We start from the raw sequence: 56,744 nt of genomic DNA on the forward strand, positions 1-56,744 counted from the left end.
TCGGCTCTTACTTTTCAAAAGAGCAACTAAAAGAGAGCATTGCCACTTTTGGCAATGAACTAAAAACTGTGATGCCTTCTGATCATATCACTACGCATGTGTTGTCTGGGCACCCAACGAATTCGGTTCTCAATTGGGCCGAGAAGAATAACGCGGATTGCATCATTGTCGCATCTCATCGTGCGGGCTTAGCAGATCTATTGCTCGGATCGACTGCTGCGCGTGTTGTTCGCCATGCCCAATGCAGTGTTGTTGTGCTACGGTAGTATTTGCAAGATTGTATGTAATCTTACGCTTTTGCGAGCTGTCTTACTGAACCTGCCAAGCTTTCTGGATATGGCCGTGGCTCCTAATCCTTAGGCTTGTCAGGTTTTTGATATGTTTTGTTCCTACCGTGCAAAGACAGAAAATATATACAGTTGTAGCCCCGCCGAGGGATCACCTTCATCTCTGGAGAACGATAACCCTTCAGAGACGGGCTCAACCGCGACACTTTTTGCGTTCAGTTCTTCGACGACGTTCAGTAAGTCGCAGATGTCACGACCTAACCGGTCCAATGAATGTGTAACGACACAATCGGGATGGAATGAAAATGTGGTTCCAGCATTGTTCCGTTCACCCTAGGAGCACAGCGATACCCTCCCCGAACACGAAACGATATGAGATTGCGTAGTAGATTTACATCGATCATCGTGACCCGATTATTGATGCAGGCCATTTATGGTGTCTTGAAACCGGGAACTACGAACGCTTCTCTATCTCCGCAGTGGACAACCATGCCGGCACTGGTGACCACTACATTACAATAATGAAGCAATCAGATTACCCTAGTTCATCATCCTGAAAATGGAAAAACACGCTGATATTTGTGCCACATCGCGAATTTTCGGAAAATACCAATACCGCCTAGCACACTGGAAATGAAAGGTTTTTAACTGAGCGCCATGGAAATGGCGGAGGAACAGGGATTCGAACCCTGGGAGGACTTTCACCCTCGTCGGTTTTCAAGACCGGTGCATTCGACCACTCTGCCACTCCTCCGACAGGGGCTGATTTAGCGTCACAAATTTGATTCTGGAAGAGGTAAAAGTCAGAAAGTTGAAATTTTCTGTCGGGGATATTCGCTCATGCTTTCGGCACGCCTTCCCAAGACATGGGAACCGGGTTAAAGTCGCGACAACAATCGGCAAAAGACCGATCACGACACAACGGGTGTAGCAGACCCACAGTCCATATTGGCGCTGAGAAAGAGGCAAAGAGCATGACACAAAAGAAAATTCTGCGCTTAACCACAGTTTTAGGCTGTGCGTTGTTTTTGTCCGCCTGCGAAGAGGGCAGCAATTTCAATTTGTTCCAAAACAACGGTTCTTCCTCTGAGCAAGCAACCCCAACCAGCACACGACTCGTAGAGCGAGATGTAGAATCTCCAGAAGTCTTTCAGGTAAATGAAAACGGCCTATGGGACGGGCGTCCGTCACTTGGTGGCGTTTGGGTGGCACACCCGACTGCAACGGACCCTGAGCGTGTCATCATTCGCAATCCTTCAAATGGCAACTTTGTGATTGGCGCCCTTTTCCGTCGTGAAGTCGAGACACCTGGACCTGCGCTGCAAGTGTCATCAGACGCTGCTGAAGCTTTAGGAATATTAGCTGGGCAGCCGACAAACCTTAGCGTGACTGCATTGCGCCGTGAAGAGATACCAGAGGTCACAGAGAATGCTGAAACGCAACCAGCCATTGAAGCCGTTGAAAATCTGGATGAAACCCCGCTTGATCCGGTAGCAACGGCCACTGCCGCATTGGATGCAGTTGATGCCCCTACTCCGCCCCCTCAGCCTATTGCAGCACCGGTCACATCGTCCCTCAACAAGCCACACATTCAAATCGGTATCTTCAGTGTTGAAGATAACGCAGACGCTACAGCCACCAGTATGCGCATTGCGGGCATGACACCAACAGTTCATCAGCACACGATCAATGGTCGCCCGTTCTGGCGTGTAACCGTTGGCCCTGCAGCATCTGAATCTGAACGCGCTTCTTTGCTGACTAAAATTCAAGATCTCGGGTTTGATGACGCTTATTTCGTCACCAACTAAAAGAGGCTGAAACCGCTGGTCAAGTTTGGTTGGGTTTTAGGCTTGTTCCACTTGACGATCTGCGTTTTACACCGCCAGATCAAAAAACCACTCAGTGGCGCGGTTGTCGCCAACAACATCGATACAAAGGGACCCTTTGATGCTGCATCGCTTGATCCTCCAAACTGTTACAGCTTGTGTTTTTGTAATCTGCGCCCTGCCGACCCATGCATTTGATACACGGGCAACTGCGGCTTATGTCATAGATGTTACCAACGACACAGTATTGATGGAAAAGAATGCCCAAGTCGCATTACCCCCTGCGTCGATGTCGAAACTCATGACGATCAACATGCTATATGAGGCATTGCGCGATGGCAGGGTTGCACTTGAGACACGGATGAACGTGTCAACACGGGCCGAAGCGATGACTGGCTCATCTATGTTTTTAACGACACGAGATCGCCCAACAGTTGAGGAACTGCTGCAAGGGATTATTGTGCAATCCGGCAATGATGCGTGTGTTGTTGTCGCTGAAGGGTTGGGTGGCACCGAACAAGCGTTTGCCGAAATGATGACAAATCGCGCAAACGCATTGGGCATGTATAACTCAAGCTTTGCCAATGCTTCTGGCTGGCCTGCCCCCGCGCAACGTATGAGTATGGAAGATTTGGGTTTACTCGCAACGCGCCTGATCAACGAATTTCCTGAATACTATCACTACTTCAGCCAGCAACGTTTTGAATTTGATGGGCGCGTCCCACAAAACCACAACAATCGTAACCCATTGCTACGGTTAAACATCGGCGCAGATGGCCTAAAAACGGGCCATACCAGCGAAGCAGGTTACGGCCTTGTGGGATCTGCGCGCCAGGGTAACCGCCGTATCGTCTTTGTTATAACCGGTCTGCAAAGCGAGTTAGAACGCGCCGAAGAAGCAGAGCGCATTGTAAATTGGGCATTTCGCCAATTTTCCCAACGCCAAATCGCAGATGAAGGTGTCGAACTGGCGCGTGCAGACGTGTGGCTCGGCGCGGAACGTGACGTTGCTGTGGTCACGCCCGAAGCTTTGACAATGTTGCTTCCGGCCAGTGTGCAAGGCGGCGTTTCCGGCGAGGTTGTGTTTCAATCCCCTATCGTCGCGCCAATTACTGCAGGGCAAACAATTGCGGATTTCGTCGTAGCACGTGACGGGTTACCAGATGTAAGCTACCCTTTGGTTGCAGCAAACGCTGTGGACGCAGGTGGTTTTGTCACGCGCGTTCTGACCAGCGCGCGCGTTCTGATCAATCGCGTTCAAAACACGGATGAAACAGCACCCGAGGCCGTGAATTGATGCAAGATGGTCTATTTATTACGTTCGAAGGGATCGATGGGTCCGGAAAATCAACGCAGGCCTGCCGCTTGGCTGATGCTTTGCGCGCCGAAGGGCGTGAAGTCGTCCTAACCCGTGAACCTGGCGGCTCTAAAGGGGCCGAAGAAATACGTCGACTGGTATTAGAGGGCGACAAAGATCGGTGGTCTGCTGAAACCGAGATATTGCTATTCACGGCTGCACGGCGCGATCACCTTGAAAAGACGATTGAACCCGCATTGAATGAGGGCAAAATAGTTATTTCAGATCGCTTTGCCGATTCAACACGCATGTATCAAGGTATTTCTCGCGGCGATTTGCGCCTAACAGTAGATGAGTTGCACCGCATGATGATCGGACGTGAACCTCATCTTACCGTATTAATTGATATGGATCCAAGCGAAGGCCTTTCTCGTGCCCTGGGACGGCAAGGAACCGAAGAACGATTTGAAAGCTTTGGCGTTGAGATGCAGCAGAAAATGCGTGCGGGCTTTTTGGAGCTGGCTGAAGAATTTTCAAACCGGTTTCTGGTAATCAACGGCACGCAATCGCTCGAAGATGTTGCAAAAGATGTCTTTGCAGCGGTCAAAGGGCGGATGGAATGAACACCGACCTCGCCCCCGAAGCGGATTGTGTCACCGGGGCGCCGCATCCGCGTGAGACGCAATATCTGATGGGACATGCGGCGGAAGAGGCCGCATTTTTAGACGCCTATAACTCTGGTCGTTTACACCACGCATGGATGATCACAGGTCCGCGCGGCATTGGTAAGGCGACATTGGCCTGGAAAATTGCCCGATTTCTATTGACCCAACCTATGGGCAGCGACGCCGGATTGTTTGGTGAGGCCCCCGCCCCAACTGATTTAAGCACCGACCCGGACCACCCCGTTTCCCATCGCGTCAACGCGTTGTCTGAACCGCGCCTCTATTTACTGAGGCGTCCATGGGACAAGGACAAAGATCGCCATAAGCAAGACATCACCGTTGATGAGGTGCGTGGCCTAAAAGGGTTTTTTGCCATGTCAGCGGCCGACGGCGGGCGGCGTGTTGTCATTGTTGATAGCGTCGATGAAATGAATCCATCCGCCGCCAACGCTTTGCTCAAGGTTCTGGAAGAACCGCCCAAAGACACGACGCTTTTACTCATCGGTCATCAGCCATCACGATTGCTACCAACGATCAAATCCCGTTGTCGCACTCTACGGCTATCCCCTTTAACACCTGAGGACATGGGCGCCGCTTTGTCTGGTGCAGGTGCTGCGCCGACAGATCACGCCTCTGCCTTGGCGGCCCTCACGTCCGGTTCGGTGGGCGATGCATTGCGGTTGATGACCCTCTCCGGCTTAGAAACCTATCAACAAATCGTTCTATTGTTTAGCGCATTGCCTAAACTGGACCGCCAACATTTGACCGCATTGGCAGAGTCTGTAACCGGAAAAGGCACAGCAGAACGCTATGATCTTCTGTTGGGGCTCGTTGACTTGTTCCTCGCCCGGATCGCCAAAACAGGTGCAATGGGTCAGCCCCAGATGCCCGAGGCCGCCGAAGGCGAAGCCAACCTCATGATGCGCCTTGCGCCAAACCCACAAGCTGGCCGCGCGTGGGCAGAGCTACAGCAATCTCTTGGCGCGCGCGTACGCCACGGGAAATCAGTCAACCTTGACCCCGCCGCGTTGATCCTTGATATGGGATTAAAGATAGATGAGACGGCGGCCAAATGGGCCGCGCGATAGCACAGGTTCCCCATGAACGCCCCTGAAATTACCGATAGCCATTGCCACCTAGACTTCCCTGATTTTGACGGTGAATTGCCCGATATCATCACGCGTGCCGCTGAGGCCGGCGTGACACGCATGGTAACCATTTGCACCAAATTGCGCCTGCTGCCGCAGGTTCAGGCACTTGCTGAAACATATGATCCGATCTTTTTCGCGGCTGGCACACACCCGATGAGTGCCGCGGATGAACCTCTGGCCACAGTCGATGAACTAATCGCTCTTGCCCAACACCCAAAATTTGTTGGAATTGGCGAAACCGGGCTTGATTATCACTATACCGCCGACAGCAAAGACATACAAAAAGAAAGCCTGCGTGTTCACATCAGTGCTGCGCGCGAAACTGGATTGCCGTTGATCATTCACTCCCGCGCGGCAGATGACGATATGGCGCGAATATTGGCGGAAGAACATGCCAACGGGGCATATTCCTGTGTTATGCACTGTTTCTCATCCTCTGCTGAGCTGGCCAAAGCAGCGCTGGATTTGGGGTTTTATCTGTCGATGTCTGGTATTACCGCGTTTCCCAAAAGTCAGGAACTTCGGGATATTTTTGCAGTAGCCCCTGTTGACCGGATTTTGGTTGAGACCGACGCGCCCTATCTTGCGCCGCCGCCCTATCGCGGTAAACGTAATGAACCCGCCTACTCCGCCCATACAGCGCGTAAAGGGGCAGAGGTTTTCGGTCTGGACTATGTTGATTTTGCAGCGCAAACTCAGGCAAATTTCGATCGGCTCTTTTCCAAAGTTGCCGCCTATACAAAGGCAGACTAATGGCAGTTTTACGCTTCACTATCCTTGGATGTGGCTCCTCCGGTGGGGTGCCGCGTATTGGGGGCAATTGGGGCGACTGCGATCCGGATAATCCAAAAAACCGTCGCAGACGGTGTTCTATGCTTGTTGAGCGTGTTGAAAACGAAGGCACAACATCGGTTTTAATCGATACATCCCCCGATATGCGCGAACAATTGCTGTCGGCAGATGTATCACGCCTTGATGCGGTGGTTTACACACACTCTCATGCTGACCATGTGCACGGTCTGGATGACCTGCGCCAAGTCGTGTTCAATATGAAATCACGCATTCCTGTTTGGGCGGATGGGCCAACACAGAATGACCTTTTGTCCCGGTTTGGCTATGCCTTTGCACAGCCAGAAGGGTCCCCCTATCCGCCAATACTGGAATTGCATACCATCATTAACGGTGACATCACGATTGATGGACCCGGGGGTGAGATCACTCTAACACCATTCAAAGTGGCGCATGGTTCAATTGACTCCCTTGGCTTTCGCATCCATTCGCTCGCCTATCTACCTGATGTTTCAGAGATTTACGACGATGCTTGGCTTGCCCTGAAGGGACTTGATGTTTTTGTGCTTGATGCCTTGCGCCGCACACCACATCCGACACACGCCCATCTAGAGCGCGCGCTGGAATGGATCAAACGCGCTGCTCCAAAACGCGGTGTTTTGACCAATATGCACATTGATCTAGATTACGACACGGTGGCGCTGGAAACACCTGATCACATCACCCCGGCCTTTGACGGGATGACCATAGAAATACCTGTTTGATATGCAGGCATTGATTGATGTTATCCTACCGGTATTCATCACAATCGGTTTTGGTTACATCGCAGTTTACAAGGGCTTTTTCAAAACCGACTATGTCGACGGATTGATGAAGTTCACCCAGAACTTTGCTATTCCAGCCCTGCTGTTTCGAGCAATCTCAACGCTAGACCTTGGGCAGAATTTTAATCCGGGCCTACTGATAAGCTATTATTCCGGCGCGATAATATGCTTTTTGGTCGGAATTTACGGCGCTCGCTATCTGTTTCAACGCGATTGGGAAGACGCTATTGTAATTGGGTTTTGCTGCCTGTTTTCCAACACCGTCCTTTTGGGACTGCCGATAACCGAACGCGCCTTTGGGACCGACGCCCTCGCGAGTAACTACGCCATCATCGCGATCCACGCCCCATTTTGCTACGGGGTTGGCATTACAGTGATGGAGGTTGTCCGCAATCGTGGAAGCAACCTCGTTACGAAAGCAAAATCCGTTCTCAACGCGATGTTTCACAATGCTTTGGTTTTGGCGATCGCCGCAGGGCTTTTCGTCAATTTATCAGGGCTTTATATACCGGTCACCCTAACCGACGCGCTTGATCTTCTGGCGCGTGCCGGGTTACCTGCAGCTTTGTTTGGGTTGGGTGGCGTATTGGTTCGCTATCGACCCGAGGGCGATTTGCGCGCGATATTTTTTGTTTGTTTTGTCGCGCTTTTCGTTCAGCCTTTCATAACTCTGGTACTCGGAAATCATTTTGAATTATCTGACCAAGCGTTACGATCCGCGATCATTACGGCGGCGATGGCACCAGGGATCAATGGGTACATTTTTGCGAATATGTATGGGCGGGCGCAACGTGTTGCGGCCTCATCCGTGTTGTTTGCAACAGGTGCAACCATTCTGACAGCTTGGGGTTGGCTAAGCCTGCTGCCATAGAAAAGGGCGCCTCTGCGCCCCAATTCATTGATCAATTCCGCCTTATGGGCGAATGCCAATTTTCTGCATCAACGGCAGCACCTGCCCCATGTCGGGTCCGTGGCTTTGACCGGTTAACGCTTTGCGCAGTGGCATAAACAAACCACGACCTTTGCGTCCTGTTTCGGCTTTCACCGCCTTTGTCCATTCCGACCAAGTGCTGTCGGTGAAGGGCATAGCTGGCAACATTGACATGGCTGTTGCTACAAATTCGGTGTCTTCCTCTTCGATCACCGGCTCGGCCCCCTCAGACAGCATGCTCCACCAACCATTTAGATCGTCTAGAACCGTAATATTCTGGCTCACGGCAGACCAGAATTTTTTAGCGATATCAGACGGAACGCCAATTTCGCTGATACGATCCGCAACGTCTTCAAACGGCAAAGCCTGATTGACACGTGCTGTCAGGGGAAAGACATCTTCGATGTCAAATTTGGTTGGAGCGGAGCCGAAATGTGTGAGTTCAAAGCCTTCGGCCAACTCATCCATCGTGCTGCGCAATTCCATGTTATCGGAGGAGCCAATCCGCGCCATCAAGGACAACAGCGCCATGGGTTGAACACCGCGTTCACGCAGGTCGCGCAACGCCAATGTTCCAAGCCGTTTGGACAAAGCTTCGCCCTGGGGACCGGTCAACAAAGAATGGTGCGCAAAGGATGGAACTGTTCCGCCAAGCGCCTGAATAATTTGGATTTGTGTCGCTGTATTGGTGACATGGTCCGAACCACGCACAACATAAGACACACCAAAATCGACGTCATCACACACAGAGGCAGGCGTATACAGGAACTGCCCATCGCCGCGGATCAAAACAGGGTCAGATACAGAGGCCGCGTCAATCGAAAGATCGCCCAGAATTCCATCGGTCCATTCGATGCGTTCGAGGTCCAGCTTAAACCGCCAGTGACCGTTGCCGCGTTCTGCGCGCAGAGCTTCTTTTTCAGCGTCAGATAGGGCCAAAGCCGCACGGTCATAAACAGGGGGTTTTCCCATGTTCAACTGTTTCTTGCGTTTCAGGTCCAGCTCTGTAGGTGTTTCAAAACATTCATAAAGTCGGCCTGCATCGCGGAGTTCTTGCGCCGCTGCCTGGTAGCGTTCCAGACGATCAGATTGGCGTTCAACGCGGTCCCAAGTAATGCCCAGCCATTCGAGATCTTCTTTGATCCCGTCGACATATTCTTCTTTTGAACGCTCTGGATCGGTATCATCCAAACGCAAGATGAATTGCCCGCCAGCTTTGCGTGCGATCAGGTGGTTAAACAGCGCGGTGCGCAGGTTGCCAACATGCAGATAGCCAGTGGGGCTTGGGGCGAAACGGGTTACGACGGTCATCGGGGTCTCCTTGTTGGCGACCATGTCTCATAGACCGTACCGAATGTCCAGAAAATCAGATAAAAAACGACGTATGACATCTGTGCACAAAGTGTATGACAAACGTATGACTCTTGTGCATACGATTTGCGCATCATGTTCAGAGAAAGAACAAAAACAACCACCCGCAAAACGGATGGCTGTATAGATTATTTAACACTGCTGTAAGAATTCAGTTCGCCATAAATTCTGGCAGGCTGATCGCGCCATCACGGCTGACGTCGAGTTCGGCGAACTCTTCGGTTAGCTCATACGAAATTTCAGCCATCAACGCGCTGCTGCAGTCTGGGGTCAATTGCGCGGTAAAGGTGGTCAGTTCGGCATCGTTGGTCAATGCGGCGTTAAATTCGTCCTGGGTCACGCGCAGGTCGTTGTTTGCGTCAAGTTCGTTGAATTCGTTCTGCGCTTCTGACTGCATCGCGCTCCAGACTTCGTCAAAGTTTAAAACGCCATCGCCATTGCCATCCATTTCACCAAAGAACGCTGTCAGTTCATTTGAAAAATCATCATCGACCATCGCGGCGTCTTGGGCCTCAAGCCGTTCAAAATCGGCGTGGCAGATCGCAGGGATATCATCATGCTCCTCCTCTTCATCCATCACGTCGGCCATGAGAAACGCGTCAAATTCGGCACGTGTGACTGTACCATCATTGTTTGCATCCGCTTCGGTGAACATTTCGCGAATATCTTCGCTCGCCGTCGCGGTGCTGAGAGTGACAGCGTTCAGTGACACGCCAAGGCCCAGCACAATCGCGGTTGCCAAAGCGCCTGCACGAAGAGTTCCTGTTGATTTTGCCATTGCTACAATTCCTTTGTGTTTTGGGTCATTGGCACCGCCCAACTCACGCGTCACAAGGTCCCGGACAATTGCACTCATCGGTTGGTCGCGTTCTTGGCCCAGCTTGGCCAATTCAGCCTTAAGCTCTGGTGAGAGGCGCACTTCGATGGTTTCTGTCTTTTTGCTCATGATGCGGTCGTCTTTCGGCTGTGGTGCCATGGAATTGAAATGTGGCCCCAATGGTCGATGGTCAAAGAAATTGATGCCCTGACAATGGGGTTTTCGTGTCCGGACATCAAGGTTTGCAAGGAAATATGGGCGAATTCACGCGTAAGAGATGATTTCAATTTCGATGTCATCCGGCGCATTAAAGTAAAACCGTTTACCCGGTTCATAGTCACCATGATTATTTGGAGTAAAGCCAAGCGCCTTGACCCGTTCCTCTGTAGCGTCAACGTCATCCACCACAACGCCGATGTGATTCATTGCGCCCGGGGTTTCATAGGTGTTGGATAAACGTCCCGCCCCACCGCGCGAATACACCGCGATATAGCTGGTATCGCCGCCGACGTGATAGGTGGTGCCGTTGTTCTTGGCCTCCCCCTGCCAACGGATTTGCCAATCAAACAGGTTGCACAGTAGGTCGGCTGTCGCTTTAGGGTCGGTGACGGTGATGTTTACGTGTTCAACAAAGGGCTGCATCTGGGGGATCCTTTTTGGTGATTCAGTCTTGATATCCTCTTTGTAATTTCTCAAGTTAACTTGAGATCAAGGAGTTTTTTCATGGCTGAAACAGCAATGCTCGCGATTGGAACAATCGCGGCGCGCACGGGATTGGCGGTGTCGGCGGTCCGCTACTATGAAGAAGAACGACTGGTATTTCCGGTGCGTGCCGCAAGCGGGCACAGACATTTTCGACGATCTGACATCAGACGGCTGAGCTTTGTAAGGATTGCACAACAGCTGGGGTTTTCGATTGCCGATATTCGCGAGCAATTGCGTGGATTACCCGAAGAACGCACCCCAACCAAGCGCGATTGGGAAAAGATCAGCACGGGGTTTCGCCGCATTCTGGATGAACGGATCACCGCAATGGAGGTTCTGCGCGATAAACTGGACGGCTGTATTGGGTGCGGTTGTTTATCGTTGGATAAATGCCGGCTTTACAACCCTGATGACGCAGCCCACGCCAAAGGCAGTGGGCCACGGTATTTGATGGGGGATCGCCCTGAAACTTAGCTGTTGTCGCGCCAGCGGTTCACGATGGGATAGCGACGGTCCAACCAAAACGCACGTGGCGTGAGACGCGCGCCGGGGGCAGATTGGAACCGCTTATATTCGCTGATGTACATGAGGTGTTCGACCTTTTTCACCACATCGCGATCAAAACCTTCGACCACCAGATCAGCAACCGATTTTTCATCGTCAACCAACCCTGTCAGGATCGCATCCAAAACTGGATAATCCGGCAGGCTATCGCTGTCTTTTTGATCCGGGCGCAATTCGGCTGAGGGCGGTTTATCAATGATCGCAACTGGGATCACTTCGCCAGCTGGCGCCGCCATCCACGGGCGGTGGTTTGCATTACGCCAGCGACATTGTTCAAATACCCGCGTTTTATAGAGGTCTTTGATCGGGTTATATCCGCCCGACATATCGCCGTAGATTGTGGCATAGCCCACTGCGACCTCAGATTTATTGCCAGTGGTCAGCAGCATTTCCCCGAATTTATTGCTCATGGCCATTAACAAAAGACCACGCAGGCGGGATTGGATGTTTTCCTCGGCCAAACCTTCGTCATGTCCAGCAAACAGATCAGACAGGGTGTTGGTAATCGCGTCGCGGCCTTCTTTGATCGGGACAAAATCGTAATGGCAACCCAAGCGATTTGCGCAGTCTTTGGCGTCCTCAAGTGACCCTTGGGACGTGTATTCAGACGGTAGCATCACACAACGCACATTTTCCGAGCCAAGTGCATCAGCGGCAATGGTTGCCACAATCGCAGAGTCGATCCCGCCGGACATTCCCAACAGCACCTTTTTAAAACCGGTTTTACCCATGTAATCACGTAGAGATTCCACCATGCAGCGGTAGTCTTGTTCCCACTCATCCGGCAACGTCGCGAGATCCGCTTTTTCCGCGCGCCATCCATCATCTGTGCGCAGAAAGTCAACATGTGTGATTGCTTCGTCAAACACTGGCATTTGCAGAGCGAGTTCACCACCCGGATTTAGGATAAAGCTGCCGCCATCAAACACCTGATCATCCTGACCACCTACCATGTTGAGGTAAATCAGTGGCAATTCCGTTTCCACAACGCGCGCGACCATATGGGCCATGCGCACATCCATTTTATTGCGGAAATAAGGCGACCCGTTGGGAACGAGCAGAAATTCAGCCCCCGTCTCTGCCAAGGTCTCTGCGACGTCTTCGTGCCAGCTGTCTTCGCAAATCGGGGACCCAATGCGCGTGTTGTTCACGCTATAGGGGCCACCCAACGGGCCAGCATCAAAAATGCGCACCTCGTCAAATACGGTTTCATTGGGCAGGTGGTGTTTTAAAACGCGGCTGCTGATTTTGCCGCCTTTCAGAATGAAATAAGCATTATAGAGCTTTCCATCCTGTACATGCGGACCACCAATGCCCAGCGCGGGGCCATCGGCACAGTCCAAGGCGAGTTGTTCGATCTCAGCCCGTGCGGCCTGCTGAAACGCAGGTTTCATCACCAAATCTTGGGTGTTGTAGCCTGTGATAAACATCTCGGTCAGGGCGACCATATCACTGCCGGCGTCTTTGCCTTCAGCCCAAGCCGCGCGCGCTTTGGCAGCATTTTCTGATAAGGCCCCGACAGTGGGATTAAGCTGCGCCAAGGTCAGGCGAAATCTATCGGTCATACGACCCCCCTAAATCTTTACGCCCCTGTCTTAGCAGGAATAGCGCGGAGGGAAACCCAAATGACGCAACACTCCGGGCCACACCCGCCATAAATCGCGGTAAAATCATTTGTCAGCCCAAGTTTACGACATTAGGATCACATAAGACTTCTGGCAATTTGGCGCATGGGGAACGCGCCGATCGGCCAGACCACTCAATGCTAAGCGATGGGGATACTCGTGACGAAAACGACCAAAAAAGGCCAAACCGGATTGAAACGCTCAAACGGTTTGATGGCACCGCTTGCCCTGTCTATGGGATTTTTGGTTTTCACAGCGTCTACGCTACCCGCGCAAGATACAATAACTGATGCCTTAGGTGGCGTTTACGAGGGTGAGCTTGATGACGGTATTCGCCACGGCATTGGCACTTATCGGCTGGAAAATGGATACGAATATTCTGGTGAATGGCAAAACGGCGTTATTGCCGGTGAAGGGATTGCGCGTTTTATCAATGGCGCGGTGTATCAAGGCAACTTTGCAGCAGGCAAACCCGATGGTCTAGGTCATATCACCTTTCCCGATGGATCAACCTACGAGGGGGAGTGGGTTGCAGGTGTTATTCAAGGAATAGGTAAAACCGTAGACACCCGTGGCACCTTTTATGAGGGTAGCTTTGAAAACGGTGAACGCCATGGTCAGGGCACCTTACGCGGGATCGATGGTTACAGCTATGAGGGCGGCTGGGATATGGGCCAGCGTTCTGGCATGGCACATATTGTGTTTGCCGATGGATCGACCTTTGAGGGCCTGATGGCGGAAAACAGACGTAATGGTCCGGGGTCTTTGATCAGTTCTGACGGAATGCGTTACGAAGGCGAATGGCAGAACGACCAGATGCATGGCGCCGGGGTGCTAAGCCTACCCAATGGCGATATTTATGACGGTGGTTTTGATGATGGGGCACGACATGGCGCTGGGCTGATCCGATATGCGAATGGTGACATCTACGAAGGTGACTTTGAGATGGATCAACGTCACGGAACAGGCACACTCACCCGGACAGATGGCTACCGCTATGAGGGTGATTGGTTCGGTGGGCAGATCGAAGGAACTGGCGAAGTGACCTATCCTGATGGCGCGGTGTATCGTGGCGCGTTTATTGATAACGTCGCCCATGGGCAGGGTGACATCACCTATGCTTCCGGTGCGCAATACAGCGGCGACTGGAAAGATGGCGTGATCGAAGGAGAAGGCAGCGCGACCTATGCCTCAGGGGCGCAATACCAAGGTCAATTTGTAAATGCCTTACAAGAAGGCCAAGGGCGTATGTCCTATCCCGACGGTTTTAACTACGAAGGGGCATGGCGCGCGGGCCAACGTACTGGCGAAGGCGTCAGTGCCTTTCCTGATGGGAGCCTTTATCGGGGGGAGCATCTAAATGGCCGCCTGCACGGCACAGGTACATTCGTCGCAGCAGATGGGTTTCGCTACGAAGGAAGCTGGGTTAACGGCAAAATCAACGGCGAAGGTCAGGCTGATTATACGAACGGCGACGTGTATGTCGGCAGTTTTGTAGAGGGCCAGCGCGAAGGACAAGGCACCCTTACCTATGCCAATGGAGACCGCATCTCAGGCCAATGGGAAAATGGCGCGCTGGTTGGGGAAGCGGTAGATAGCAATTGAGCTAGCGTCTGCTCATCTTACGATTGTGGCAGTTCCTTTAATTACGTATCAGAATGCCATAGGCGATTCTCACTTCGGTTTGACTAAAATTACTTCGGAAGGACAGACCTCGATGGAAACTTCTTTCACCACCACTACCACAGCACAAAGCTGGCAGTTCGTCCCTGCGAACGCCTTCGTTGGAGTAATTCTCACCGTATTATTTATCTACCTCTTTTTCCGCCATCTAATGGTTGTATTCGTGGTTTGGGATTTGATCATCGGTTGGCTTCGGAAATTTCGCTGGTTTCCAAAGGAAGGCCAGCGTTTAAAAGCGCTTATGCATTGGGTCATTGCTATAGTTTTAGTCGTCGGATTTTTGATAATTTCCAACTCAATGGGCTGGATAACCGTTGTCCCCACCCCATGACGTCAAACCCTAAGAGACTCGTTTTTACAAGCCTTCGGGGGCACTGTAGTTAGCATATATGCTTAGAGTTCCAACTGGCCTGATCTAATCGCCAGCGCAATTGCCTGTTCTCGCGTAGAGGCCCCAAGCTTGCGACGGGCGGACTTGGTGTGGCTACGAACAGTGATTTCAGCGATCCTCATTTTCCAGGCAATCGCATCATTGCGCAACCCCGCCGCGAGATATCGCAAGACATCCTTTTCTCGCGAGGTGAGAGCGTTTTCAAAAAAGGGCGTGGCCCCTGCGCTATTGACATCACTCGGGGCAAAGACAACGGATGAAATCAAGCCACACAGCAGTTTCTGTTCCAGCATTCGATGCGCGCGCTCTGTCTCGTATGAAAATGCCAATCCTTTAAATGTGCTCGGCTTATCTGTCGCAAATGCGTAGAAATCTATTGTATGATAACCCCATTGCACGATTTGATCGCTCAAATCATCTGCTTGCTTACTATCATCTGTAAATGTCTGCACGCGGCCGTTCACCATTCTCGAAAGTTGGTCGCCGCGGTGTGCGGATAAGACAAGCGGATCAAGATCTAGGAACGATTGACTAAAGTAATCTTCCAACCATTCTGGGTTCATTGAACTGCGCGCCCAAAGGAGCGCACCTGTGCCACGATCCACTTCTATAACATTCAGTGCATTTCCACCGCTTTGTTCGACGAGCTTTACAGAACTCAGCCACGCGTCATCCGGATCATCAGCAGAAAGAAGGGCATCCGCAGCATCTATAAGATGGTTCAGTGATTGAGAGGGTTTATGCTTCATATTCCCTCTGAGTTCTGTGTCGTTTCACCTTTATACATCATAAGACACGTTACCCATAAAGACGGCAGTAACGCAACAATATGCATTATCAGGATAAAAGCGCCTTAGCTTACACTTGGATCACCAACACCTTGCCGCGCTTCGCGCCTCCTGAACATTGGTCATACGTCTCGGTTCAAGATAAAGGAGAGATACGGTAATCAGTCAGTACGTTTATTGATTTTCCGTTTTTGAAAACCGGTCTTTGAAGGCTCAAACCCTGCGTTTTCATAAAATATGAGTGTTGATTGTTTTTGGCTGCCTGTCATCAGCATGACTTTGTAGCAGTTGTTTTTCCATGCCTGTTCCGTCGCGGCGTTCAGAACCAATGTGCCCAGACCGCGCCCACGGTATTCATTGTGTGTGACAACATTTTCGATCAAGCCGTAAGGCGCCCCGCCCCGCGTCAAATTCGGGATAACCACAAGAACGCACGATGCTACCAGCACGCCATCCACGTCGCACAGCACAATGTCACTGCCGGCGTTTTGCAGCAGGTTTTCAAACGAAACCTGCGCCAAATCAGGTGGGCACCGTTCATCACCCGGGTTTAGGTGTTGATAGAGATCTAATAGCGCCTCAAGATCGCTTGGGTTCGCGGAACGAATGGTCGGGGCATGTGTCACCTGCACAATTTTTGGTTTATCCGTCATCCGGCCCGACCATTCCGCTGATAAGGTTGGCGCGATTCAGGCGATCCTCAAATGTGCCGCGATGGTCGGGGATGGTCTCAACATACGCCATCAAAGCGCGATGATGCGTGCGGGTCCGTGTGACCGCCTCAGACGCAGAAACTTCGGTAAACCGAAATGTATCGCCCACTCTGCCCTGCACCAATCGGTGTTGATCGGGGGTCGTAACACGTGCAATTTTGGGATAGCCGCCAGTGGTTTGGTGGTCAGCAAGCAAAATCAAAGGATCACCATGCCCTGGCACCTGAACGGCGCCACGCAACAGCGCCTCGGACGGGATAGACAAAGCCCCCTCAACCGACAGTGTCCCCCCCGCAAGGCGCATACCCATGCGGTCATATTCAGCGGTGATTTTGTAAGGCATTGTGAGCAACCGTTGCAAGGCATCAGCATCAAACAGGTGGTCTTGGGGGCCGAGGGTGATGTTCAGACTGTCTTTGAACCGCGCAAATTCAGGGATTGGCAAGGTCGCGATCCATTCCCGGCGCACTTCGGGATCAGTTATGCTAATCACATCGTCAGACTGGTACGCCGCACCACATAACCCTGATCCAATAAGGGTGGATTGGCTATTCAACCACGACGCCCCTTCGATCTGACCAGCAAAACCAAGATAACCCCAACTGCCACTGTTGCCCGCACGAATACGCAGTGTCGTTCCAGGATTCACAGTAAAAACAGACCAGCTTGGCTGCGCTACACCATCGAGCTCAACAATGAAATCGCCACCAATAAATCCAGCCGTGACCGGAGCGTCTTGGCAAGTAAGCGTGATCCCACCAAGCGACACTTCGATCGCGGAGAAATCGTCTTCTCCCTCAAGCGCTGCGCGTAGAATAGCAAAAGCCTGTGGGTCCATCGGCCCGGCCCCCGTAACCCCAAAACGCATTAAGCCACTGCGGCCCCGATCCTGAAGGGAAACAAAAGGGCCAACAGCATCGATGTGAAACTTCGTGCTCATCGTTTGACCTCATCCAAAGACACACGTTTGAAACGCAAATGATCCCCGACATTAATCGGAAATGGGTTGTCTTCGGTCGCGCGAAGCATCTGAAAATCAGTATGCCCAATGCGCCACCATCCCGTTGGCATTTTCACCGTCGTCACGAGGCACTGCGGCCCAGCGATAATGACGCTGCCCGCCGGGACATCGCGCACGGGCGCGGTTTTACGTGGGATTTGCAGGGTTTCTGGCACCCCAGCCATGTAGGCGTATCCCGGCGCAAACCCATACATATAGGTCTTATAATCGCCAGAAAGGTGGGCGTTGATGACGGCCTCAACACTCAGGCCCGTTAACTTTGCCACCTCAGATAGGTCTGGCGCGACTTCGGGGTCATAACACACAGGTACGTCCCACGTTTTTTTGGTCTGACGATCAGTGTGATCCATAGACAGCGCCTTTAGGGCAGCGGTCAGTTCATCGTGGTCCGTGATCAATGGGTCAAAGATAATCTGAAGCGCTGCATAAGACGGAATAGTTTCACGCAACCCTTTGATTTTCGACGCCGAAATCGCCCGATCCATCGCGAGAACCTGCCCGTGCGTTATTGGGTCAATATCATCCCCAAAACGCAACATGAGGCCTGTATCGCCAACAATATGATATCTTGGGTCGCTCATGTCCGGCCACCACCGAAGGCGCGGATTGTAACGCCATCTGACTCTAACGCTTCGCGCAGGGATTTGGCCGTTTCATAGGCGTTGGGGCCATCACCATGAATACAAATAGATTGCGCGTTCAATGGGATCGGGGCACCGCCTACTGTGGGCATCAACCCGCTCTCAAGAAACCCAAGCAACCGCGACACAGCCTGTTGCACATCATGGATCATCGCGCCGTCAGCGCCGCGCGGCACCAATTGCCCCTGCGGTGTGTATCCCCGATCAGCAAAGATTTCGGAACAAGCCGTCAGCCCATGATCCCGCGCTGCATGTTCTAATTCAGTCTCTGACACCGCAAGCATCACCGCATCAGGCCCCATCACCGCCTTCACCGCGCGGCAAATCGCATCCGACGCTTCGCGGTTGCCCGCAGCCCAATTGTTCAGCATCCCATGGGGTTTCACATAATCGACAGGTACACCGACAAGTGCGGCCATGCCCATCAACGCCCCAATTTGGGAGGCTACCAAATTTTCCACCTCTTCCATGGTCAGAGGAATCAATCGACGTCCAAACCCTTCGCGATCAGCAAAACCGGGATGCGCGCCAACAGCCACGCCATTTTCACGCGCCAAGAGCAATGTTTTGCGCATTGTCGTTGGATCACTCGCATGACCACCGCAGGCAATATTCGCGCTGGTGACAACCTGCATCATACCCACATCATCACCAAGGGACCAAGGGCCAAACCCTTCGCCAAGGTCGGCGTTTAAATCAATTTGTTTCATAGCGGCACGTTAGGCCTGACCACAGTAAAGCGCAATCATTTGCCCAGATAAATTCAGTGCTTTTTACCACGCTCAATCCGCCCTATACTGTTTCCAACAAAGAAACGAATAATGCAGGTATTGGGCGAACTATGGCAGGCAAGCGCAAGAAAACCCCCATCTTTAATGTGATGGTCGTCGGTCAATCTGGCCGTTGGCAATATGAGGCAGTGTTGTTCGCTGCGTCTTTGCGCGCCTCGGACCCTGATTTCAAAGGGCGCCTGTTTGTAGCTGAACCCCAGCCCGGCCCAAAGTGGAACGATGACCCGCGCATGGGCAAATCCGCCCGCGAAGCGTTAGAGATGTTAGGCGCTGAAATTATCCCGTTTGACAGCCAACATTTCGGCAGTTCCTACCCCTATGGCAACAAAATCGAAGCGCTGATGGCCCTGCCAAAAGGCGAACCATTCGTGTTTTTTGACACCGACACCTTGATCACGGGTGAATTGTCCAAAGTGCCGTTTGACTTTGACAAACCCAGCGCCTCCATGAAGCGTGAAGGGACTTGGCCCACGATCGAACTATACGGCCCGAAATATACGGAAACCTGGAAATCCCTATACGATAAATTCGCGCTGGAATTTGACGGGTCACTCGATAAATCACACCCGGATGAATATTGGGAACGCTATCTGTATTTTAATGCCGGCTGGTTCTTTTTTCGATGCCCGCATGAATTTGGCACACGGTTTGCCCAATACGCCACAGCCATTCGTGATGATCGCCCTCATGCGCTTGTGTGTCAGGAACTCAATCCGTGGCTGGACCAGGTTGCGCTGCCTTTGGTCATCCATTCGTTTGGCGGCGGGCGACATACCATCCCCGAAGGTCTGCTTGATGGCGACATAAGCTGTCATTACCGATTGCTGCCTTTGCTGTATGCACGGGAATCTGATCGGGTGGTTGAGGTGCTTGAAACCATAACTGAGCCCAACAAAATCAAAAAAGTCGTCAAACAGAACGAGGCGATGAAAAAGATGATTTTCCAGAAAAAGGGTCAAAAAGTGCGCGATATGTTTGATCGCGATAACCTGCCCCGTAAAGAACAGCAGATGCGTAACCAAATCAAACGTGCCAATTTGTGGATGCGTTGATGGATAAATAATGTTCTAAAACTGTATTAATATTCAGGACATTTTTCCAAATCCAAGATTGGGAGTTGCCAGCCTCCTTAGAATTGCTAGGCTCCGCTAGATTTTAAAAAGCGGAGTTCCCAATGTCTGACGCACCTTCATATGGTTTTGACACATTACAAATTCACGCGGGCGCACGTCCTGATCCGGCAACAGGCGCACGCCAAACGCCAATTTACCAAACGACGGCCTATGTGTTTCGCGATGCAGAGCACGCCGCCGCTTTGTTCAACCTGCAAGAAGTCGGCTACATCTATTCGCGCCTGACCAACCCAACGGTTGCCGTGTTGCAGGAACGTATTGCCACCCTCGAAGGTGGCGCTGGGGCCGTTTGCTGTTCTTCTGGTCACGCAGCGCAAATCATGGCGCTATTCCCATTGATGCAACCGGGCATGAATGTTGTTGCCTCTACCCGTCTTTATGGTGGTACGGTCACACAGTTCAGCCAGACGATCAAACGCTTTGGCTGGAGCGCGACATTTGTTGATTTTGATGACGAGGCTGCTGTCGCGGCCGCTATTGATGACAACACCCGCGCGATTTTCTGTGAATCCGTGGCCAACCCTGGTGGGTATATTACCGATTTGGATGCGATCTCCACGATTGCAAATGATGCAGGCCTACCGTTGATCGTCGATAACACATCCGCAACGCCGTATCTCTGCAATCCGATCAAACACGGCGCCACTTTGGTTGTGCATTCCACCACAAAATATCTCACAGGCAACGGCACAGTGACCGGCGGTTGCGTGGTTGACAGCGGTACGTTTGACTGGTCCGCCAGCGATAAGTTCCCATCGCTTTCTGCGGCAGAGCCTGCCTATCACGGGCTTAAGTTCCACGAAACATTTGGGGCGCTGGCCTTTACCTTCCACAGCATCGCCATTGGCTTGCGCGATCTTGGTATGACGATGAACCCTCAGGCGGCCCACTACACGCTGATGGGCATTGAAACGCTATCGCTGCGGATGGAGCGTCACGTTGAAAATGCGTCTAAAATCTCTGAGTGGCTTGAAACGCACCCACATGTTGAGGCCGTAACTTATGCAGGTCTACCGTCTTCCCCTTACTATGGGCGTGTTGACCGTATCTGCCCCAAAGGTGCGGGTGCCTTATTCACCGTCACGTTGAAAGGCGGCTATGACGCATGCGTAAAAATGGTGGATGGATTAGAACTGTTTAGCCATGTTGCCAATCTTGGAGATACGCGGTCGTTGATCATTCACTCCGCGTCAACAACGCACCGGCAGTTATCAGCGGAACAGCAAGAGGCCGCAGGAGCCGGGCCTAATGTGGTGCGGATTTCCATCGGTACCGAAACAGCCGCTGATTTGATCGCTGACCTTGACCAGGCGCTCAACGCAGCACACGCATAAAGCAAAAGCCCCGGATTCCGGGGCTTTTTCAATTAAGTTAAGCGTGCGTTCAATCTGCTATGGCGTAAACCAATGTAACACTGGCGGATGTTGTGACTTCGCCCTCGGCGACTGGAACGCCGCCGCTTCGCGCCATGGCCATTTCCATCATCATGGGCTGTGGCGACGCTGCGCCGGATTCCGATAGGGAAATCAATTGGCCCAATTCGACTCCTGCTGCTTGGGCGTATAACGCGGCCTTGCGCATAGCATCCTCGACAGCGGCCACACGTGCCGCGTCTTGGGCGGGTTGCGCATCTTGCATTTGGAAATTCAACCCATTCATCTGGTTCGCGCCGGCCTCCATCACCGCGTCCAACTGCGCACCCAGCTGGCTAAGGTCAATAAACCGCACAGACAAAGTGTTTGTTGCGATAAATCCAACCAATTGTGGCGTGTTACGGGTGGACGAGTGATCATAGCGCGGTGAAACAGATAGACGACTGGTTTGTATGTCGCTTGGCGCGATCCCGGCATTGCGCAATGTCGCGATGATCTCAGCCACCTTTGCAGAGGTTTCGGCCATTGCCTCACCTGCGCTGCGGGCCTGTGAGCTAACTCCAAGTGAAATCACCGCCATGTCGGGAACAGTTTCCACCTGTCCAAGGCCCGTCATCGTTATATGGCGCATCCCCGTTTCGGCCCAAACAGGGGTAATCATAAGCGCAACCGCGCAGATCAAAGTAAGCAATCGCATTTCAAAACCTTTCAAATTTGGCATTATCTATTCTATGACGCAGCTGACTTGGCAATCCTTGGCGCAAAATTGATTTTTTATTTCCCTTTCTTTTCATAGACGAATTCCTGCTGTAAGTTATGCTTAACGCGAAATTGCGTCCCTGCCTGATTAAGAGATGTGTTAGTTCCTCAAGATGAAACCGAGTTTTGCCCTAAATCTATCACATGACGGCATCAGCCTGTTGCACCGTTCCCCTGGCGGATGGCATTTGATTGGGGATGTCGATCTTCAGTCACCTGACATGCCAAACGAACTTAGGTTTTTGCGACAGTCTGCCGTTGCTTTGGCCGCGGGCCAAATGACCACAAAGCTGGTCCTACCAGAATCCCAGATTCTCTATACAGAATTTGAAATTGCGACGGGTCCTGACGCAGATTGCGTTGCCGAGATCGGTCATTCCCTTGTCGGAATGACACCTTATGCGGTTGAAGATCTGGTATTTGACTGGGAACGTCAGGGGCAGATTGTTCGCGTCGCAGCCGTCGCCAAGGAAACGCTGGAAGAAGCCGAACATTTTGCAATTGAACACAACTTTAATCCCTTAAGCTTTGCCGCCGTTCCAAAACACGGGCAATTTGGACGAGAACCGTTTTTTGGTGCAACCAAAACGGCGGCAACTCTATTGTCAGATGGGGAAAAGGTCGAACCAGATGTCTTTCCTATTAAGATTGTGCCAATGCCTGAAGTGGCGCCAATGCTTGCTGTTCCACCGGCCCCTACACCACTTCCTGACGAACGCGACGCAACACGCAACGGCAAAGCAACTGACGTTCTAGACCCAAAGCTGGTGTTGGGTGCAGCATCCTCGCCGGAACCAAAAAAAGACGGTGCAAAAGACGCACAAACCGCATCTGCAACCCCGGCCTTTTCAAGCCGCCGCAACGATGAACCAACAGAAACGCCATCTGCCGCTGCACCGTTGACAGCAACCGTTGAGCCACGCTTTGCCATTCAACCCACAAAAAGCGATATTGAGCAAAGCCCACCCCAATCGCCGCCTGCCTCTGTCACACAAGCGATAGCGCCTGACATGCCACTGGCAGCGACACCCAAAGACACAAAACCAAGCGAACCCGACACCCCAAAGGTGCCGCCAGCCCCTGCGCCCATCGTTGCAGCACAGTCCGCTGAAAAATTAGCCCGGTTTGGCGAACAACCACAGCGTGGCAAACCTCGGTTTTTAGGTCTTATTCTGACAGCGGCCCTTGTTTTTGTCATGGTTATGGTTGCGTTTTGGATGACCTTTGGCCCAACGGAAAACGCGACGTCATCTCAGCCAGCACCAGAGGAAACTCAGGCCTCTGATCTTTCGGCAGAACCCGATGTGGCCGAACCTCAGCCAATCCCAGAGATTGCAGAAGTAGAGCCGATTGAAATTGCGCCACTGCCAACCGAAGATGAATTGGATGCGGCCTACCCCGAAGTTCCTAGATTGTCTGACGCAGAGGTGAACGACACCTATGCAAGCAGCGGTATTTGGCTAGCATCCCCAACCTCACCGGGTGCTGCGACACGCGACACATTAAACAGCATTTATGTACCATCAATTGACCCGGTTATTTCAAGTTTTGACGCGGTTGCACTGCCGCGACTTGAACGCAACATTGGGGCAACGCTCCCCGCAACCCAACACGACCCAGCGGTGGCAGGTACTGAATTTGCACTGGATGAACAAGGGCGCGTCATCCCCACCGCCGAAGGTGCGTTGAATGCAAATGGTATTCGCGTCTTTGCGGGGCGACCCAATTCAACCACGCCACCACGCGTTCTGCCCGAAGTTACGGAAACCGAAATCGAAACAGCCGAAGCACAAAACCCGCTGGCTGCATTTCGCCCTGTTCCGCGTCCAACAGATTTACAAGAGCGACAGGAACGTGCGCTTTATGCCGGGCTAACCCGCGAGGAATTAGCGTCATTCCGCCCAACCCCGCGACCCGTATCCGCCCAAGAAATCGCGATTGCCGCGGCGGACGCAGCAGCAGCCAGCCTTCAGGAACAGGCCGCAACAGAAGAAGACACATCAGAACAGGGCACGCTTTCGGATGACTCTGAATTTGCGATGGCCACTTCATTACTGCCCAGCCGGCGCCCTGAAGGGTTTAGCGCATTGGTCGCCCAAATACGCGAATCCCGCAGCGCCGACGAAGCCGACACCAGCACACGTGACACCGCATCAACAGCTGTTGGGCGCGCACCATCCATTCCCACCCGCGCAAGCGTGGCGCAGCAAGCAACCGTCGAAAACGCTATAAATTTGCGCCGGATTAGCCTCATTGGGATTTATGGATCGACCTCAAACCCGCAAGCTATGGTGCGCTTGCGCAATGGCCGCTATGTACGCCTGTCTGTCGGGGATCGTTTAGACGGTGGTCAAGTTGCCGCTATAGGACAGGATGAGCTGCGCTACGTAAAACGAGGTCGCAATGTCACGCTAGAGATGCCAAATACTTAAATCAAAGAACCACGTCTGAAAATTTCACATGTCCCATATTCCGCCAAATCAGAACCTGTTTATCGTAGACTTACATTACATCGCCTCTTTCGATGAAATTGATCCGCTGATTGATGCGCATGTTGAGTTTCTTGAACAGCATTATGCTTCGGGCAACTTCATTACTTCCGGCCCCAAAGAACCGCGAACTGGCGGCGTCATAGTCGCAACGGCGGCGACGCGTGCTGAGCTAGAAAGCATGTTGGAATTGGATCCATTCAAAATGCATAACGTAGCTAACTACACGATTACTGAATTTCGGCCTTCCATGAAGGCGACCTTTTTAGAAAAGTAACGCCCAGATATCACATGCTTCGCAGATAGCTATTCAAGCAAAAAACCCGCCATGTTTCCACGGCGGGTGAGTTTCATCATTGCAGCTTATTCTGCCGCAGCGATTTCACCATTTTCAATCTGTTCGCGTTCAATTGATTCAAAGAGCGCTTTGAAGTTGCCTTCGCCAAACCCATCGTCACCTTTGCGCTGGATGAACTCAAAAAAGATCGGGCCGATGACTGTCTTTGAAAAAATTTGCAGCAGAATGCGCGTCTCACCGCCATCGACCACGCCTTCGCCGTCAATCAGGATGCCGAGCTTTTGCATCTTTTCTATTGGTTCTTCGTGTCCGACGACGCGCTCTTTGCTCATGTCGTAATAAGCCTGTGGCGGCCCCGGCATGAACTTAACCCCCATATCCGCAATCTGATCGGTTGAACTGTAGATATCTTCACTGCCGACGGCGATGTGTTGGATGCCTTCGCCATTGTATTTCTTGAGATACGCAACAATTTGCCCGGTTTCACCGCGATCTTCGTTGATTGGTATGCGAATGCGCCCGCAAGGCGAGGTCAAGGCACGGCTAAACAGCCCGGTAAACTTGCCTTCGATGTCGAAAAAGCGGATTTCTTTGAAGTTAAAGATGTCACGATAATAGGCAAACCATGTGTCCATATTGCCTTTGTGAACATTGTGGGTGAGGTGATCGAGATAATGAAACCCAACACCTTCAGGGTGTTTGGGCGCGATCCAGTCAAAATCCGCATCATACGCCGTTTCATCCCCACCATAGGTTTCGATGAAATAAATCAGTGATCCACCAATGCCTAAAATTGCAGGCACATCGAGGGTTTTATCATCCCCGGTATAAGGCTCTGCCCCTTTAGCAACAGCATGATCAAATGCCTTTTGCGCATCAACCACACGCCAACCCATCGACGGGGCACAAGGTCCATGTTCGTCAACAAAACGCATCGCCATTGAACCCGGTTCAGCATTCAAAATGTATGTAATATCACCTTGGCGCCAAAGTTCGATTGCGCGGCTTTTATGCGTAGCAGCGTGCATATAACCCATGCGTGAAAACAGATCGCGCAATTCCTGTGCATCGGGATGGGAAAACTCGACAAATTCGAACCCATCCGTTCCCGCCGGATTCTCGGGTGTGATTTGTGATTTTGGGGCATCATGTGGAAACGGACCCATGGGGATCTCCTGTTTGCGTCGTTGTCCCCTATAGTTTAGCGCGTACCGCACACATAATTTGCGCATAATTACACATATTACGCGGTTGAAATGCGGAGATTTATCATCCATCATAATATCCATGCATGAAACACGCACAAATTTGGATTTGACTGACAGCCGCCTTCTGTCCGCATTGCAACGTGACGCCCATTTAACAGCGCAAGAATTGGGGGAACTGTTAAACCTTTCCCCAAGTCAGGCCGGCCGCCGACGTCAGCGTCTTGAGGCCGAAGGTTACATCACCGGCTACAGCGCCAAATTAGATGCCAACCGTTTGGGATTATCTGTGCAGGCCTTCGTTCAGGTGCAAATGGTCAACCATGCGCCAGATACAGCCAACAGTTTTTCCACGTTGCTTGCGACGCGCCCAGAAATCATCAGCGCTTGGACCCTCACTGGGGAAGCTGATTATCTCTTGCGAACCTATTGCCGGGATTTACCCGGTTTAAACCACCTCATTCACGATGTGTTATTGCCTCACCCCAGCGTCGCACGCGTCCAAAGCCAAATCGTGATGGACCAAAGTAAATCTGACGCCCCTCTCCCGACCTAAAGATTAAAGGATTCAAAAATGGAAAGTTTTCTCTTTCAGGCCAGTGTATTTTTGTTGGCAGCAGTCATTGCGGTGCCAATCGCCTCGAGGCTGGGGTTGGGATCTGTTCTGGGATATTTGCTCGCGGGGATAATCATTGGTCCCGTCCTCGGTCTGATGGCCGGGGACGCCTCCGAGATTCAGCATTTTGCAGAGTTTGGCGTTGTCATGATGCTCTTTCTCATCGGGTTGGAGCTTGATCCGAGGGCGTTGTGGGCCATGCGAATGCGCCTGATTGGCTTAGGGGGCTTACAGATTGGACTATCCGCTGTTTTGCTCTTTTATGGTGCCAGCTATTTTGGCATGAGCACTCCCGTTGCAATGGCCATCGGGTTAATATTTTCGCTATCATCGACTGCGATTGTTTTACAAACTCTGTCAGAAAAGGGATTGATGCAAACCGCTGGCGGGCGTTCAACTTTTTCGGTGTTGCTGAGCCAAGACATCGCCGTAATCCCGATGTTGGCCTTTTTACCACTGCTTTCAGTCGCGGATTTATCACGCTTCGGTCTTGAACCAATAGACGAACATCACTCTATGTCACTGGTCGAAGGCTTACCGGGCTGGGGCGTAACACTCGTGACCCTTGGGGCTGTTGGCGGCATTGTTCTTGCCGGCATTTATCTGACTCGACCACTCTTCAAATTCATTCATTCCGCAAACCTAAGGGAAATGTACACGGCCTTTGCACTCTTGATTGTCATTGGCATCGCGTTTCTCATGACATTGGTTGGTCTTTCGCCAGCCCTTGGCACGTTCTTGGCGGGTGTGGTGTTGGCCAACAGTGAATTCCGCCATGAACTCGAAAGCGACATTGAACCTTTCAAAGGGTTGTTGCTCGGTCTGTTCTTTATCACCGTGGGCGCTGGCATTAACTTCAGCTTACTGTTTGCTCAGCCCTTTACCCTACTCGGCCTCACATTGGCAGTCATGCTGATCAAGGGCACCGTCCTCTTTGCAATCGGGTTGATCTTTAAGTTACGCAAACGAGACCACTGGCTGTTTACTTTGGGTTTGGCTCAGGCTGGCGAATTTGGCTTTGTTTTGATCGCCTTTTCACAACAGCAACGCATTTTACCCCCCATCATCGCTGAAAAACTGCTGCTCATTGTGGCACTGTCGATGCTGATAACCCCTCTCTTCTTCATTCTTTATGATCTCCTCAGTAAGCGTATGAAGGAAACTCAGGCAGATGATCGTGCAGACGAAATAGACGAACAGGCTTCAGTGATCATCGCTGGTGTTGGCAGGTTTGGTCAGGTCGTCAATCGTATGGTGCAATTGGCTGGTAAAAATACGGTAGTCCTAGACACAAACCTAGAAGCCATCGAGCTCATGCGGAAATTTGGCTTCAAAGGCTTTTTAGGTGACCCGACACGCCCTGAACTTCTGCGTGCTGCTGGCATTATGGATGCAAGTGTATTGGTTGTCGCTATCGACAATCGTGCGTCTGCTATAAGCTTAGTTGCCTATGCCCGCAGATTACGCCCCGATTTGCATATTGTTGCGCGCGCCTACGACAGGGTTCACACCTATGAACTATATCGTGCTGGTGCAAATGACATTGTGCGCGAAATGTTTGATGGGTCTCTTCGAGCGGGCCGTTATGTACTAGAAAATGCTGGGCTATCTGAATTTGAAGCGCACCAGCACGAAAAGGCATTTTTCAAACTAGATCGTTATGCGTTGCGCGAACTCGCGGTTTTGTGGGACCCTGAAAAAGACGTCACTGAAAACGAAGCCTTCATGGAACGTGCGCATGAGTTGAACGCCGAACTTGAAACCGCAATTGGCGAAGAACTCAGCCATACATCCAATGAGAAAATTACCCCCTCAGAGCGATAGCTCTGAAGGGGCTGAACTTAGGCGTCAGAAACACCTGCTTCTGCGAAGGTTGCCATGCCAGAGTGGCACGCGATCGCCGCTTTCAGAATCCCAACGGCCAAGCCTGCGCCTGAGCCCTCCCCCAAACGCATTCCCATGTTTAACAGGGGCTCTTTACCGAGGTGAGCCAGCGCTTTGGCATGGGCGGCTTCGTCAGACACATGTGCAGCAATCATATGTGAAACAGCGTCCGAACTGATACGATCTAAAACAGCTGCTGCTGAGGTACAAATAAATCCGTCCAACAGAACCGGAATGCGTAAAATCCGTGCACGCGCCATGGCACCAGCCATCGCGGCAATTTCACGCCCGCCAAGGCAGCGCAACACTTCAAGCGGTTCAACTGCGTCGCTGTGCAGGTCAACACCCGCCTGTACGACGCGAATCTTATTGGATAACGCATCACCCTCAACCCCAGTGCCGCGACCGGTCCAATCCTCTGCATTTCCCCCCACAAGTTTGGTAAAAATTGCAGCCGCGGAAGTCGTATTTCCGATACCCATTTCACCTGTCACCAACAGATCCGTTGCGGACTCAACTGCGTTCCACCCCACCAATAGCGCCTCAACGAGGTCAGCTTCGCTCATCGCTGCGGCTTGGGTGAAATCTTCGGTCGGTGTATCAAGCGACAACGCATGCACATCCAATTTGGACCCAAAGCAATTGGCCAATTGGTTGATCGCTGCGCCACCGTGTTGGAAATTAAGGACCATCTGTTCTGTGACTTCTGCTGGGAACGCTGAAACACCTTGCTTTGTAACACCATGATTACCCGCAAAGATTACGATCTGCGGGGCCTTCAATTCAGGACGATCTGTACCGCGCCAACCAGCATACCAAATTGCGACGTCTTCTAAGCGCCCTAATGCCCCTGGCGGTTTGGTCAATTGCCCATTGCGTGCTTTGGCCGCTTCTACAGCTTCCGCATCCAGTGCAGGCGCCCCTTTCACGAGAGTTTCAAATTCTGACAGGGAAGAAAATGCAGGTGCGGTCATATTCGGCCTCGTTGTATTTCGTTTCATCTGTGTTTAACCCTTGAGGCAGGCTTTAAAAGCAAAAAGAAAGACATCTTCATGGCATTGGGCGACCAAAATCGATTTCATATCTCGGATATTCCCGCTGCAATTGGCCTACTCAGCCGCCTTCCCGTTCCGGTTGATATGGAGCGCGCGCAGGCTCGGGGTGCCAAAGCCGCGTGGGCCTATCCGGTCGCAGGTGCCGTTATTGGCCTGCTGACCGCTCTCTTCGGTGCAGCTTTGGTTGCGTTCGACATCTCCTATTCTATTGCTGCTGCGCTGATCCTTGGATTTCAAATCATCATCACCGGAGCGATGCACGAAGATGGGCTCGCTGATAGCGCTGATGGGCTGTGGGGTGGCTGGGAGCGCACCAAACGACTTGAGATCATGAAAGACAGCCATATCGGCACATATGGCGTTTTGGCGCTAGGCCTATCGCTTTTAATCCGATGGTCTGCGCTGAGCTTGGTCATTGCGTCGGATTATGGACTAATCGCCCTCATTGCGGTGGCTGCAATATCGCGTGCGCCAATGGTTGCAATGATGGCAGCTCTGCCCAACGCCCGCCAAGGTGGATTATCAAAGGCCGTTGGTAAACCCGATGGAACATCTGCCCTCATTGCCTCTATCATTGGGACCGGGCTCGCTTTGATCCTATTAGGGTTTTCGGGGTTTGTCGGTTTCATTTACATTACATTAACGTCTCTGGCTTGTGCATTGATTGCAAACAAAAAAATAGGTGGGCAAACCGGGGACATCTTGGGCGCGACACAACAAATCAGCGAAATTACATTTTTGGTTGTGCTGACAGCTTGTATATAAAAAGGCCGCAGAAACTGCGGCCTATTCTTTTAATTCATAGGGTCAGCTTAGGCGGCGGCTGGCGCGCGAGACATAAGAACATCACCAACCTGGCGCTGTGCACTTGCTTCGTCACTACCTGCAACAGCGGCGACTTCACGTGTCAAACGCTCTAGCGCAGCTTCATAAAGTTGACGCTCAGAATAGCTTTGCTCACGCTGATCATCGGTGCGGTGTAGGTCACGCACCACTTCAGCAATTGCGATCAGATCACCAGAGTTGATCTTCTGTTCGTACTCTTGCGCCCGACGTGACCACATAGCGCGCTTTACTTTGGCTTTGCCTTTTAGCGTTTTCATTGCGTGTGCCACAACGTCAGGCGAAGATAAGGAGCGCATGCCAACGTCCGTCGCCTTATGGGTTGGGACACGCAGTGTCATTTTGTCTTTTTCAAACGAAATAACAAAGAGCTCCAGTTCAATACCCGCAATTTCCTGTTCTTCGATTGAAATGATCTGACCGACACCGTGCGCCGGGTAAACCACGAAATCATTTGGGCTGAATTCTGACTTCTTCGCTTTGCTCATTGGCTTTCATTTTCCTCACAGGGACACCTAAAAGTCAGCAAAACCCTCACCCGCAGGAAAAACCCGCGCGAGCGGAGGGGTATTGCAGCACATCCCTTTCGGGGCGATCATTTGAGGATCGTCAGGTTTCCAACTTCATTTGTGACATCACAGTAACATAAAAACAGGGCAGACGAAAGAACCGCCTACCCTATCATACAAATATCTCAAGGATTTCAGAACATTCCGCGCCAATACTCATGTCGCAAGCGCAGAATAAACCAAATTTATCCCCGAATCACTTAGCCACCTTCGCCGGGGGCTTCTGAGAAATACTTCTCAAGTTTGCCCTCTTCGCCATCACGCGCTTCTGCCTCTGGCAACGGATCTTTCTTTGTTATGATCACCGGCCAAAGTTCAGAATATTTACGGTTGAATTCAACCCATTTTTCCATGTCTGGCTCTGTGTCCGGGCGAATTGCATCGGCTGGACATTCAGGCTCACACACACCGCAATCAATGCACTCGTCTGGATGAATCACCAATGTGTTTTCACCCTCGTAGAAACAATCCACGGGGCACACTTCAACACAGTCAGTGTATTTGCAGCCGATGCAGTTATCAGTAACGACGTAGGTCATTCCAAGGTCTCGCTATATTTATCGATAGCTAGCTAGTCCAACACGGCCCATCAATCAAGCATAGAGCGCTTGGAAAGAAGGCTATCACGACGATCTTTCTTTGTGGGACGTCCTTTTCCTTCAAATTTAGGTGCAGAAGGAAAAATTTCCCGCTCAGGTGTCAGGTCTTCGTACAGCGTTCTCGCCTCTGGGGCGGGTCCCCGACGCTCTCCGATCGCAACGACCTTAATCACGCGAACGTGCTTTTCTTGCAAAAAAGTTAACACATCGCCAGCAGATACCGCCCGTGAGGTTTTGGCGATCTTTTCACCATTCACACGCATATGCCCACCTGTCACAACCTTCGCAGATAGGCTACGCGTTTTAAAAAATCGTGCGTGCCAAAGCCATTTATCGATACGTAAAGAGGGACGATTTGCATCGCCCCCCTGTTGATCTTTTGTGTTGTCAGACACTTAACCTTTGTCCTTAAGCCCCATAAGAGCTGCAGCAAAAGGATTGTCTGGATCGATGGCTTTTTCCTTTTTAGGCGGGCGCGCCTGGAAAGATTTTCCACCTTGGTTTTGCGGGCGTTTGCCACCTTTGCCGCCAGGTTTATTGCCCGGCTTACCCCGTGGGCGTTGTCCGTCACCGCGTGGCTTACTGTTGTTCTGGCGCTGCGGACGCGACCAAGTGAAGGTATAGAACACTTCAACTTCGGGAGCCGCTTCTTCGACGGCCGGTTCTTCTGCAACTTCGACAGCAGGTGTCTGAGCTTCGACGGCCGGTTCTTCTGCAACTTCGACAGCAGGTGTCTGAGCTTCGGCGGCTTCAGGCGTAGCAGCAGTTACGGCCTTCACTTTGTTGCGCTCACCTTTTTCAGCTTTATAGCCAAGCCCTTGCATCAAATCTGCAAATTGCTCCAGCGTCATGCCAGTGATTGATAACATGTCTGGGTTGGCCTCGAAACCGCCCCGGCTGTCCTCAGAACGCAGCAAATCAGCAAGCCGCTCCAACATATCAATACGGATTGCCCGTTCACCGGCCTGACGATAGCCAGAATTGCGGTGGTACCCAGTTGGGTTGCCCTTTGCGGACGGGATCGTAACCAAACCCGGTGGTGGGCTTTCTGGAAATTCACCCAGATTCTGAGCTAACGCCCAAAGCACCAAACGCAACCGAGTCGGCGCAGGCTTTAGCAACAGCGGCATAAAGATCGTGAACTGCCCAAAACGAATACCGTGTTTGCGCAATGCGCCACGAGCGTCTTGATCTAGGTCTTTCACTTCTGCGGTAACTTCGTCCCGTGGGATCACACCCAGAGATTCGACCATGCGGAACGCGAAACCACGTGCGAGACCCGAAAGGGCTTCGTCGCGGGACATTGCCAACAAAGGTTCATAAAGTGTCGCGATTTTGCGATCAATGAAGTGCTGCAAGCGGCGCGCTACTTTTTCAGCAACATCAGCACCTGCCTCTTCGTCCACAAATGCCTGAACCTGCGGTTTTAGCGCCTCAGATCCTACAACCAGTTTCCCAACAGCGTATTCGCCCCACATGAGGCCACCCTGTTCGGTGTAATCCAGTTCGGTGTCTGGGGCGTTATAAAATCGATCCGCACGCAGATGGAATTCAGGTGCGAGCGCCTGATAGGCTGCTGCACGCAATGTTTTGGCTTCGTCAGGGGCCGCAGCGGCGTCCTGTGTAAAGCGGAATCCTTCGAGACGGCCGACAAATTGATCTTCTACCGTCACTTCGCTTTTATCGTTTACGTTGGCCAAAAGGCCCTCCTTCTGCTTCAACCGGCGCAACAAAACACTTGTCCGCCGGTCAACAAATCTTTGGGTCAAAGCGTCATGTAACGCATCTGACAATCGGTCTTCTACAGTGCGAGTCGCCTCGCGCCAATGATTTTCGTCATCCACCCAGCCACTACGCTGCGCAACATACGTCCAAGTCCGGATATACGCCAGACGTTTCGACAATGTGTCTATATCCCCCTGCGTGCGGTCAAGTCGTTTGATCTGTCGAGCGAACCAATCATCAGGAACCCGCCCAAATTCGTGCAAAAATGCAAACATTTGTTCAAGTAGGCCCGCATGATCGGCCTGAGACACGCCGCGAAAATCGGGGATTCGGCAAACATTCCACAAAAGTTTCACGTCATCAGGGTGATTTAGACGCTGTTTCAGATCAGGCTGTGACGACAAATTGCGCAGTGCCAATAGATCATCAGCGTCACGCGCCTTCACCAACGCGGGGTCGGTGCTTCCGAGTTCAAGCGAAGCAATCAAACGATCAACTGTACCAAATTCCAATCGTGCGTTGCGCCAGTTCAGCTTTTTAAGCGGCGTAAAGCGATTATTCGCGATTGCTTCAACGACCCCTTCATCCAATGGGCGCGCTTCGCCTGTAACCCCATAAGAACCGTGATTCATGTGGCGTCCGGCCCGACCAGCAATTTGCGCCAACTCATTTGGCGCGAGTTCACGCATACGGCGGCCGTCAAATTTTGTCGTTGATGAAAACGCAACGTGATTTACATCAAGATTCAACCCCATCCCAATAGCATCTGTTGCGACCAAATAGTCTACATCGCCATTTTGATAAAGCTCCACCTGAGCATTACGTGTGCGCGGTGAAAGTGCACCCATCACAACAGCTGCCCCGCCCTTTTGACGGCGCAGAAGTTCAGCTATGGCATACACATTATCAACAGAAAATCCGACAATTGCACTGCGCGGAGGCATTTTATTTATCTTTTTCGAACCTGCGTAGGTTAATTCAGAAAATCTATCTCTCCGAACGAATTGCGCTTTAGGCACCAGTTCTGCGATGGCGGATTTCATGGTTTCCGCCCCCATGAACAGCGTTTCGAGCTGTCCACGCGCGCGCAACAATCGATCTGTAAAAACATGCCCACGTTCTGGGTCCGCGCAAAGCTGGATTTCATCAATTCCAACGAAATCTGCACCCATACCTTCGGGCATCGCCTCAACTGTGCAGACCCAATACTGCGCACGCGGCGGAACAATACGTTCTTCGCCTGTAACCAAGGCAACAACATTGGGTCCACGGATCGCTACGATTTTATCGTACACTTCTCGTGCCAAAAGACGCAGGGGCAATCCGATAACCCCTGTGCGATGTGCCAACATCCGTTCGATTGCATAGTGGGTTTTGCCGGTATTTGTCGGCCCAAGGACCGCCGTGATCCGGGAATTCTGAGACATCGAAAGCCTTTGGTCGTATCTGCGTCAGGTTAGATATTGCGTCCCGAGACCGCAGTTGCAAGCCGTTCAATCGCAGCTGTGACATTTTCATCATGCGGATTAAGTGCAAACGCTGCTTCGTAAGCCCGAAAGGCTGCATCTTCTTCACCCAATGCTTCGAACAGAACACCAAGACCGGTCAAAGCCCCAAAATGATTTGGGTTCAGGGCAATGGCCACTTCGAGATCTGAAACCGCAGGCCCAAAATAGCCTAGATTGAAATAGGCCGCTGCACGCCCATGCCAACCAGCCGCGAATCCCGGTGCATGATCTGTGAGGGCCGTAAAATGTTCCAGCGCCGCATTGTAATCTTCAGCCTCAAGCGCATCATCGCCGCGCTGCCACAGAAGATCCATGACTGCCGACCCGGAACGCCCCCATTCTTGCCAGATACGTTGTTCTACAACTTCGGGGTTTTCCAAACCCGGCGTCGCGAGCAAAGCGTAAAGATCGCCCAATTCCTCGACCTGCGGTAAAGCGCCGTCTTGGGCGCTTAAAGGTAGTGTAAACGTGACTGTTACAACAGCTGCCGTAACGATACGTTTGAGTCTGGTGATTAATATGCTCATAACACTAACGAGTGTACTCCATCTTGTAGAGAATGCCAGTGTTCCTACATCACAAACAAAGGATCGAAAGATGAGCAAAGTGATCGAAACAGCCGTTGCCTCCCTTAATGAAAAATTCAGTGGCGGATTTGATGGTGTTGCCAAATTCGTAATGGGCGACGAAGGTGCAATTGTTATCGACTCAAACGGCGCCCGTGCGAGCGATGATGATGCCGATGTAACTTTGACAGCTGACGCTGAGGTTTTCCGCGCCATTTTAGACGGCGAACAAAACCCAACAACAGCCTTTATGACCGGAAAACTCAAAGTTGATGGCGATATGGGGCTTGCGATGAAGCTCGGATCAGCGCTGGCATAACGATGGAACAGGCCCCTTTTTACAGTGAAATTGCAAATGGACCAGAGGGTGGCGCGGCTTGGTGGCTGCGTACCAAGGACAATTGCCGCATTCGCATAGCAGTGTGGTCTGGGGCCACCTCTACGGTCCAGGAACCGCAAAACGGAACCGTTTTGATGTTTTGCGGACGCACTGAATTTGCCGAGAAATACGGTGTTACGGCGCGGGATTTATCCCGAAACGGCTATGCTACCGTTTCGATTGATTGGCGCGGCCAAGGATTGGCCGATCGATTAATCCAAGATGGGCGGCTTGGCCATATCAACGATATTCTTGATTTTCAGCAGGATGTGGACGCTGTGTTATCCGCCGCAAAAGAATTGAACCTGCCGCAGCCTCTCTACCTAATTGGGCATTCGATGGGGGGCTGTATCGGGCTGCGTTCGCTTCACAACAATCTACCTGTCAAAGCCGCCGTTTTTAGTGCCCCGATGTGGGGTATCAAGATGACTCCCGCGCAGCGCCCTTTGGCTTGGGTCATATCGCGACTCGCGCGATTAATGAAGTTTGACCACCTAAAGACACCCTTTACGACGTTAGAAACATACGTGCTCGCCGCCCCTTTTGAGGATAATATGCTCACTCGGGATCGGGAAATGTATGAATTGATGCAAGATCAAGTCACCAAATATCCAGCGCTCGCCTTAGGTGGGCCAACAATTCGCTGGCTTGGCGAGGCATTGAAAGAAACAGATGCTTTGCATGCGATGTCGTCCCCCGACATTCCGATGCTCACCTTACAGGGCGATAACGAACGCATCGTTCGCACGGATCGCATTGATGACCGAGTTGCACGTTGGCCAAATGGCACACGCACCATGGTCCCAAACGCGGAACATGAGACATTGATGGAGGGCCAGACAACGCGTGGCGCCCTGATTGATCAATGTTGCGCGTTTTTCGCAAAACATCGCTAGAAAACACAGCCCCTTCCCTTGCGTTGGATGGGGCTGCATGCCTATCTCTGGTTGGACAAACAACGATGAGAGATCACCATGCGCTTTACGCTTCCGACGCCTGTATTTGATGCCAATGCTTCCGCTGCTGCGGGTGATTTTGGAAACTTGCCAGAATGGAACCTCACTGATCTATATGCAGACGAAGACGCGCCTGAGCTCGAACGTGACATGGCGTGGCTTGAAACCGCCTGCGCCAAGTTTGCAACTGACTATGAGGGTAAACTCGCCGATCTAGACGCCGCAGGTTTGTTGCAATGTGTGACAGACTACGAGGCGATTGACCTTATCGGTGGGCGCATCATGTCCTTTGCTGGTTTGCGCTATTACCAGAACACAATGGATGGCAACCGTGCACAGTTTTTACAAAACTGTCAGGAACAAATCACCGTATTCACCGGTCAGCTAGTGTTCTTCTCTCTTGAAATTAATCGCCTCGAAGACGAATCACTCGCCGCGATGTTTGCGCAAAATGATGACCTTGCCCGTTATAAACCGATCTTTGAGCGTCTGCGCGCGATGAAACCTTATCAACTTTCAGATGAGTTGGAAAAATTTCTGCATGATCAATCCAGCGTTGGATCCTCTGCTTGGAATAAACTCTTTGATGAAACAATTGCGGGCCTGACTTTCAACATCGAAGGTGACGCGTTGAACCTAGAGGCAACGCTTAATTTTCTAACGGACGCTGATCGTTCCAAACGCAAAGTTGCTGCGCATGAACTGGCGCGTGTCTTTGGTGAAAATACAAAACTGTTCGCCCGCGTGCACAATACTCTCGCCAAAGAAAAAGAAATCGAAGACCGCTGGCGCAACATGGAAAGCCCACAAATGGGCCGCCATTTGGCCAACCATGTTGAACCCGAAGTGGTCGAAGCCTTGCGCGACGCTGTGGTCGCCGCCTACCCCAAACTAAGTCATCGTTATTATGCCTTGAAGGCAAAGTGGCTAGGTCTCGACACGATGGAAGTTTGGGACCGCAACGCGCCGCTTCCTGTTGAGGATACCAAGGTTGTCGATTGGGCCGAAGCAGAAAAAACTGTGATGGACGCCTATGCAGCGTTCGATCCCAAAATGGCCGAAATCGCCAAGCCCTTTTTCACAGATGGCTGGATCGACGCTGGTGTCAAAGAGGGTAAAGCCCCCGGAGCATTTGCCCACCCCACCGTGACCAATGTTCATCCTTATGTGATGCTGAACTACCTTGGAAAACCTCGTGATGTCATGACCTTGGCTCACGAATTAGGCCACGGAGTCCATCAGGTCTTGGCTGCCGAACAAGGTGAACTTTTGTCATCAACCCCCCTGACACTGGCAGAAACAGCCTCAGTTTTTGGCGAAATGCTGACCTTCCGCAAAATGCTAGAAGGCGCAAAAACATCAACTGAACGCAAGGTATTGTTGGCCGGTAAAGTCGAAGACATGATCAATACCGTTGTGCGCCAAATTGCGTTTTACGACTTTGAATGCAAACTGCACGCAGCGCGCTCCGAGGGTGAATTGACCACCGACGACATCAACGCCCTGTGGATGTCCGTGCAAGCAGAAAGCCTCGGCCCAGTGTTTGACTTCATGCCGGGTTATGAAACGTTTTGGTCCTACGTCCCTCATTTTGTTCATTCGCCATTTTACGTCTACGCCTATGCATTTGGTGATGGGTTGGTGAATGCACTGTATGCTGTTTACGAAGAAGGGGATGCAGACTTCCAAGCCAAGTATTTCGATATGCTAAAAGCCGGAGGTTCCAAGCACCACAAGGAGCTTTTGGCGCCGTTTGGGTTGGACGCATCTGATCCGAAATTCTGGGACAAAGGGCTCAACATGATTTCATCAATGATCGATGAACTCGAAAATATGGAAGAGAATTAAGGTGTAAAATACACCTTAATCCCACGACCTAAAGCCCTGCAAACTGCGGGGCTTTTTCTTTATCTGCGCCACGAAGAAGGAAACTGGTGACTTTTGAGGTGAAAAATGCAAAGTACTTCCAGCTTATTTTTATAGGCCCCAAGTACGCACTTCTTTTGTATCACCTGTACCCATCCGGAACCGTATTCATGTCATCAGAACCGTTAGCCACCCTATGTTTTCGATCGATGTTCACAAAGCAGGATGGCCTACTGGCTTTCAATGAGATCCAAACCAAAGCTGCAGCGCAAAACCCCCCACATGATTTGACTGGAATGCTTATCTTTGACGGGCATCATTTTCTGCAGCTTCTCGAAGGGCCAATGGATGCGGTCACATTGAAATTCCAATCCATCGCACGGGATACACGGCATGGCTCTGTACTGCCTTTTGCCGTACGCCGCATTTCCGAAAGAGGGTTTCCCGACTGGACCTCAGAATGGGTAACCCCAGAAACCTTTGCCGCCGCTGGACTTCCTCCTTTGGGACAGCTCAATCTGTTGTCCCCACCGGTTCACACCGCTATTCGCCGTTTACTGAAAAATATTCGCGCCAAGCGGCCCTATTCGGCGGGCACTTCCATAACCGACGAAAACAGCCTGAGCGCTCGGGCTATAAACTCAGCAAATTAAAGAATTACAAAGCAAATATATCATCGATCATGCGCTGCGTTCCTTGGCTAAACTCCAACGGGCACGCAAATTCACGTTGACCTGCCACCGCGGCGGCAAAAGCTTCTACTTGCAATACATACTGATTAACTCCCGGAAACCGTTCTATTTGTACGGATTTTCCGGGCTGGTGTAATTCAATTTGCGCCTGATCAAATACCCCAGCGTTAAAAGGGGCCGTCATGCGGATCACCCCTCCATCACCATGAAAATTCATTTCCTGACGACCAAACATCCCCATCGATGTTAAAGCACTGAAGCTAAAATCACCAAACCACCCTGTAACACGCGCAGTTTGATCCACCCCGTTGGCCCAGGTTATATCGGCATTCAAAGTCGACGGTTCTTGTCCTGTTGCGAACCTGATCGCACCATACGGATAAACGCCAATGTCGGGAATGCTACCCCCTCCGGTTTCCGGCTTATTGCGTATATTCGTTGTGTCTTTTCTATTATCGTAGGTGAACACACCGTCCACGTGTTGCAATTGTCCTATCGCGCCGAATTGCAGCATGTCCCGTACTCTGATCCACTGAGGATGATGCACAATCATAAATGCCTCGGCCACATGCAAACCGGTTTCGTCTCGCAAAGCAATTAAACGATCAATATCTTGGGCGCGCAAAGCAATCGGTTTTTCGCACAAGACATGTTTTCCCGCCCGCAGAGCTTTTTCAGCCCACTCAATGTGTAAATGGTTAGGCAAAGGAATGTAGACGGCATCAATAGCTGGGTCCGACAACAATTCATTATAATCGGTATAAACCGTTAAGTCTGGGCAGAACGCCTGAAACGGTGACGCCTTTGCCGCTGTTGACGTTGCAAGGGCTGAAAGGGTTGCACCTTTCGCCTGATGAATAGCAGGGGCCATGTGTTCACGGGCAAATTTCGCAGCGCCTAAAACGCCCCAACGCATTACGGTCATAAAAAAACTCCGGTCGCAAATGTTAGCGCAACCGGAGTGACCTATTTTTTCAGAAAAATCTAGCCTTAACTCGTTTCGAGTAATCCACGTGTACGAGCCAATTCGCGCATTTTCTTTTGGAGCTTTTCAAACGCCCGCACTTCGATTTGGCGAATGCGCTCGCGGCTTACTCCGAATTTCTCTGACAACTCTTCTAGCGTTTTTGGCTTATCCAAAAGCCGACGCTCCATCAGGATGTCTTTTTCACGATCATTCAAAACGTCCATTGCTTCGGTCATCAATTCGCGACGAACCGCCAATTCATCCTTGGCCTCATAATCGCCTGCCTGATCCGCATCTTCATCCTCAAGCCAGTCCTGCCACTCCATCGTGGCATCGCCATCAGAGCCAACCATCGCATTCAAAGATGCATCCCCACCGGATAAGCGGCGGTTCATTGAAATCACCTCTTCTTCGGTGACGTTTAGATCGTGTGCAATACGCGCGACATTCTCGGGACGCAAATCCCCTGCTTCGAGGGCACCAATACGGGATTTAGCTTTGCGTAGGTTGAAAAACAGTTTTTTCTGCGCGGATGTTGTGCCGAGCTTGACCAAGGACCAGCTGCGCAAAACGTATTCTTGGATCGAAGCCCGGATCCACCACATTGCGTAGGTGGCCAAACGGAACCCTTTGTCTGCATCAAAACGCTTTACCGCCTGCATCAAGCCAACATTCGCTTCTGAAATCACCTCAGCCTGTGGCAATCCATAGCCGCGATATCCCATCGCGATTTTTGCCGCTAAGCGCAGGTGAGATGTCACCATTTTATGGGCAGCGTCACTGTCTTGGTGATCGGCCCAGCGCTTCGCCAGCATAAATTCTTCTTCGGGCTCCAGAAGCGGGAACTTCCGAATGTCCTGCATATAGCGGTTCAGGCCCTGTTCGGGTGATGGTGCTGGAAGGTTTGTATAGTTGCTCATCTGCGCCCCCTAATTCTGTGGCCTTCATGTTTAAGGCCTTAACATAGACCCAAATAGATACGCGAGTACCGTATTTCAAGACCTACGTCTTACAAAATAAACCTTAACGAAACGGGGACTTCCAGAATAGAACATTCCGGTTTTATGACAAATAATCGCTGAAATGTGACGGTTACCCTGAAATATTACAGAAGCGGACCCATCATCGCGACAAGGTTGTTGGACAGCCTTTTTCCAAGGCTCCATCCCTGAACGTCGTGCAATGTCACCTCGTTGCTATCTTGTAGATAGGTTTCCTGACGTTGGCGCATAGCGCCCACAAACAGTTCATCCATAACGAACATATTGTTTTCATAGTTTATATCGAAACTACGCCTGTCCATGTTTGCCGACCCAAATATTGCCGAGCGCCTGTCGGCAACCATGGTTTTCGCATGTAATAGCCCCGGCTTATATTCAAAAATACGAACCCCTGCCTCCAGCAATGACAAGTAATAGCTGCGGCTCGCGCGCCCAACGATGCCTGAGTCATTGCGCGCCGGGAAAATCATGGTAACCGCAACACCACGGCGCGCGGTTGAACACAGCTGCTGATGCAAGGCCTCATTGGGCACATAATAAGGTGTGGTTACGACCAGTTCTTCGAACGCAGAGGTAAGCAACATCTGAAACATGTCCGGCACCGCTTGCACACCCTGTGTTGGCCCCGTTCCAGATGTAATCGCAATCATATCCCCTTTGGCTTTGGGCATTTCCTGCATCAAGTCCGAAATATCTTCCTCGGCGTGGGTCATCCAATCGCTCGCGAATATCCACTGCATTTGCCACGCAATAGGCCCCTGAACGCGCGCAACGACATCAACCCAAGGGGCGAACTTTGCCTTAGGCAAAAATGCCGGGTCGGCGCAATTCTGGCTCCCGCAATAGGTTGTCTCAAAATCTATTACTGCAATTTTTCGGTGATTACGAACATCCGCCCGGCTAAAGATCATATGCCAAAGCAAAAATGTTAAATCAAAAGTAATGGCCGTTTTGGCACCTGAGGCAGCCAAATCACGCCAATGATCAGAACGCGCCATTTTACGCGACCCCAAACCGTCAATCAAACATCGACACGTCACACCACGTGCGGCGGCGCGTTTGACGGCCTCCAAAACCTTTAAGCCATTTTCGTCTGTCAGCCAGATATAAAACAGCAGATGCACATGTTCCGTTGCCGCGTCGATATCCGCCACCATGCGATCAATCGCACTGTCGCTATCTGCCATCAGTTCTGCACTATTCCCCGCCAAAGCCTGAAACTCATTCACGACGGCAATACGATCAAAAACGGGGCGTAATACCTGAGGAATAACGCTAGGCGAGAGTTCTGAAACAACCGCAGGATGACTTGGCAGGCGTGCGATGTTTTCTTTCATGCGCCGCACCGTTTTCTGACCGATATTCACCTCGCCAAATAGATAATACAGCAGCATCCCGACAATGGGCAGGACTAGAATAACCACGACCCACGCAATCCTTGACGCAGGTTCGCGCCCTTCACGTGTGATCGCGCGGATCACTGTTAGGATTTGTAAAACTGTGTGGATCGTCCAGTAGAAAATAGCGCCAAACATTTCTGTCCTCCTAAAGGCGACAGTGCATCAGGCGAATTCTTTGGTCAAACCCGAAGCGCGTCCATCAATCCGATCATGTCGTCTGGCATGGGGGCCGCGAACCGCATATCGTCACCGGATACAGGGTGTACAAAGCCAAGCGTCGCCGCATGAAGCGCTTGACGCGGGAAATTTCGCGCAGCTTGAACGCCATTTTCCCCGACAGACTTCACCGGCAGCTTGCGTCGGCCTCCGTAGGTTTGATCCCCAATCAATGCGTGTCCTGCATGTGTCATGTGGACACGAATTTGGTGGGTACGGCCTGTTTCCAACCAACATTCGATTAATGCAGCCACACCGGCAGGCGCACCAAAGCTTTCAAGAATACGGGATCTGGTCACCGCATGGCGCCCACCATTAAACATCACTTGTTGGCGTTGGCGGTCATGTTTGTGACGCGCCAGTTGCGTGGTGATTTTCATAATATTGGCGCTTTCGAAATTCACGCCTTTGACCCCGCGCAAGCGTGGCTCGGAGGCATCCGGCACACCATAGACAACCGCATGATAGTGACGTTCAACCGTATGTTTTTCAAATTGCGCAGCCAATCCGTGATGTGCCCGGTCAGATTTTGCCACCACCAAAACACCAGATGTGTCTTTGTCAATCCGATGCACAATGCCGGGGCGTTTTGAGCCGCCCACCCCCGATAGCGTATCCCCACAATGATGTAAAAGCGCATTGACCAAAGTCCCAGACGGAGTCCCCGGCGCTGGATGCACCACCATGCCAACAGGTTTATTGATGACAATCAGGTCTTCATCTTCAAACAGGATATCAAGCGGGATATCTTCGGGCAGAATGTGACTTTCGGAGGCATTGGGGACCTCGATGTCATACACTTCGCCTTCGGCCACTTTGGCTTTGGGGTTGTCGATCACGTCGCCAGCGCGCCGAACGCTTCCGTCCGTGATCAGTTTCATTAAACGTGACCGGCTTAGCGACGCTGCCTCTGGCACATCCCGCGCAAGCGCTTTATCAAGACGAGGCGGAGGGTTTTCCGCAATCACAACAGTGACGATCAAAGGCTCAGACATGCAAGACAATCCCACACCGGAAGAACTTCCGGCTTCGCTTCAATTTCTGCGCCTGATGGTGATGGTCCTGACAGGCACGATGATTGCTGGGCTTGTAGTGCTGATTGTTCTGTTTGTCACCCGCTTCCCGACAGCGGCAGTTTCGCTGCCCGACAGCATCACCCTACCCGACGGTTCAACCGCCACCGCATTCACACGCGGCGCAGGTTGGTATGCGATTGTAACGGATGATGATGAAATTCTGATTTTCAACGCAAGCGACAGCAGCCTGCGTCAACGGATCATTATTGAATAGCGTCATATCTGGTTTTTATCCGTGCCTGATGCCACTTTGCATTTCTATCGATGTCTTTGTAACTATTGAGGCTATGCACGATATATAGCGGTGAAGACTGCGACATGACGAACAGAACTAGAAAGTACGTTTCCATTATGACGGTTTCTAGGTCAAATTGAAACGGTCGCGAAAACGTACTATGTACGAGCCATAACATCACCCAGCTAAAAAGGGTGAACGTTAGGGTACCGAGAATGCCCCAGATCAAAAGTAAATTGCATGTTGTTTTGTACGGGGGAAACGCCATATCCCGCGCGTGATCTGTGGGAAAGGCCGTGTCTTTCGGGAGATTTTTTATCTTATCAGACGCGACAATCGCGGCCCCCACGGTAAAAACAAAACTTACAGCGAGCAAAACCACACTATCAACGCAAAAATTGAGGATAAATACAGCTGTCCAAATTAACAGCAGTGTTTTTTGCAATGCTTTTCCTTCGCGACCTTTCAAAGAAAATAGGAACAATGTTTTCCCCTTAAATCAAAACAACACATAAAATAGCCCGGCTTAGCCATAATCTCGCGCCTCAAACCTAGTCTTTCTTTGAACCGCATAGCGCGCTCAGTGATGCTTGCGTCATACATCGCCCAAAGGTAGATAGATAGCCACCACAATCCCGTTAAGGAAATTAATATGAAACGAGTTATTGGGGTTTTCCTCGCCAGCGCACTGTCAAGTTGCGGCCTCTCCGAAGAAAGCCAAGCCGTTGGACCCATGGTCGCCCACAACCCCACTTTGGCATATTTAGAATACATTGAAACACCCGCATTGAAAGAACTGCAATCTTTGGGGGCGCTGCGCGCATCCTCCGTGCTTGCGCTGTCCGGTAGCATCTCAGATCGCTGCGACTATGTTGATATCAACACAAATTCGCAGGCTTACGTTAGGCAGAACCTTTCACGTGCCGTACTGTTCCGCGGCAGAGCCGCCATGGTCCAAGATGTTGCAGCTACACGCACGTCTTACGGTGAACAGTTCAACGTCAGCTTTGAACCCGACGCAACCAGCAACCTATGCCATGTTGCGGAAAGAGTATTTGCGGATCAGTCGGCGATTTCTGCATATCTGGTAGATCGCAGATTGGGCACCCAGTGACATATTAACTTGGCCAACCTGTCACTGCACGTTTGGCCAAGTTCGCGACACATATTGGCAGGTCTAAAGACTTCGGCGCACGGCATTCTAACGCCCTGAAGACGAAGCTGCCGTTAATTTATAAAGTTTATGGTGCGGGTAGAGGGACTTGAACCCCCACGCCTTGCGGCGCTAGAACCTAAATCTAGTGCGTCTACCAATTTCGCCATACCCGCATCCGTAAGAGCGTCTCAGCTCTTGCCGCACTCTCTAGCAAAGGTTTTCAGAAGTGGCGAGAGCAAAAATGACATTGTGGGAAAAAAACTTTTATAAAATTCTTTAAGGTATTGAGTTAACTGACTTAAAACAAATGAACATACTAAATATTTCGAAATTCACCTCTTACTATCTCGACCTGATAATATAGACCCAGTTCCCGAAGGTATGCCTTTTGAAAATAGATTGCACTTAGACACCACTTCGCAATGCAATCACCCAACGGACCACAAAGGTGACTGGGAATCACATGTCGGGCAAATTTGAATTCAGATTCAAGAATAGCCCCAAAGCCAGGTATTATTTTTGCACACTGCACGACAAATAATCCAATTGCACAAAAATTAGGCAATCGCACCCATTTTGAACAACTTCCACCCTCTTCGCTATTATCGTCAATTGCGACCGCACATCGAAAATGGTTTCACAGCCATAGAAACCTGCAAAGGAGTCGCGGCCATGAAAAAGATCGAAGCAATCATCAAGCCTTTCAAATTGGATGAAGTGAAGGAAGCCCTTCAGGACATCGGTGTGCAGGGGCTTTCGGTGATCGAAGTCAAAGGCTTTGGCCGACAGAAAGGCCACACGGAACTCTACCGTGGCGCTGAATATGTCGTCGATTTCCTTCCTAAGGTGAAACTCGAAGTTGTTCTGCCTGACGATCTGGTGGACGACGCGCTAGAGGCGATCATTGACGCCGCAAAAACAGATAAAATCGGCGACGGGAAGATTTTCGTTTCCCCCGTTGAACAAGCCATTCGCATTCGGACCGGTGAAACCGGTGACGACGCGCTGTAACTGAAAACGCAGGTCTCCTGCAAAGACATCTTATTTTGGTAAAGGATGAAATCTATGAACAACGCTGATGTTGTGAAGCTCATCGCAGACGAGAGCATCGAATACGTTGACGTACGTTTTACCGACCCGCGCGGTAAACTGCAGCACGTTACAGTTATCTCTGACCTAGTGGACGAAGACTTCCTCGAAGAAGGCTTCATGTTTGATGGATCTTCCATCGCAGGTTGGAAATCTATCGAAAACTCAGACATGAAACTGATCCTTGATCCGGATTCAGCTTATGTTGATCCGTTTTATGCTGAGAAAACTTTGGCGATCCATTGTTCCGTTGTTGAACCTGACACTGGCGAAGCCTATTCACGCGACCCGCGCGGCACAGCGCAAAAAGCTGAATCTTACCTGATTGCATCTGGCATCGGTGACACAGCATACATGGGTCCAGAGGCTGAATTCTTCCTCTTTGACGACGTGCGTTTCTCTGTTGAAATGAACAAAGTGTCGTTCCAAATTGACGCGCAAGACGCATCTTGGAACTCTGATACTGAATACGAAATGGGCAACATGGGCCATCGCCCAGGCATCAAAGGCGGTTACTTCCCAGTGAACCCAATTGATGACGCACAGGACATCCGTTCTGAAATGCTGTCCACAATGAAGCGCATCGGCATGAAAGTGGACAAGCACCACCACGAAGTAGCGTCTTGTCAGCACGAACTCGGCCTGATCTTTGGTACATTGACCAAACAAGCGGATGAGCTGCAGAAGTACAAATACATCGTTCACAACGTGGCACACGCTTACGGCAAAACAGCGACCTTCATGCCAAAGCCATACTACGGCGATAACGGCACAGGCATGCACGTAAACATGTCCATCTGGAAAGATGGCAAACCATTGTTTGCAGGCGACAAATACGCTGATCTTTCCCAAGAAGCGCTGTATTTCATCGGCGGCATCCTGAAGCACGCGAAAACACTGAACGCGTTCACAAACCCAGCGACCAACAGCTATAAGCGCCTGATCCCAGGGTTCGAAGCCCCGGTTCTGCGCGCGTATTCAGCTGCAAACCGCTCTGGCTGTGTCCGTATTCCATGGACCGAAAGCCCGAAAGCAAAACGCGTTGAGGCACGTTTCCCTGACCCAGCAGCCAACCCATACCTGTGCTTCGCAGCCCTTCTGATGGCTGGCCTTGACGGCATCAAAAACAAAATCGATCCGGGCCCCGCATCTGACAAAGATCTTTACGATCTGCCAAAAGAAGAACTCGCAGGTATCCCAACTGTTTGTGCATCTTTGCGCGAAGCACTTGAAAGCCTCGAAGCAGATCACGACTTCTTGCTCGCGGGTGATGTGTTCACCAAAGACCAAATCGACGGTTATCTGGCAATCAAATGGGAAGAGGTCCAAGCCTTTGAACACATGCCACACCCAATCGAGTACAAAATGTACTACAGCTGCTAATCAGCACCTGAAAGAACATCAAAGGGCACCTTCGGGTGCCCTTTTTGGTGATATTTCGATTAGCATGAGAGCGCCAAAAAGCTTCAACAGTAGCGTTGTTTCGAAGGTTTTTTCGGCGGCGTGAAACGGTGTGGTTTGAGCCCGTTCCGAAAAAGAGTGGTTACTGAGCGGCCGAAGTTTGAATTTGGAATCGTAAGCAAACGAAGATATAATACTTCTAATTTTTAGCATCACATTAGGTTATTTCCATGAGGCCCTTCGTTTTATCAATCTTCGCAACTTTTATAGCTACGCCATCGATTGCGGAAGAATTTTCAATTGATCGCTCCTACACATACTATCAACAGGATCTTTTGACTAAAGACGCTGCGTGCATTGCTGCATTCAGAGAGGTGATTGTTCCCAATTTTCGGGGATTAAATGGAATTGAGCTGAGCGCGAACAGTATTGTTGATACAACATTTGGTGCTCTCGCAACATATACGGATGTCAATTTCCGCAGCGTGTATGGCGATTCAGTTGGCTCAATTAGCTGTGCGTTCGCAGCGGATTTAAGTACTGTAACCGACGTTGGTGTTTCATTTACTGGAGCCGGACTTGGTGGATTTGAGAGACGGGGCCAAACAAGCCCTTCCAGCGATCCTGCAGACTGGAAGGTCACCAGTTTTTCCTCCCAGATACTGCAATAAAACACGGCGCAATAAGCTGGGCACTTATCTTTCTGTATCGGATACTCAGCACGTTCCAAAAACGACCATTTGTTCAATGGCGTTCTCAAACCCGACATTTGAGCATTTGATACGAACGGCCACAATATCCCACAACAGTCGACTATACCGCAAGATATCATAAAGTTCGCTTTGCGCGTCAAACTACGCACTCCAAAAAAATAAGCGATGTGTGAATGAAAAACTTAGCATAAGACTCATCCGTAGAATTTTCACCGTATTCTCACAAACTCGCCCAGCAGCTGTCTCATTTTCGTCTAAATCCGCTTTTAGCCTATCTTCAAGCAGCAAACACGATGAGGCATCCATGGAACAGACAATCAGCCGGGCAGATATTCTTCTTCAGAAACCGTCATCTTTGACAGTGCCTCGTATTGGAAAACTGATCAAAGCAAGTGTTGGTAAAACAACCGATCCGCTGAAAGTGAAATCCAATGATGATTTAATCGAACTGTCCAATGATGCAGTTTACATTCGTGTATCAAAGCAACCCATTCCGCTGACTGCTGAACATTTTGGCGGCGTACTGCGCAATTCGCCGGGGCGCTCACCTCAGCAGGTGGTCAGCTTTTTGATGGGGCATCAGGCCCATTTTCACATCTCTGTTCGTGTTACAGGAAAAGACCCTCGCGCGCTGAGCGATAAAATTTGTGCGGTAGCAACGCTCGCATTGACCAAATCAGATACGCCCCACGCCATACACTGGGAACAAAGCGAACAATTGTTGGAGCTGGATGCTTTTCATGCATTTTGCCAAGAGCGCGAATTTGCGGCACCGGCGCCCTCTTATGTGTCAAACGCCCTCGCCTATTTGGGTAAACTCAAGCCGCAGGCCAAACCAGCCGTCGCAAAGTCAGAAATTGCGGCTCCTGTAGTGCATCAAGCAGCGAGCGAACCACAGCCCAAAGGCCATAGCCGCTTTGAACAGGAAAAAGCATTGCGCGACATCTTTTCATCCGCATCTCAAAAAGCGACTGGCGGATTGTTCCAGCGTTTGATGCCAACCTAACGCCTTTGACAGCGCGCAACTCGCCCTATTTTAACAACCTTGAATGCAGCAATATACCGTAATCGAACAAATCGGATGTTGCTGCTTTCCAATTTGCTGAGAACGCAAATTGATCCTGCTTTAGCAATTTGGCGATCTCCGCCAAGCTCCGCCGCCCATCTATCAATGACAACACCCCAGCCGCAGATTTGGGGATCGTCAACACCTGTTGCGCGCCCTCAACCGTGATACGAAGTGATCCCGTTTTACTGATTTGTTGCGCTAGCGCCTTTGCATTCACCCCTTTGAGATGCGGAATTTGTGCCATGTCCCCACGCTTGGCCTGCGCAGATTGTTTGCTCGCACTCGGAACCGCATACCCCACATGAAGCTTTAGCGTGCCCCGGAGTTTTTCCGCCAATTGCATCGCCTCAACCGGGTCAGTTGGGGCCACGACGCCTTTTGGCAATAATAGCGCAGGATCATAAAGCGCAGGTTGGGTAAAACCGCTCAGACTTAATCCAGCCTTTTCCAATGTGTCTACCAACTCTGTCACCAGATATGGGCGATCTTGGGAGTGAAGCAAAAGGTCGTAAAACCCAGCATCGCTTTGATTGTGGTCAACCAAATGTGGATTACACTTAAACGGATGTCCCTCAGGCAATGCCGCAAACATCTCTTTCGCTTTTCTTAGTTTTTCCGTTGGAGAGAGGCCCCCCAATGCTGCGCCGAAAGCTTGCTGCAAAGGATAAACTCCACTTCGGCCATAGGGCGCATATACCATAAATCCCAACCCGCCCTCGGGCGCCAATGCTTGGGATAATGCATCAAATCCCGCCTGTGGTTCAGGCAAGTGATGCAGCACCCCACAACAATCAATGTAATCGAATGGGCCATATTTCGGAGCGTCTAGCAAACTACCCGTTAAGAAGGTGATGTTCTTTAATCCTCTCACCTTCGCGCGCGCTTCGGCAATTTTACGCGACGCAGTTGAAAGGTCGATATATGTTATTTCATAAGGGCGCTTTGCTGTGGTCAGCACCTGAGCCAATTGAATAAGGGCATCGCCCGTCCCGCCCCCTGCAACCAGTGCCTTAAGCGGTTTTGACCAATCTCGTTTGCCGCCAAACACAAAGTGATCCATCTCAAGCGGATGCGATGGCGATCCAACGATCAGACGCTTCTTTTCGTCCTTTGGATTGCGTTCAGGATAGGGGTACGCTTCGTATTGGGATTTTACATCGTTCATAACTATGCCACCGCAATGGGATTATCCGATAGACCATCGGCTTGTTCTTCGGTCAAGTTTTCACGCCGTACAACGCTTGTGTGGATCGAAAAAACAACAGCATTCGACTGCGGTAGCCGGATCATGGATTGCCTCTCAGATCGAACAAAGGCTGCAGGGCCGGTTGGCCTCGGTCTGGGATCATTTTCCAAACGAGGCTGATATAGCTCAGGATCCGTATAAAATAATGCATTGGCCCGCCACATTGGTCGATCAACTTGAATACCGTCAAACAGGCGTTGCACGCGTTTTCCTATATTGTCATCGTATACATCGACCGTCGCATGAATTGCCAACAAAGGCCGCATATATTTTTGCCTGAGTGTCCAACTTGCAGGAAAACACAGCAATGCAGCCGTCAAGACATGCTCATCACCCTGTTTTTCCATTATAGCGAAATCTTCTTGGACAAGTTGGCTGAGCGTCATCATCGGGCTTTCCCAATCGACGATAACTCGCTCACCATCAGGGCGCGTGATTTCTTGATTGTCGAAGTGGAACCCAGGCTGACCCTTCAGTTCCTCAAGTACTGCCTCCAGCAGTTCGTGCGCGGCGGGTTGTGCGCCGTCGGAAACCATCAGAACATCGCTCAGGCTTGTCTGTAGCAGAGAACGTTTGCGTTTCAGTTGGCCGGTATAAGCGTCATCGACGATCAACCATCGCCCCGCTTCAATCGGCATCAACCCTGGCAATTTTCGCGCACGCGGTTCCAACCAAGGCGCAAACGTCAGTTTGCTTTGACAAATCATATCCATACCTTCGGGTATCGAAGCATTTCACATGCGTCAAGGTCTCTGAAAACAGCCATAAAACCGACCTGTGATTATGTCGGTTTTGAACATGACAGATGCGTCAAGTTTCCCAAAACTCGCCTCAAAGGGAGACCAGCTATGACCACGCCATATCGTGAACACCGCAAGATTGACCCCACACTTGGGGATCGCCTACCTGATGGCAGTGCAAATAATAATGACCGCGTTGAAATCGGCCCGACACAACTGGCCTATCGCGAATGGGAAGCCGCAGGCTTAATCTTACCCAATCTCGATTCCATGCGCGCTTATCGCCATCAACGTTTAACAAAAGGCGTTCAAGCCCGTGACTATGGCGGCATACTTATGTTTGATCCGCTGAACATTCGTTATGCGACCGACTCGACCAATATGCAGTTATGGAACACCCACAACCCCTTTCGCGCGGTTTTGGTTTGCGCCGATGGATACATGGTCATTTGGGACTATAAAAATGCGATGTTCCTGTCTGAATTTAACCCCTTGGTCAAAGAGCAGCGTTCAGGCGCTGATCTTTTCTATTTTGATCGCGGCGACAAAGTGGATGTCGCTGCTGATGTCTTCGCCAACGAAGTCCGCAAGCTAATCGAAGAACACGGTGGCGGTAACATGCGCCTTGGTGTTGATAAGCCAACTATTCACGGCTCCCGCGCACTCGAAGCCCAAGGCTTCAACATCATCCCTGGCGAAGAACTGACCGAAAAAGCTCGTTCCATCAAAGGCCCCGATGAAATTTTGGCCATGCGATGCGCGTCCGTTGCCTGCGAAAATGCTGTAGCTGAAATGGAACGCTTCGCACGTGTCAACGTGCCCGAAGGCCAGACATCTGAGGACGATATCTGGGCTGCGCTTCACGCTGAAAACATAAAACGTGGCGGTGAATGGATCGAAACACGTCTGTTGGCTTCTGGTCCCCGGACCAATCCATGGTTTCAAGAATGTGGTCCACGCATTGTTCAAAATAATGAAATTGTATCGTTTGATACGGACCTCATCGGTGCATACGGCATATGTGTTGATATTTCACGATCTTGGTGGATCGGTGATCAAAACCCGCCTGCCGAAATGGTTTACGCAATGCAGCATGGTTATGAGCACATCCAACATAACATGCAGATGCTCAAACCCGGTGTCTCCATCGAAGAGCTTTCGCGCAATTGCCATAAACTCGATGATAATTTCCAAAACCTGAAATACGGCTGCATGATGCATGGCGTGGGTCTTTGTGACGAATGGCCTTTGGTTGCATACCCAGATCAAATGGTTCCGGGTGCCTTTGACTACACCCTAGAACCTGGCATGGTCCTATGTGTTGAAGCGTTGGTCAGCCCCGAAGGTGGTGACTTTTCGATCAAACTTGAAGATCAAGTGTTGATCACCGAAGATGGCTTTGAAAATCTTACAACATACCCATTTGATGAACGCCTTATGGGACAAGGTTAAACTATTTTGCGGCGGGATCATCATTCCGCCGCTCACGCCAATCTCCTCACCATTCCTCACCTTCGTGTGAAATCAATGTAACGCGCTTGTAACTATATCTATACCACTCCACTTTAAAGAAGAGCGGGAATATTTGGGGAAAGACATGGCCACAGAGCGCATTACATTCGAAGGTTTTAGCGGACATCAATTGGCCGCACGTCTGGATTTACCTGACGGTCCTCACCTTGGAACAGCCCTGTTTGCCCACTGTTTCACTTGTTCAAAAGACATCCCAGCGGCCCGCCGCATCGCTGATCGTCTTGCTGGCATGGGTATTGCTGTCTTGCGCTTTGATTTCACCGGGCTTGGGCATTCTGGTGGGGAATTTGAAAACACCTCATTCAGCTCAAACGTTGCCGACCTCCGTGAAGCTGCAAAATACCTAGCGAATCGCGGTATGGCACCCGGAATGTTAATCGGTCATTCTTTGGGCGGTGCTGCTGTTTTGCGCGCTGCTGGTGGCATAGACAGCGTTCGCGCGGTTGTAACGCTTGGCGCACCATTTGATCCGGAGCATGTGACCCACAACTTTGGCGAATCCCTGTCGGAAATCAACAAATCTGGATCGGCTGAAGTCTCTCTTGGCGGGCGGCCATTCCGCATAAATAAAGAATTTGTTGAAGATGTAGCTGCGGAAAACCTTGCCCCTGCAATTGCCGGGCTGAAACGCGCTTTGTTGGTGATGCACGCGCCTTTGGATACGGTCGTCGGAATCGAAAACGCCCAACACATCTTTACCGCGGCCCATCATCCCAAAAGCTTTGTCACTCTGGACAATGCTGATCACTTGATCACCAACGCCTGTGATGCTGAATATGCTGCTGATGTTATTTCTGCATGGGCGGGCCGTTACATGAGCCTGCGCCAACCTGCGCCCCCAATTGGCGCGCCTGAAGGTGTTGTTCGGGTGTCAGAGGCCGATCCAAATGGTTTCATGCAAGACGTGAATTCTGGCCCGCTTCATCACATGATCGCAGATGAACCTTTGGCTTACGGCGGTACAAATCGCGGAATGTCTCCCTATGGTTATCTCGCGTCAGGCTTAGGCGCTTGCACATCTATGACGATCCGCATGTATGCACGCCGCAAAGGCTGGCCATTAAAACATGTGTCGGTGGACGTAACCCACGACAAGGTCCACGCTCAAGACGCAAGTGGCGCGACCTCAGCCAAAATCGACAGTTTCCACCGTAAGATTCATTTAACAGGCAATCTCGACGAAACTCAGCGCCAAAGATTACTGGAAATCGCTGACAAATGCCCTGTTCACAAAACGCTCGAGAGCAGTTCACACATAGAAACATCGCTGGTACCGGCAGGATAACTCCAACCGTACCCCCAAGCGGCACAGCTTTGCGCAGCAAAGCGTATACAGAAAACCGCACCTCATCCGAGGTGCGGTTTTCACTTTAGTTAATCTCCGATGCGACAATGTCCCCAGTCGAAACGTCGTCGTAATCGCCGGTGAAACGCACTTGGTCGCCGCTGCGCTCAAGATCAAAACAGGCCCACAAAGTATTAGGCGGCCATTGCGAACAATACCGATCTCCTGTGACCCGCCAACTCCCCCAACTGTCTGTTCCCGCATTATAGAGGGTCCGACCAGATGCGTAAAATATCTGAGTTGCAGAGCCATATACAACGGTTTGGTCCGTCAACGCTTCGCGAATGCCAGCTTCATCCAAAAGCTGCCATTCCTGTGCTTGTGCGCTAACGCCCGCAAACATTGCCGCTGCGACAACAAAACCTCTCATATTTTCTCCTAAACCTTGTTCAATTGCTCGCTCCAGTCTAAGAGGACGCTCGCCCCTTCTTCAATTCAAAAGGCTGTCAACACATGATCCCTCGCTATTCCCGCCCCGAAATGGTTGCGATCTGGTCCCCTGAGACCAAATTCAAAATCTGGTATGAGATCGAAGCCCACGCTTGCGAAGCAATGGCAAACATCGGTGTTATCCCACGTGAAAACGCTGATGCGGTATGGAAAGCGAAAGACGTTGAATTCGACGTTGCGCGCATTGATGAAATCGAAGCGGTCACGAAACATGATGTTATCGCATTTTTGACTCACTTGGCCGAACATGTCGGTTCTGATGAGGCACGTTTTGTGCACCAGGGCATGACATCCTCCGATGTTTTAGATACCTGCTTTAACGTGCAATTGGTGCGGGCAGCCGATATCCTCATCACGGATGCTGAAAAACTACTGGCAGCTTTGAAACGTCGCGCGCATGAACATAAGATGACGGTTCGCATTGGTCGCTCTCATGGCATTCATGCTGAACCGACAACCATGGGCCTCACCTTTGCGCGTTTCTATGCAGAAATGGATCGCAACCTTGCCCGCTTGAAAACAGCACGCGCAGAAATCGCAACTGGTGCGATTTCTGGCGCTGTCGGGACATTCGCAAATATCGACCCACAAGTCGAAGAATATGTATGCGCCCAACTGGGTCTTGAGGCAGAACCGATCTCAACGCAGGTTATCCCGCGCGATCGTCATGCAGCATTCTTTGCCGCATTGGGCGTCGTTGGATCATCCATCGAAAACGTTGCAACCGAAATTCGCCACATGCAACGGACCGAAGTGCTCGAAGCCGAAGAGTTTTTCTCAAAGGGCCAAAAAGGCTCCTCTGCGATGCCGCATAAACGCAACCCTGTGCTGACCGAAAACTTAACCGGCCTTGCTCGCTTGGTACGCATGGCCGTTGTGCCTGCAATGGAAAATGTAGCGCTTTGGCATGAACGCGATATTTCGCATTCTTCTGTTGAACGTAATATTGGCCCAGACACGACAATCACACTTGATTTTGCTCTGGCACGTTTGACCATGGTTGTCGAAAATTTGGTTATCTATCCTGACAATATGCTGGCGAATATGAATAAATTCCGTGGCCTTGTCATGTCTCAGCGTGTTCTGCTCGCCTTGACCCAAGCTGGCGTTTCACGCGAAGACAGCTACAAATTGGTTCAGCGCAACGCGATGAAAGTTTGGGAAGAAGGCAAAGACTTCAAAACTGAATTGCTGGCGGATGACGATGTATTGGCTGCACTCTCAGCTGAGGAAATCGAAGAAAAATTCGATCTTGGCTATCATACAAAACACGTCGATACTATTTTCAAACGTGTTTTTGGTGAATGATAAATCAATTGCGGGCCCTTCGGGGCCCCTTTTGTTAAATTTGATAGGGGTCTCTTAACGCTTCGGTGTCAATCTGAATGAAACCACAGATTGGAGAGAACCCCTTGTCTGCCCTACCCCAGCTGACCAACCAATCCGCCTCAACACAGCCCGCTGTTGGCGCACAAACACCCCAATTGCAGGCTAATCCAGATACGCCAGCGCATCCCGGCCTCCCAACCCTCAATCGAAAACAAAAAGCCGCCATTGTTGTGCGTCTTTTGTTGTCAGAGGGCGCCAAGATTTCTTTGACGGATCTCCCTGAATCGCTTCAGGCTGATCTAACAGAACAAATTAGCGCTTTGCGTATGGTTAAACGTGATACGCTAAAAACTGTCGTATCTGAATTCATGTCAGAGTTGGAA

Annotated in this window: 56 protein-coding genes, 2 tRNA genes and 1 pseudogene (2 of these 59 only partly in view); 32 read left to right on the top strand and 27 right to left on the bottom strand. The window is 51.1% G+C overall.

Annotated elements, in window-relative coordinates; translation table 11 throughout:
- Positions 1 to 266, top strand: partial view of a universal stress protein gene (locus G9C99_RS03320; RefSeq protein WP_166416008.1) — the 3' portion only. The gene continues 139 nt to the left of window position 1, outside the view; only the last 266 of its 405 coding nucleotides appear in the window; its start codon lies off the left edge, out of view; it ends in the stop codon at positions 264 to 266.
- 123 nt (positions 267 to 389) lie between these two features.
- On the opposite strand, the pseudogene G9C99_RS18690 reads toward G9C99_RS03320, so the two are convergent.
- Together G9C99_RS18690 and G9C99_RS03330 are read right to left on the bottom strand one after the other, a co-directional pair.
- Positions 390 to 566, bottom strand: a pseudogene (locus G9C99_RS18690) (recombinase family protein); the annotation flags it as partial.
- A gap of 385 nt (positions 567 to 951) precedes the next feature.
- Positions 952 to 1,041 (bottom strand) — tRNA-Ser (locus tag G9C99_RS03330).
- 220 nt (positions 1,042 to 1,261) lie between these two features.
- Between G9C99_RS03330 and G9C99_RS03335 the strand changes: the two genes are divergently transcribed.
- The 7 genes from G9C99_RS03335 (at position 1,262) to G9C99_RS03365 (ending at position 7,710) form a co-directional block, all read left to right on the top strand.
- Positions 1,262 to 2,095, top strand: a complete 834-nt coding sequence (locus tag G9C99_RS03335; protein WP_166416010.1) for an SPOR domain-containing protein — start codon at positions 1,262 to 1,264, stop codon at positions 2,093 to 2,095.
- A gap of 136 nt (positions 2,096 to 2,231) precedes the next feature.
- Positions 2,232 to 3,410 (top strand): D-alanyl-D-alanine carboxypeptidase family protein, encoded by a 1,179-nt coding sequence (locus G9C99_RS03340; RefSeq protein WP_407925997.1) that lies wholly within the window; start codon positions 2,232 to 2,234, stop codon positions 3,408 to 3,410.
- Positions 3,410 to 4,033 (top strand): dTMP kinase, encoded by a 624-nt coding sequence (tmk, locus tag G9C99_RS03345; RefSeq protein ID WP_166416012.1) that lies wholly within the window; start codon positions 3,410 to 3,412, stop codon positions 4,031 to 4,033. The genes G9C99_RS03340 and tmk overlap by 1 nt, the downstream gene beginning before the upstream one ends.
- Positions 4,030 to 5,163 carry a DNA polymerase III subunit delta' gene (locus G9C99_RS03350; RefSeq protein WP_166416013.1) on the top strand — a complete coding sequence of 378 codons (1,134 nt, stop codon included), beginning with the start codon at positions 4,030 to 4,032 and terminating at the stop codon, positions 5,161 to 5,163. The genes tmk and G9C99_RS03350 overlap by 4 nt, the downstream gene beginning before the upstream one ends.
- Before the next feature lie 12 nt (positions 5,164 to 5,175).
- Positions 5,176 to 5,979 (top strand): TatD family hydrolase, encoded by an 804-nt coding sequence (locus G9C99_RS03355; RefSeq protein ID WP_166416014.1) that lies wholly within the window; start codon positions 5,176 to 5,178, stop codon positions 5,977 to 5,979.
- A complete protein-coding gene (locus G9C99_RS03360) occupies positions 5,979 to 6,779 on the top strand; it encodes an MBL fold metallo-hydrolase (RefSeq protein ID WP_166416015.1) in 801 nt (266 codons plus the stop codon). Before G9C99_RS03355 ends, G9C99_RS03360 begins: the two co-directional genes overlap by 1 nt.
- A 1-nt stretch (position 6,780) precedes the next feature.
- Positions 6,781 to 7,710, top strand: coding sequence for an AEC family transporter (locus G9C99_RS03365; protein ID WP_166416016.1), 930 nt, complete (start codon positions 6,781 to 6,783; stop codon positions 7,708 to 7,710).
- Between the two features lie 42 nt (positions 7,711 to 7,752).
- Here G9C99_RS03365 and gltX read toward each other — a convergent pair whose 3' ends face one another.
- The 3 genes from gltX to G9C99_RS03380 all read right to left on the bottom strand — a co-directional run bounded on the left by gltX (position 7,753) and on the right by G9C99_RS03380 (position 10,600).
- Complete coding sequence (gltX, locus tag G9C99_RS03370) at positions 7,753 to 9,081, bottom strand: glutamate--tRNA ligase (RefSeq protein ID WP_166416017.1); 1,329 nt, start codon at positions 9,079 to 9,081, stop codon at positions 7,753 to 7,755.
- A 211-nt stretch (positions 9,082 to 9,292) separates the two neighbouring features.
- Positions 9,293 to 10,087, bottom strand: a complete 795-nt coding sequence (locus G9C99_RS03375; RefSeq protein ID WP_166416018.1) for an EF-hand domain-containing protein — start codon at positions 10,085 to 10,087, stop codon at positions 9,293 to 9,295.
- Positions 10,088 to 10,222: 135 nt separating this feature from the next.
- The gene (locus G9C99_RS03380; protein ID WP_166416019.1) at positions 10,223 to 10,600 is read right to left on the bottom strand and encodes a VOC family protein; all 378 of its coding nucleotides are present in this window, start codon (positions 10,598 to 10,600) and stop codon (positions 10,223 to 10,225) included.
- Positions 10,601 to 10,681: 81 nt separating this feature from the next.
- Between G9C99_RS03380 and soxR the strand changes: the two genes are divergently transcribed.
- Positions 10,682 to 11,137 (top strand): redox-sensitive transcriptional activator SoxR, encoded by a 456-nt coding sequence (gene soxR / locus G9C99_RS03385; protein ID WP_166416020.1) that lies wholly within the window; start codon positions 10,682 to 10,684, stop codon positions 11,135 to 11,137.
- Here soxR and G9C99_RS03390 read toward each other — a convergent pair.
- Positions 11,134 to 12,792 (bottom strand): NAD+ synthase, encoded by a 1,659-nt coding sequence (locus tag G9C99_RS03390; RefSeq protein ID WP_166416021.1) that lies wholly within the window; start codon positions 12,790 to 12,792, stop codon positions 11,134 to 11,136. The two genes, soxR and G9C99_RS03390, sit on opposite strands and share 4 nt — an antisense overlap.
- Before the next feature lie 219 nt (positions 12,793 to 13,011).
- On the opposite strand from G9C99_RS03390, the gene G9C99_RS03395 reads away from it, so the two are divergent.
- Entirely contained in the window at positions 13,012 to 14,457 is a 1,446-nt protein-coding gene (locus G9C99_RS03395; protein ID WP_166416022.1) for an MORN repeat-containing protein, read from the top strand.
- Between the two features lie 112 nt (positions 14,458 to 14,569).
- Positions 14,570 to 14,866, top strand: coding sequence for a hypothetical protein (locus G9C99_RS03400; protein ID WP_166416023.1), 297 nt, complete (start codon positions 14,570 to 14,572; stop codon positions 14,864 to 14,866).
- Between the two features lie 62 nt (positions 14,867 to 14,928).
- On the opposite strand, the gene G9C99_RS03405 is transcribed toward G9C99_RS03400, so the two are convergent.
- From G9C99_RS03405 to G9C99_RS03425, 5 genes are all read right to left on the bottom strand, one after another.
- Entirely contained in the window at positions 14,929 to 15,675 is a 747-nt protein-coding gene (locus G9C99_RS03405) for a helix-turn-helix transcriptional regulator (protein WP_166416024.1), read from the bottom strand.
- Between the two features lie 200 nt (positions 15,676 to 15,875).
- A complete protein-coding gene (locus tag G9C99_RS03410; protein WP_166416025.1) occupies positions 15,876 to 16,367 on the bottom strand; it encodes a GNAT family N-acetyltransferase in 492 nt (163 codons plus the stop codon).
- Positions 16,357 to 17,367: a 5-oxoprolinase subunit C family protein gene (locus G9C99_RS03415; RefSeq protein WP_166416026.1), complete on the bottom strand. Its 1,011-nt coding sequence runs from the start codon at positions 17,365 to 17,367 to the stop codon at positions 16,357 to 16,359. The genes G9C99_RS03410 and G9C99_RS03415 overlap by 11 nt, the downstream gene beginning before the upstream one ends.
- Positions 17,364 to 18,029 (bottom strand): 5-oxoprolinase subunit B family protein, encoded by a 666-nt coding sequence (locus G9C99_RS03420; protein ID WP_166416027.1) that lies wholly within the window; start codon positions 18,027 to 18,029, stop codon positions 17,364 to 17,366. Before G9C99_RS03420 ends, G9C99_RS03415 begins: the two co-directional genes overlap by 4 nt.
- A complete protein-coding gene (locus tag G9C99_RS03425; RefSeq protein WP_166416028.1) occupies positions 18,026 to 18,799 on the bottom strand; it encodes a LamB/YcsF family protein in 774 nt (257 codons plus the stop codon). Before G9C99_RS03425 ends, G9C99_RS03420 begins: the two co-directional genes overlap by 4 nt.
- A 131-nt stretch (positions 18,800 to 18,930) precedes the next feature.
- Between G9C99_RS03425 and G9C99_RS03430 the strand changes: the two genes are divergently transcribed.
- Both G9C99_RS03430 and G9C99_RS03435 read left to right on the top strand, forming a co-directional pair.
- Positions 18,931 to 19,932: a hypothetical protein gene (locus tag G9C99_RS03430; RefSeq protein WP_166416029.1), complete on the top strand. Its 1,002-nt coding sequence runs from the start codon at positions 18,931 to 18,933 to the stop codon at positions 19,930 to 19,932.
- A 122-nt stretch (positions 19,933 to 20,054) separates the two neighbouring features.
- Complete coding sequence (locus G9C99_RS03435) at positions 20,055 to 21,347, top strand: O-acetylhomoserine aminocarboxypropyltransferase/cysteine synthase family protein (protein ID WP_166416030.1); 1,293 nt, start codon at positions 20,055 to 20,057, stop codon at positions 21,345 to 21,347.
- Positions 21,348 to 21,396: 49 nt separating this feature from the next.
- Here G9C99_RS03435 and G9C99_RS03440 read toward each other — a convergent pair whose 3' ends face one another.
- Positions 21,397 to 22,107: an SIMPL domain-containing protein gene (locus G9C99_RS03440; protein WP_231703954.1), complete on the bottom strand. Its 711-nt coding sequence runs from the start codon at positions 22,105 to 22,107 to the stop codon at positions 21,397 to 21,399.
- A 151-nt stretch (positions 22,108 to 22,258) separates the two neighbouring features.
- Here G9C99_RS03440 and G9C99_RS03445 point away from each other — a divergent pair, with 151 nt between their 5' ends.
- Both G9C99_RS03445 and G9C99_RS03450 read left to right on the top strand, forming a co-directional pair.
- Positions 22,259 to 24,577, top strand: coding sequence for a hypothetical protein (locus G9C99_RS03445; protein ID WP_166416031.1), 2,319 nt, complete (start codon positions 22,259 to 22,261; stop codon positions 24,575 to 24,577).
- 28 nt (positions 24,578 to 24,605) lie between these two features.
- Complete coding sequence (locus tag G9C99_RS03450; protein WP_205859819.1) at positions 24,606 to 24,911, top strand: YciI family protein; 306 nt, start codon at positions 24,606 to 24,608, stop codon at positions 24,909 to 24,911.
- Between the two features lie 86 nt (positions 24,912 to 24,997).
- On the opposite strand, the gene hppD is transcribed toward G9C99_RS03450, so the two are convergent.
- Entirely contained in the window at positions 24,998 to 26,098 is a 1,101-nt protein-coding gene (gene hppD, locus G9C99_RS03455; protein WP_166416032.1) for a 4-hydroxyphenylpyruvate dioxygenase, read from the bottom strand.
- Positions 26,099 to 26,219: 121 nt separating this feature from the next.
- Between hppD and G9C99_RS03460 the strand changes: the two genes are divergently transcribed.
- Complete coding sequence (locus G9C99_RS03460) at positions 26,220 to 26,693, top strand: Lrp/AsnC family transcriptional regulator (RefSeq protein ID WP_166416033.1); 474 nt, start codon at positions 26,220 to 26,222, stop codon at positions 26,691 to 26,693.
- Positions 26,694 to 26,711: 18 nt separating this feature from the next.
- Positions 26,712 to 28,577 carry a monovalent cation:proton antiporter-2 (CPA2) family protein gene (locus G9C99_RS03465; RefSeq protein ID WP_166416034.1) on the top strand — a complete coding sequence of 622 codons (1,866 nt, stop codon included), beginning with the start codon at positions 26,712 to 26,714 and terminating at the stop codon, positions 28,575 to 28,577.
- 17 nt (positions 28,578 to 28,594) lie between these two features.
- On the opposite strand, the gene cobT is transcribed toward G9C99_RS03465, so the two are convergent.
- Positions 28,595 to 29,611, bottom strand: a complete 1,017-nt coding sequence (cobT, locus tag G9C99_RS03470) for a nicotinate-nucleotide--dimethylbenzimidazole phosphoribosyltransferase (RefSeq protein ID WP_166416035.1) — start codon at positions 29,609 to 29,611, stop codon at positions 28,595 to 28,597.
- A 78-nt stretch (positions 29,612 to 29,689) separates the two neighbouring features.
- On the opposite strand from cobT, the gene cobS reads away from it, so the two are divergent.
- The gene (cobS, locus tag G9C99_RS03475) at positions 29,690 to 30,457 is read left to right on the top strand and encodes an adenosylcobinamide-GDP ribazoletransferase (protein ID WP_166416036.1); all 768 of its coding nucleotides are present in this window, start codon (positions 29,690 to 29,692) and stop codon (positions 30,455 to 30,457) included.
- A 47-nt stretch (positions 30,458 to 30,504) separates the two neighbouring features.
- On the opposite strand, the gene G9C99_RS03480 is transcribed toward cobS, so the two are convergent.
- The 5 genes from G9C99_RS03480 to G9C99_RS03500 form a co-directional block, all read right to left on the bottom strand.
- Entirely contained in the window at positions 30,505 to 31,023 is a 519-nt protein-coding gene (locus G9C99_RS03480) for a CarD family transcriptional regulator (protein WP_166416037.1), read from the bottom strand.
- Positions 31,024 to 31,304: 281 nt separating this feature from the next.
- Complete coding sequence (gene fdxA / locus G9C99_RS03485; RefSeq protein WP_166416038.1) at positions 31,305 to 31,643, bottom strand: ferredoxin FdxA; 339 nt, start codon at positions 31,641 to 31,643, stop codon at positions 31,305 to 31,307.
- Positions 31,644 to 31,693: 50 nt separating this feature from the next.
- Entirely contained in the window at positions 31,694 to 32,098 is a 405-nt protein-coding gene (locus tag G9C99_RS03490) for an RNA-binding S4 domain-containing protein (RefSeq protein ID WP_166416039.1), read from the bottom strand.
- Positions 32,099 to 34,855, bottom strand: a complete 2,757-nt coding sequence (locus tag G9C99_RS03495; RefSeq protein WP_166416040.1) for a helicase-related protein — start codon at positions 34,853 to 34,855, stop codon at positions 32,099 to 32,101.
- A gap of 29 nt (positions 34,856 to 34,884) precedes the next feature.
- Entirely contained in the window at positions 34,885 to 35,463 is a 579-nt protein-coding gene (locus G9C99_RS03500; protein ID WP_166416041.1) for a tetratricopeptide repeat protein, read from the bottom strand.
- Positions 35,464 to 35,533: 70 nt separating this feature from the next.
- On the opposite strand from G9C99_RS03500, the gene G9C99_RS03505 reads away from it, so the two are divergent.
- The 4 genes from G9C99_RS03505 to G9C99_RS03520 all read left to right on the top strand — a co-directional run bounded on the left by G9C99_RS03505 (position 35,534) and on the right by G9C99_RS03520 (position 39,356).
- Complete coding sequence (locus G9C99_RS03505; RefSeq protein WP_166416042.1) at positions 35,534 to 35,821, top strand: SCP2 sterol-binding domain-containing protein; 288 nt, start codon at positions 35,534 to 35,536, stop codon at positions 35,819 to 35,821.
- 2 nt (positions 35,822 to 35,823) lie between these two features.
- Positions 35,824 to 36,777 carry an alpha/beta fold hydrolase gene (locus G9C99_RS03510; RefSeq protein ID WP_166416043.1) on the top strand — a complete coding sequence of 318 codons (954 nt, stop codon included), beginning with the start codon at positions 35,824 to 35,826 and terminating at the stop codon, positions 36,775 to 36,777.
- A gap of 78 nt (positions 36,778 to 36,855) precedes the next feature.
- The gene (locus G9C99_RS03515) at positions 36,856 to 38,685 is read left to right on the top strand and encodes a M3 family oligoendopeptidase (protein ID WP_166416044.1); all 1,830 of its coding nucleotides are present in this window, start codon (positions 36,856 to 36,858) and stop codon (positions 38,683 to 38,685) included.
- Between the two features lie 188 nt (positions 38,686 to 38,873).
- The gene (locus tag G9C99_RS03520; protein ID WP_166416045.1) at positions 38,874 to 39,356 is read left to right on the top strand and encodes a BLUF domain-containing protein; all 483 of its coding nucleotides are present in this window, start codon (positions 38,874 to 38,876) and stop codon (positions 39,354 to 39,356) included.
- Positions 39,357 to 39,360: 4 nt separating this feature from the next.
- Here the strand turns inward: G9C99_RS03520 and G9C99_RS03525 are convergent, their stop codons facing one another.
- The 4 genes from G9C99_RS03525 to G9C99_RS03540 form a co-directional block, all read right to left on the bottom strand.
- Positions 39,361 to 40,320 carry a Gfo/Idh/MocA family protein gene (locus G9C99_RS03525; protein WP_166416046.1) on the bottom strand — a complete coding sequence of 320 codons (960 nt, stop codon included), beginning with the start codon at positions 40,318 to 40,320 and terminating at the stop codon, positions 39,361 to 39,363.
- Positions 40,321 to 40,385: 65 nt separating this feature from the next.
- The gene (rpoH, locus tag G9C99_RS03530) at positions 40,386 to 41,282 is read right to left on the bottom strand and encodes an RNA polymerase sigma factor RpoH (protein WP_166416047.1); all 897 of its coding nucleotides are present in this window, start codon (positions 41,280 to 41,282) and stop codon (positions 40,386 to 40,388) included.
- 185 nt (positions 41,283 to 41,467) lie between these two features.
- Positions 41,468 to 42,898, bottom strand: a complete 1,431-nt coding sequence (gene cls / locus G9C99_RS03535; RefSeq protein WP_166416048.1) for a cardiolipin synthase — start codon at positions 42,896 to 42,898, stop codon at positions 41,468 to 41,470.
- A 44-nt stretch (positions 42,899 to 42,942) separates the two neighbouring features.
- Entirely contained in the window at positions 42,943 to 43,974 is a 1,032-nt protein-coding gene (locus tag G9C99_RS03540) for an RluA family pseudouridine synthase (protein WP_166416049.1), read from the bottom strand.
- Here G9C99_RS03540 and G9C99_RS03545 point away from each other — a divergent pair.
- The gene (locus G9C99_RS03545; RefSeq protein ID WP_166416050.1) at positions 43,973 to 44,269 is read left to right on the top strand and encodes a DUF6476 family protein; all 297 of its coding nucleotides are present in this window, start codon (positions 43,973 to 43,975) and stop codon (positions 44,267 to 44,269) included. The two genes, G9C99_RS03540 and G9C99_RS03545, sit on opposite strands and share 2 nt — an antisense overlap.
- 673 nt (positions 44,270 to 44,942) lie before the next feature.
- Positions 44,943 to 45,404, top strand: a complete 462-nt coding sequence (locus tag G9C99_RS03550) for a hypothetical protein (protein ID WP_166416051.1) — start codon at positions 44,943 to 44,945, stop codon at positions 45,402 to 45,404.
- A 130-nt stretch (positions 45,405 to 45,534) separates the two neighbouring features.
- Here G9C99_RS03550 and G9C99_RS03555 read toward each other — a convergent pair.
- Positions 45,535 to 45,619 (bottom strand) — tRNA-Leu (locus G9C99_RS03555).
- Positions 45,620 to 46,118: 499 nt separating this feature from the next.
- Between G9C99_RS03555 and G9C99_RS03560 the strand changes: the two genes are divergently transcribed.
- The 4 genes from G9C99_RS03560 (at position 46,119) to G9C99_RS03575 (ending at position 49,655) form a co-directional block, all read left to right on the top strand.
- Positions 46,119 to 46,457, top strand: coding sequence for a P-II family nitrogen regulator (locus tag G9C99_RS03560; protein WP_166416052.1), 339 nt, complete (start codon positions 46,119 to 46,121; stop codon positions 46,455 to 46,457).
- Between the two features lie 54 nt (positions 46,458 to 46,511).
- On the top strand, positions 46,512 to 47,918 hold the full coding sequence (glnA, locus tag G9C99_RS03565) for a type I glutamate--ammonia ligase (protein WP_166416053.1): 1,407 nt from the start codon (positions 46,512 to 46,514) through the stop codon (positions 47,916 to 47,918).
- Between the two features lie 248 nt (positions 47,919 to 48,166).
- The gene (locus tag G9C99_RS03570; protein ID WP_166416054.1) at positions 48,167 to 48,607 is read left to right on the top strand and encodes a hypothetical protein; all 441 of its coding nucleotides are present in this window, start codon (positions 48,167 to 48,169) and stop codon (positions 48,605 to 48,607) included.
- 346 nt (positions 48,608 to 48,953) lie between these two features.
- Complete coding sequence (locus G9C99_RS03575) at positions 48,954 to 49,655, top strand: hypothetical protein (RefSeq protein WP_166416055.1); 702 nt, start codon at positions 48,954 to 48,956, stop codon at positions 49,653 to 49,655.
- A 25-nt stretch (positions 49,656 to 49,680) separates the two neighbouring features.
- Here G9C99_RS03575 and G9C99_RS03580 read toward each other — a convergent pair whose 3' ends face one another.
- Both G9C99_RS03580 and G9C99_RS03585 read right to left on the bottom strand, forming a co-directional pair.
- Positions 49,681 to 50,883, bottom strand: a complete 1,203-nt coding sequence (locus G9C99_RS03580; protein ID WP_166416056.1) for a class I SAM-dependent methyltransferase — start codon at positions 50,881 to 50,883, stop codon at positions 49,681 to 49,683.
- Positions 50,884 to 50,885: 2 nt separating this feature from the next.
- On the bottom strand, positions 50,886 to 51,671 hold the full coding sequence (locus G9C99_RS03585) for a heme-dependent oxidative N-demethylase family protein (RefSeq protein ID WP_331459962.1): 786 nt from the start codon (positions 51,669 to 51,671) through the stop codon (positions 50,886 to 50,888).
- 141 nt (positions 51,672 to 51,812) lie between these two features.
- Between G9C99_RS03585 and dddP the strand changes: the two genes are divergently transcribed.
- Positions 51,813 to 53,156 (top strand): dimethylsulfonioproprionate lyase DddP, encoded by a 1,344-nt coding sequence (gene dddP / locus G9C99_RS03590; RefSeq protein ID WP_166416058.1) that lies wholly within the window; start codon positions 51,813 to 51,815, stop codon positions 53,154 to 53,156.
- Between the two features lie 145 nt (positions 53,157 to 53,301).
- Positions 53,302 to 54,522 carry a bifunctional alpha/beta hydrolase/OsmC family protein gene (locus tag G9C99_RS03595; RefSeq protein ID WP_166416059.1) on the top strand — a complete coding sequence of 407 codons (1,221 nt, stop codon included), beginning with the start codon at positions 53,302 to 53,304 and terminating at the stop codon, positions 54,520 to 54,522.
- Between the two features lie 85 nt (positions 54,523 to 54,607).
- Here the strand turns inward: G9C99_RS03595 and G9C99_RS03600 are convergent, their stop codons facing one another.
- Positions 54,608 to 54,952: a hypothetical protein gene (locus tag G9C99_RS03600; protein WP_166416060.1), complete on the bottom strand. Its 345-nt coding sequence runs from the start codon at positions 54,950 to 54,952 to the stop codon at positions 54,608 to 54,610.
- An 83-nt stretch (positions 54,953 to 55,035) separates the two neighbouring features.
- On the opposite strand from G9C99_RS03600, the gene purB reads away from it, so the two are divergent.
- Both purB and G9C99_RS03610 read left to right on the top strand, forming a co-directional pair.
- Positions 55,036 to 56,340, top strand: a complete 1,305-nt coding sequence (gene purB / locus G9C99_RS03605) for an adenylosuccinate lyase (protein ID WP_166416061.1) — start codon at positions 55,036 to 55,038, stop codon at positions 56,338 to 56,340.
- A 104-nt stretch (positions 56,341 to 56,444) separates the two neighbouring features.
- Positions 56,445 to 56,744, top strand: the 5' end (the start) of a protein-coding gene (locus G9C99_RS03610) for a flagellar motor switch protein FliG (RefSeq protein ID WP_231703955.1). The gene runs 807 nt beyond the window's last position; the window shows 300 of its 1,107 coding nt (coding positions 1–300); its start codon is at positions 56,445 to 56,447; the stop codon falls past the right edge of the window.

Origin of the sequence: Cochlodiniinecator piscidefendens (genome assembly GCF_011326755.1) — a bacterium.
GTDB lineage: Bacteria > Pseudomonadota > Alphaproteobacteria > Rhodobacterales > Rhodobacteraceae > Cochlodiniinecator > Cochlodiniinecator piscidefendens.

Excerpts from the sequence above, each read along its gene's own strand:
- G9C99_RS03335 (WP_166416010.1), top strand. The coding sequence starts at position 1,262 with ATGACACAAAAGAAAATTCTGCGCTTAACCACAGTTTTAGGCTGTGCG.
- tmk (WP_166416012.1), top strand. The coding sequence starts at position 3,410 with ATGCAAGATGGTCTATTTATTACGTTCGAAGGGATCGATGGGTCCGGA.
- G9C99_RS03350 (WP_166416013.1), top strand. The coding sequence starts at position 4,030 with ATGAACACCGACCTCGCCCCCGAAGCGGATTGTGTCACCGGGGCGCCG.
- G9C99_RS03355 (WP_166416014.1), top strand. The coding sequence starts at position 5,176 with ATGAACGCCCCTGAAATTACCGATAGCCATTGCCACCTAGACTTCCCT.
- G9C99_RS03360 (WP_166416015.1), top strand. The coding sequence starts at position 5,979 with ATGGCAGTTTTACGCTTCACTATCCTTGGATGTGGCTCCTCCGGTGGG.
- G9C99_RS03365 (WP_166416016.1), top strand. The coding sequence starts at position 6,781 with ATGCAGGCATTGATTGATGTTATCCTACCGGTATTCATCACAATCGGT.
- gltX (WP_166416017.1), bottom strand. The coding sequence starts at position 9,081 with ATGACCGTCGTAACCCGTTTCGCCCCAAGCCCCACTGGCTATCTGCAT.
- G9C99_RS03375 (WP_166416018.1), bottom strand. The coding sequence starts at position 10,087 with ATGAGCAAAAAGACAGAAACCATCGAAGTGCGCCTCTCACCAGAGCTT.
- G9C99_RS03380 (WP_166416019.1), bottom strand. The coding sequence starts at position 10,600 with ATGCAGCCCTTTGTTGAACACGTAAACATCACCGTCACCGACCCTAAA.
- soxR (WP_166416020.1), top strand. The coding sequence starts at position 10,682 with ATGGCTGAAACAGCAATGCTCGCGATTGGAACAATCGCGGCGCGCACG.
- G9C99_RS03390 (WP_166416021.1), bottom strand. The coding sequence starts at position 12,792 with ATGACCGATAGATTTCGCCTGACCTTGGCGCAGCTTAATCCCACTGTC.
- G9C99_RS03400 (WP_166416023.1), top strand. The coding sequence starts at position 14,570 with ATGGAAACTTCTTTCACCACCACTACCACAGCACAAAGCTGGCAGTTC.
- G9C99_RS03405 (WP_166416024.1), bottom strand. The coding sequence starts at position 15,675 with ATGAAGCATAAACCCTCTCAATCACTGAACCATCTTATAGATGCTGCG.
- G9C99_RS03410 (WP_166416025.1), bottom strand. The coding sequence starts at position 16,367 with ATGACGGATAAACCAAAAATTGTGCAGGTGACACATGCCCCGACCATT.
- G9C99_RS03415 (WP_166416026.1), bottom strand. The coding sequence starts at position 17,367 with ATGAGCACGAAGTTTCACATCGATGCTGTTGGCCCTTTTGTTTCCCTT.
- G9C99_RS03420 (WP_166416027.1), bottom strand. The coding sequence starts at position 18,029 with ATGAGCGACCCAAGATATCATATTGTTGGCGATACAGGCCTCATGTTG.
- G9C99_RS03425 (WP_166416028.1), bottom strand. The coding sequence starts at position 18,799 with ATGAAACAAATTGATTTAAACGCCGACCTTGGCGAAGGGTTTGGCCCT.
- G9C99_RS03430 (WP_166416029.1), top strand. The coding sequence starts at position 18,931 with ATGGCAGGCAAGCGCAAGAAAACCCCCATCTTTAATGTGATGGTCGTC.
- G9C99_RS03435 (WP_166416030.1), top strand. The coding sequence starts at position 20,055 with ATGTCTGACGCACCTTCATATGGTTTTGACACATTACAAATTCACGCG.
- G9C99_RS03440 (WP_231703954.1), bottom strand. The coding sequence starts at position 22,107 with ATGCCAAATTTGAAAGGTTTTGAAATGCGATTGCTTACTTTGATCTGC.
- G9C99_RS03445 (WP_166416031.1), top strand. The coding sequence starts at position 22,259 with ATGAAACCGAGTTTTGCCCTAAATCTATCACATGACGGCATCAGCCTG.
- G9C99_RS03450 (WP_205859819.1), top strand. The coding sequence starts at position 24,606 with ATGTCCCATATTCCGCCAAATCAGAACCTGTTTATCGTAGACTTACAT.
- hppD (WP_166416032.1), bottom strand. The coding sequence starts at position 26,098 with ATGGGTCCGTTTCCACATGATGCCCCAAAATCACAAATCACACCCGAG.
- G9C99_RS03460 (WP_166416033.1), top strand. The coding sequence starts at position 26,220 with ATGCATGAAACACGCACAAATTTGGATTTGACTGACAGCCGCCTTCTG.
- G9C99_RS03465 (WP_166416034.1), top strand. The coding sequence starts at position 26,712 with ATGGAAAGTTTTCTCTTTCAGGCCAGTGTATTTTTGTTGGCAGCAGTC.
- cobT (WP_166416035.1), bottom strand. The coding sequence starts at position 29,611 with ATGACCGCACCTGCATTTTCTTCCCTGTCAGAATTTGAAACTCTCGTG.
- cobS (WP_166416036.1), top strand. The coding sequence starts at position 29,690 with ATGGCATTGGGCGACCAAAATCGATTTCATATCTCGGATATTCCCGCT.
- G9C99_RS03480 (WP_166416037.1), bottom strand. The coding sequence starts at position 31,023 with ATGAGCAAAGCGAAGAAGTCAGAATTCAGCCCAAATGATTTCGTGGTT.
- fdxA (WP_166416038.1), bottom strand. The coding sequence starts at position 31,643 with ATGACCTACGTCGTTACTGATAACTGCATCGGCTGCAAATACACTGAC.
- G9C99_RS03495 (WP_166416040.1), bottom strand. The coding sequence starts at position 34,855 with ATGTCTCAGAATTCCCGGATCACGGCGGTCCTTGGGCCGACAAATACC.
- G9C99_RS03500 (WP_166416041.1), bottom strand. The coding sequence starts at position 35,463 with ATGAGCATATTAATCACCAGACTCAAACGTATCGTTACGGCAGCTGTT.
- G9C99_RS03505 (WP_166416042.1), top strand. The coding sequence starts at position 35,534 with ATGAGCAAAGTGATCGAAACAGCCGTTGCCTCCCTTAATGAAAAATTC.
- G9C99_RS03510 (WP_166416043.1), top strand. The coding sequence starts at position 35,824 with ATGGAACAGGCCCCTTTTTACAGTGAAATTGCAAATGGACCAGAGGGT.
- G9C99_RS03515 (WP_166416044.1), top strand. The coding sequence starts at position 36,856 with ATGCGCTTTACGCTTCCGACGCCTGTATTTGATGCCAATGCTTCCGCT.
- G9C99_RS03520 (WP_166416045.1), top strand. The coding sequence starts at position 38,874 with ATGTCATCAGAACCGTTAGCCACCCTATGTTTTCGATCGATGTTCACA.
- G9C99_RS03525 (WP_166416046.1), bottom strand. The coding sequence starts at position 40,320 with ATGACCGTAATGCGTTGGGGCGTTTTAGGCGCTGCGAAATTTGCCCGT.
- rpoH (WP_166416047.1), bottom strand. The coding sequence starts at position 41,282 with ATGAGCAACTATACAAACCTTCCAGCACCATCACCCGAACAGGGCCTG.
- cls (WP_166416048.1), bottom strand. The coding sequence starts at position 42,898 with ATGTTTGGCGCTATTTTCTACTGGACGATCCACACAGTTTTACAAATC.
- G9C99_RS03545 (WP_166416050.1), top strand. The coding sequence starts at position 43,973 with ATGCAAGACAATCCCACACCGGAAGAACTTCCGGCTTCGCTTCAATTT.
- G9C99_RS03540 (WP_166416049.1), bottom strand. The coding sequence starts at position 43,974 with ATGTCTGAGCCTTTGATCGTCACTGTTGTGATTGCGGAAAACCCTCCG.
- G9C99_RS03550 (WP_166416051.1), top strand. The coding sequence starts at position 44,943 with ATGAAACGAGTTATTGGGGTTTTCCTCGCCAGCGCACTGTCAAGTTGC.
- G9C99_RS03560 (WP_166416052.1), top strand. The coding sequence starts at position 46,119 with ATGAAAAAGATCGAAGCAATCATCAAGCCTTTCAAATTGGATGAAGTG.
- glnA (WP_166416053.1), top strand. The coding sequence starts at position 46,512 with ATGAACAACGCTGATGTTGTGAAGCTCATCGCAGACGAGAGCATCGAA.
- G9C99_RS03570 (WP_166416054.1), top strand. The coding sequence starts at position 48,167 with ATGAGGCCCTTCGTTTTATCAATCTTCGCAACTTTTATAGCTACGCCA.
- G9C99_RS03575 (WP_166416055.1), top strand. The coding sequence starts at position 48,954 with ATGGAACAGACAATCAGCCGGGCAGATATTCTTCTTCAGAAACCGTCA.
- G9C99_RS03580 (WP_166416056.1), bottom strand. The coding sequence starts at position 50,883 with ATGAACGATGTAAAATCCCAATACGAAGCGTACCCCTATCCTGAACGC.
- G9C99_RS03585 (WP_331459962.1), bottom strand. The coding sequence starts at position 51,671 with ATGATTTGTCAAAGCAAACTGACGTTTGCGCCTTGGTTGGAACCGCGT.
- dddP (WP_166416058.1), top strand. The coding sequence starts at position 51,813 with ATGACCACGCCATATCGTGAACACCGCAAGATTGACCCCACACTTGGG.
- G9C99_RS03595 (WP_166416059.1), top strand. The coding sequence starts at position 53,302 with ATGGCCACAGAGCGCATTACATTCGAAGGTTTTAGCGGACATCAATTG.
- G9C99_RS03600 (WP_166416060.1), bottom strand. The coding sequence starts at position 54,952 with ATGAGAGGTTTTGTTGTCGCAGCGGCAATGTTTGCGGGCGTTAGCGCA.
- purB (WP_166416061.1), top strand. The coding sequence starts at position 55,036 with ATGATCCCTCGCTATTCCCGCCCCGAAATGGTTGCGATCTGGTCCCCT.